Annotated in this window: 40 protein-coding genes and 1 pseudogene (1 of these 41 running past the window's edge); 29 read left to right on the top strand and 12 right to left on the bottom strand. The window is 61.6% G+C overall.

Annotated features, from left to right (window positions below):
* The 5 genes and pseudogenes from ACW9IB_RS14250 to ACW9IB_RS14230 form a co-directional block, all read right to left on the bottom strand.
* Positions 1 to 1,828, bottom strand: partial view of an efflux RND transporter permease subunit gene (locus tag ACW9IB_RS14250; protein WP_457366264.1) — the 5' portion only. The gene continues 1,352 nt to the left of window position 1, outside the view; only the first 1,828 of its 3,180 coding nucleotides appear in the window; the start codon lies at positions 1,826 to 1,828; its stop codon lies off the left edge, out of view.
* Between the two features lie 15 nt (positions 1,829 to 1,843).
* Complete coding sequence (gene mexE, locus ACW9IB_RS14245; RefSeq protein ID WP_457366263.1) at positions 1,844 to 3,088, bottom strand: multidrug efflux RND transporter periplasmic adaptor subunit MexE; 1,245 nt, start codon at positions 3,086 to 3,088, stop codon at positions 1,844 to 1,846.
* Positions 3,089 to 3,502: 414 nt separating this feature from the next.
* Positions 3,503 to 5,725 (bottom strand): annotated as a pseudogene (locus ACW9IB_RS14240) (GMC family oxidoreductase).
* Complete coding sequence (locus tag ACW9IB_RS14235) at positions 5,722 to 6,234, bottom strand: sorbitol dehydrogenase (RefSeq protein WP_457366261.1); 513 nt, start codon at positions 6,232 to 6,234, stop codon at positions 5,722 to 5,724. The pseudogene ACW9IB_RS14240 and the gene ACW9IB_RS14235 overlap by 4 nt, the downstream one beginning before the upstream one ends.
* Complete coding sequence (locus ACW9IB_RS14230; protein WP_457414149.1) at positions 6,231 to 7,598, bottom strand: cytochrome C; 1,368 nt, start codon at positions 7,596 to 7,598, stop codon at positions 6,231 to 6,233. Before ACW9IB_RS14230 ends, ACW9IB_RS14235 begins: the two co-directional genes overlap by 4 nt.
* Positions 7,599 to 7,834: 236 nt before the next feature.
* Here ACW9IB_RS14230 and ACW9IB_RS14225 point away from each other — a divergent pair, with 236 nt between their 5' ends.
* The 6 genes from ACW9IB_RS14225 (at position 7,835) to ACW9IB_RS14200 (ending at position 18,996) form a co-directional block, all read left to right on the top strand.
* Complete coding sequence (locus tag ACW9IB_RS14225) at positions 7,835 to 8,800, top strand: trypsin-like serine peptidase (protein WP_457414148.1); 966 nt, start codon at positions 7,835 to 7,837, stop codon at positions 8,798 to 8,800.
* Positions 8,770 to 10,887, top strand: a complete 2,118-nt coding sequence (locus ACW9IB_RS14220) for a S8 family serine peptidase (protein ID WP_457414146.1) — start codon at positions 8,770 to 8,772, stop codon at positions 10,885 to 10,887. Before ACW9IB_RS14225 ends, ACW9IB_RS14220 begins: the two co-directional genes overlap by 31 nt.
* Position 10,888: 1 nt before the next feature.
* Positions 10,889 to 12,730 carry a hypothetical protein gene (locus ACW9IB_RS14215; protein ID WP_457414145.1) on the top strand — a complete coding sequence of 614 codons (1,842 nt, stop codon included), beginning with the start codon at positions 10,889 to 10,891 and terminating at the stop codon, positions 12,728 to 12,730.
* A gap of 244 nt (positions 12,731 to 12,974) precedes the next feature.
* Positions 12,975 to 16,391: a type III effector HrpK domain-containing protein gene (locus tag ACW9IB_RS14210; RefSeq protein WP_457414144.1), complete on the top strand. Its 3,417-nt coding sequence runs from the start codon at positions 12,975 to 12,977 to the stop codon at positions 16,389 to 16,391.
* Between the two features lie 621 nt (positions 16,392 to 17,012).
* On the top strand, positions 17,013 to 18,338 hold the full coding sequence (locus ACW9IB_RS14205) for a methyl-accepting chemotaxis protein (protein ID WP_457414165.1): 1,326 nt from the start codon (positions 17,013 to 17,015) through the stop codon (positions 18,336 to 18,338).
* A 127-nt stretch (positions 18,339 to 18,465) separates the two neighbouring features.
* Positions 18,466 to 18,996: a nuclear transport factor 2 family protein gene (locus ACW9IB_RS14200; RefSeq protein WP_457414143.1), complete on the top strand. Its 531-nt coding sequence runs from the start codon at positions 18,466 to 18,468 to the stop codon at positions 18,994 to 18,996.
* Between the two features lie 48 nt (positions 18,997 to 19,044).
* Here the strand turns inward: ACW9IB_RS14200 and ACW9IB_RS14195 are convergent, their stop codons facing one another.
* Positions 19,045 to 19,959 carry a LysR substrate-binding domain-containing protein gene (locus tag ACW9IB_RS14195; protein ID WP_457414141.1) on the bottom strand — a complete coding sequence of 305 codons (915 nt, stop codon included), beginning with the start codon at positions 19,957 to 19,959 and terminating at the stop codon, positions 19,045 to 19,047.
* 247 nt (positions 19,960 to 20,206) lie between these two features.
* Between ACW9IB_RS14195 and ACW9IB_RS14190 the strand changes: the two genes are divergently transcribed.
* The 4 genes from ACW9IB_RS14190 (at position 20,207) to pgm (ending at position 26,511) form a co-directional block, all read left to right on the top strand.
* A complete protein-coding gene (locus ACW9IB_RS14190; protein WP_457366223.1) occupies positions 20,207 to 21,229 on the top strand; it encodes a zinc-dependent alcohol dehydrogenase family protein in 1,023 nt (340 codons plus the stop codon).
* Positions 21,230 to 21,941: 712 nt separating this feature from the next.
* Positions 21,942 to 23,357 (top strand): hypothetical protein, encoded by a 1,416-nt coding sequence (locus ACW9IB_RS14185; protein ID WP_457414139.1) that lies wholly within the window; start codon positions 21,942 to 21,944, stop codon positions 23,355 to 23,357.
* Positions 23,354 to 24,751 (top strand): aminotransferase-like domain-containing protein, encoded by a 1,398-nt coding sequence (locus ACW9IB_RS14180; protein WP_457414138.1) that lies wholly within the window; start codon positions 23,354 to 23,356, stop codon positions 24,749 to 24,751. Before ACW9IB_RS14185 ends, ACW9IB_RS14180 begins: the two co-directional genes overlap by 4 nt.
* 116 nt (positions 24,752 to 24,867) lie before the next feature.
* The gene (pgm, locus tag ACW9IB_RS14175) at positions 24,868 to 26,511 is read left to right on the top strand and encodes a phosphoglucomutase (alpha-D-glucose-1,6-bisphosphate-dependent) (RefSeq protein ID WP_457414137.1); all 1,644 of its coding nucleotides are present in this window, start codon (positions 24,868 to 24,870) and stop codon (positions 26,509 to 26,511) included.
* 186 nt (positions 26,512 to 26,697) lie between these two features.
* Here pgm and ACW9IB_RS14170 read toward each other — a convergent pair whose 3' ends face one another.
* Entirely contained in the window at positions 26,698 to 27,393 is a 696-nt protein-coding gene (locus tag ACW9IB_RS14170; protein WP_457414135.1) for a pirin family protein, read from the bottom strand.
* Positions 27,394 to 27,611: 218 nt separating this feature from the next.
* Here ACW9IB_RS14170 and ACW9IB_RS14165 point away from each other — a divergent pair, with 218 nt between their 5' ends.
* Positions 27,612 to 30,059: a UvrD-helicase domain-containing protein gene (locus ACW9IB_RS14165; protein ID WP_457414134.1), complete on the top strand. Its 2,448-nt coding sequence runs from the start codon at positions 27,612 to 27,614 to the stop codon at positions 30,057 to 30,059.
* A gap of 129 nt (positions 30,060 to 30,188) precedes the next feature.
* Here ACW9IB_RS14165 and ACW9IB_RS14160 read toward each other — a convergent pair whose 3' ends face one another.
* A complete protein-coding gene (locus ACW9IB_RS14160) occupies positions 30,189 to 30,461 on the bottom strand; it encodes a DUF1652 domain-containing protein (RefSeq protein ID WP_105696927.1) in 273 nt (90 codons plus the stop codon).
* 258 nt (positions 30,462 to 30,719) lie between these two features.
* Here ACW9IB_RS14160 and ACW9IB_RS14155 point away from each other — a divergent pair, with 258 nt between their 5' ends.
* From ACW9IB_RS14155 to ACW9IB_RS14140, 4 genes are read left to right on the top strand one after another with little or no spacing between them, the layout of a single operon-like run.
* On the top strand, positions 30,720 to 31,529 hold the full coding sequence (locus ACW9IB_RS14155; RefSeq protein ID WP_457368937.1) for a helix-turn-helix domain-containing protein: 810 nt from the start codon (positions 30,720 to 30,722) through the stop codon (positions 31,527 to 31,529).
* A 49-nt stretch (positions 31,530 to 31,578) separates the two neighbouring features.
* Entirely contained in the window at positions 31,579 to 32,985 is a 1,407-nt protein-coding gene (locus ACW9IB_RS14150) for an NAD(P)/FAD-dependent oxidoreductase (protein ID WP_457414132.1), read from the top strand.
* A 26-nt stretch (positions 32,986 to 33,011) separates the two neighbouring features.
* Complete coding sequence (locus ACW9IB_RS14145) at positions 33,012 to 33,353, top strand: cupin domain-containing protein (RefSeq protein WP_457368935.1); 342 nt, start codon at positions 33,012 to 33,014, stop codon at positions 33,351 to 33,353.
* Between the two features lie 60 nt (positions 33,354 to 33,413).
* Positions 33,414 to 34,493 (top strand): polyamine ABC transporter substrate-binding protein, encoded by a 1,080-nt coding sequence (locus tag ACW9IB_RS14140; RefSeq protein WP_457414130.1) that lies wholly within the window; start codon positions 33,414 to 33,416, stop codon positions 34,491 to 34,493.
* 45 nt (positions 34,494 to 34,538) lie between these two features.
* Here the strand turns inward: ACW9IB_RS14140 and ACW9IB_RS14135 are convergent, their stop codons facing one another.
* Positions 34,539 to 35,324 carry a response regulator transcription factor gene (locus ACW9IB_RS14135; RefSeq protein WP_457368933.1) on the bottom strand — a complete coding sequence of 262 codons (786 nt, stop codon included), beginning with the start codon at positions 35,322 to 35,324 and terminating at the stop codon, positions 34,539 to 34,541.
* Between the two features lie 199 nt (positions 35,325 to 35,523).
* Between ACW9IB_RS14135 and ACW9IB_RS14130 the strand changes: the two genes are divergently transcribed.
* The 8 genes from ACW9IB_RS14130 (at position 35,524) to ACW9IB_RS14095 (ending at position 46,139) form a co-directional block, all read left to right on the top strand.
* The gene (locus tag ACW9IB_RS14130; RefSeq protein ID WP_457414129.1) at positions 35,524 to 36,888 is read left to right on the top strand and encodes an APC family permease; all 1,365 of its coding nucleotides are present in this window, start codon (positions 35,524 to 35,526) and stop codon (positions 36,886 to 36,888) included.
* Between the two features lie 9 nt (positions 36,889 to 36,897).
* Positions 36,898 to 38,001: a DmpA family aminopeptidase gene (locus ACW9IB_RS14125; protein ID WP_457368931.1), complete on the top strand. Its 1,104-nt coding sequence runs from the start codon at positions 36,898 to 36,900 to the stop codon at positions 37,999 to 38,001.
* A gap of 367 nt (positions 38,002 to 38,368) precedes the next feature.
* A complete protein-coding gene (locus tag ACW9IB_RS14120; RefSeq protein ID WP_457368930.1) occupies positions 38,369 to 39,802 on the top strand; it encodes a serralysin family metalloprotease in 1,434 nt (477 codons plus the stop codon).
* A 49-nt stretch (positions 39,803 to 39,851) separates the two neighbouring features.
* The gene (locus ACW9IB_RS14115; RefSeq protein ID WP_457414128.1) at positions 39,852 to 40,220 is read left to right on the top strand and encodes a protease inhibitor Inh/omp19 family protein; all 369 of its coding nucleotides are present in this window, start codon (positions 39,852 to 39,854) and stop codon (positions 40,218 to 40,220) included.
* Between the two features lie 103 nt (positions 40,221 to 40,323).
* Entirely contained in the window at positions 40,324 to 42,075 is a 1,752-nt protein-coding gene (locus ACW9IB_RS14110) for a type I secretion system permease/ATPase (protein ID WP_457414127.1), read from the top strand.
* Positions 42,072 to 43,373, top strand: a complete 1,302-nt coding sequence (locus tag ACW9IB_RS14105; protein ID WP_457414125.1) for an HlyD family type I secretion periplasmic adaptor subunit — start codon at positions 42,072 to 42,074, stop codon at positions 43,371 to 43,373. Before ACW9IB_RS14110 ends, ACW9IB_RS14105 begins: the two co-directional genes overlap by 4 nt.
* A gap of 2 nt (positions 43,374 to 43,375) precedes the next feature.
* On the top strand, positions 43,376 to 44,716 hold the full coding sequence (locus ACW9IB_RS14100) for a TolC family outer membrane protein (RefSeq protein WP_457414123.1): 1,341 nt from the start codon (positions 43,376 to 43,378) through the stop codon (positions 44,714 to 44,716).
* A 13-nt stretch (positions 44,717 to 44,729) separates the two neighbouring features.
* On the top strand, positions 44,730 to 46,139 hold the full coding sequence (locus ACW9IB_RS14095) for a polyurethane esterase (protein WP_457414122.1): 1,410 nt from the start codon (positions 44,730 to 44,732) through the stop codon (positions 46,137 to 46,139).
* A 561-nt stretch (positions 46,140 to 46,700) separates the two neighbouring features.
* Here the strand turns inward: ACW9IB_RS14095 and ACW9IB_RS14090 are convergent.
* Positions 46,701 to 46,925, bottom strand: coding sequence for a YgdI/YgdR family lipoprotein (locus ACW9IB_RS14090; RefSeq protein ID WP_457369112.1), 225 nt, complete (start codon positions 46,923 to 46,925; stop codon positions 46,701 to 46,703).
* Positions 46,926 to 47,112: 187 nt separating this feature from the next.
* On the opposite strand from ACW9IB_RS14090, the gene ACW9IB_RS14085 reads away from it, so the two are divergent.
* The 3 genes from ACW9IB_RS14085 (at position 47,113) to ACW9IB_RS14075 (ending at position 52,032) form a co-directional block, all read left to right on the top strand.
* Entirely contained in the window at positions 47,113 to 48,759 is a 1,647-nt protein-coding gene (locus ACW9IB_RS14085; RefSeq protein WP_457414121.1) for a VRR-NUC domain-containing protein, read from the top strand.
* Positions 48,756 to 51,011 carry a helicase C-terminal domain-containing protein gene (locus tag ACW9IB_RS14080; protein WP_457414120.1) on the top strand — a complete coding sequence of 752 codons (2,256 nt, stop codon included), beginning with the start codon at positions 48,756 to 48,758 and terminating at the stop codon, positions 51,009 to 51,011. Before ACW9IB_RS14085 ends, ACW9IB_RS14080 begins: the two co-directional genes overlap by 4 nt.
* 79 nt (positions 51,012 to 51,090) lie before the next feature.
* A complete protein-coding gene (locus ACW9IB_RS14075; protein ID WP_457414119.1) occupies positions 51,091 to 52,032 on the top strand; it encodes an alpha/beta fold hydrolase in 942 nt (313 codons plus the stop codon).
* On the opposite strand, the gene ACW9IB_RS14070 is transcribed toward ACW9IB_RS14075, so the two are convergent.
* Both ACW9IB_RS14070 and ACW9IB_RS14065 read right to left on the bottom strand, forming a co-directional pair.
* Positions 51,995 to 53,461: an ATP-binding protein gene (locus tag ACW9IB_RS14070; protein WP_457414118.1), complete on the bottom strand. Its 1,467-nt coding sequence runs from the start codon at positions 53,459 to 53,461 to the stop codon at positions 51,995 to 51,997. The genes ACW9IB_RS14075 and ACW9IB_RS14070 overlap by 38 nt on opposite strands.
* On the bottom strand, positions 53,458 to 54,168 hold the full coding sequence (locus ACW9IB_RS14065; RefSeq protein WP_457414117.1) for a response regulator transcription factor: 711 nt from the start codon (positions 54,166 to 54,168) through the stop codon (positions 53,458 to 53,460). Before ACW9IB_RS14065 ends, ACW9IB_RS14070 begins: the two co-directional genes overlap by 4 nt.
* 277 nt (positions 54,169 to 54,445) lie before the next feature.
* Between ACW9IB_RS14065 and msrB the strand changes: the two genes are divergently transcribed.
* From msrB to msrA, 3 genes are all read left to right on the top strand, one after another.
* Positions 54,446 to 54,946: a peptide-methionine (R)-S-oxide reductase MsrB gene (gene msrB, locus ACW9IB_RS14060; RefSeq protein WP_457369106.1), complete on the top strand. Its 501-nt coding sequence runs from the start codon at positions 54,446 to 54,448 to the stop codon at positions 54,944 to 54,946.
* Between the two features lie 38 nt (positions 54,947 to 54,984).
* Entirely contained in the window at positions 54,985 to 56,745 is a 1,761-nt protein-coding gene (locus ACW9IB_RS14055) for a cytochrome c biogenesis protein DipZ (RefSeq protein ID WP_457414116.1), read from the top strand.
* Between the two features lie 132 nt (positions 56,746 to 56,877).
* Complete coding sequence (msrA, locus tag ACW9IB_RS14050; RefSeq protein WP_457414114.1) at positions 56,878 to 57,573, top strand: peptide-methionine (S)-S-oxide reductase MsrA; 696 nt, start codon at positions 56,878 to 56,880, stop codon at positions 57,571 to 57,573.
* Positions 57,574 to 57,671: the final 98 nt, after the last annotated feature.

Genomic DNA, 57,671 nt, shown 5'->3' with positions numbered 1-57,671 from the left:
GCTTGAGGGCGATTTCCGACATGCGCTGGATCACCTCGTCGGTACGGTCCAGGCTCGCAGCGTCCGGCAGTTGGGCAAAGGCCACCAGGTATTGCTTGTCCTGGGCGGGTACGAAACCGGTTGGTGTGTGGGCAAAGCCCAGCCAGGTCAGGACCATCAGGCCGGCGTACAGGAACAGCGCGATACCGCTGCCACGAATCACGCGGCGCACGGTGCCCACGTAGCCATGGCTGGCTTTGTCGAAGAAACGGTTGAACGGTTTGAACAGCCAGCCGCCCAGCAGTTTGTCGAGGAACTTCGAGAACCCGTCCTTCGGCGCATGGTGACCTTTAAGCAGCACGGCAGCCAGTGCCGGCGACAGGGTCAGGGAGTTGAAGGCCGAGATCACCGTGGAAATCGCAATGGTCAGGGCGAACTGTTTGTAGAACTGGCCGGTCAAGCCACTGATGAACGCCGCCGGTACGAACACCGCACACAGCACCAACGCGGTGGCGATGATCGGGCCGGTCACTTCGCTCATGGCTTTTTCGGTGGCCGGGAAGGGGTCCAGTCCCAGCTCGATGTTCCGTTCGACGTTCTCCACCACCACGATGGCGTCGTCCACCACGATACCGATGGCCAGTACCAGACCGAACAGCGACAGTGCGTTAAGCGAGAAGCCGAACAGGTGCATGACCGCAAAGGTACCGATCAGCGAGACCGGCACGGCCACCAGCGGAATGATCGAGGCGCGCCAGGTCTGCAGGAACAGGATCACCACCAGCACTACCAGGATCAGCGCTTCGAACAGGGTATGCACCACCGCCTCGATCGAGCCGCGCACGAAGATGGTCGGGTCGTAGACGATGCTGTAGTCCATGCCCTCGGGGAAGCTCTGCTTGAGTTCGGCCATCTTGGCGCGCACTTCATTGGAGATCTCGATGGCGTTCGAACCCGGACGCTGGAAGATCGGCAGGGCCACCGCCGGCTGGTTGTTCAACTGGGAACGCAAGGCGTACTGGTTGGAACCCAACTCCACCCGGGCGATATCGCGCAGGCGAGTGATTTCGCCGTTGGCACCGGAGCGGATGATGATGTTTTCGAACTCCTCCTCGGTCACCAGGCGGCCCTGGGTGTTGACCGACAATTGGAAGCTGGTGGCGTTGGGTGCAGGCGGGGCGCCCAGGGCACCGGCCGCCACCTGACGGTTCTGCTCACGGATCGCCGCGACCACGTCACTGGCGGTCAGGTTGCGCGAAGCGGTCTTGTTCGGATCCAGCCAGACGCGCAGGGAATAGTCGCCCATACCGAACAGTTGCACGTCACCCACGCCGCCCAGGCGAGCCAGCTCGTCCTTGATGTTGAGCAAGGCGTAGTTGGACAGGTAGAGCATGTCGTAGCGTTTGTCCGGCGAGGTCAAGTGCACCACCATCGTCAGGTCCGGAGAGGCCTTGTCGACGGTAATACCGATGCGCGTCACTTCTTCGGGCAGCTTCGGCTGGGTCCGGGTCACACGGTTCTGCACCTGTACCTGCGCGTTGTCCAGGTCGGTGCCCAGGGCGAAGGTGATGGTCAGGGTCAGCTTGCCGTCAGCGGTCGATTGCGAGGACATGTACAGCACGTTCTCGACGCCGGTGATGGCTTGTTCCAGAGGTGCGGCCACGGTTTCGCCGATGACCTTGGGGTTGGCGCCCGGGAAGTTGGCACGCACCACTACGGTGGGCGGCACGACTTCCGGGTATTCGCTGATCGGTAGCTGGAACAGCGAAATCGCACCGGCGATCAGGATCAACAGCGAGAGCACCGCTGCGAAGATCGGCCGTTTAATGAAGAACTGGGAAAAATTCATTTCTAGTCGTATCCCTTAACCGCGTGGAGTCGCGACGCTGGCCAGCTTGGGCGCGGATTTCTCCGGGGCCACTTGCTCCAGGTTGCTGGCTTCAAGCGCTTGTCGTTGTTGTGCCAGGGCCGCGAGGGTTTCCTTGCTGGCCATCGGGATGGTTTCCGGTGTGACCGGCGAACCCGGGCGAACGCGCTGCAGGCCCTTGACGACAATGGTGTCGTCCTTGTTCAGGCCGTTGCGCACGATGCGCAGGCCTTCCAGTTTTGGCCCCAGTTCAACCGAGCGATAGGCCGGCTTGTTGTCGGCGTCCATCACCAGCACGAATTTCTTGCCCAGGTCGGTGCCCACGGCTTCGTCGGTGATCAACACCGCCGAGTAGGTGCCGCTGCCCACCAGCTTGAGACGCGCGTACAGGCCAGGGGTGTATTCGCCCTTGCTGTTGTCGAACACGGCGCGGCCGCGGATGGTGCCGGTGGCGGGGTTGACCTGGTTGTCGACGAAGTTCATCTGGCCCAGGTGCGGGTTGCCGTCTTCGTTGGACAGGCCCAGGTACACCGGGGTGGTGGCACCGCGACGGCCCTGGCGTGCCAGCTCGGTGTACTTGAGGTACACGCGTTCGTCGGCATCGAAATAGGCATAGACCTTGTCAGTGGAAACCACGCTGGTCAGCTCGGTGACGTCGGCGGTCACCAGGTTGCCGGCGGTTATGTCGGCACGGCTGACACGGCCGCTGATCGGCGAGGTTACGCGGGTGAAGCTCAGGTTCAGCTTGGCCAGGTCCAGTTGCGCCTGGATCCCGGCGACGGTGGCACGGGCTTCCTGGGCGGCAGTGGTACGCGAGTCGGCCAGCTCGGCGGAAATCGCGTTGCTCTGACGCAGGCGTTCGCCACGCTGGGCTTCGTTTTCGCTGCGGGTCGCGGCGGCTTTCGTTTGTGCAAGCTGGGCTTCAAGGCGGCGTACTTCGGCCTGGAACGGACGCGGGTCGATCTGGAACAGCAGGTCGCCTTTCTTCACCAGCGCACCTTCAGTGAAGGCGACCTGGTCGATCTGCCCGGACACGCGCGGACGAATCTGCACGGTTTCCGGCGCTTCGAGGCGCCCGGTGAACTCGTCCCACTCGTTGACGGGTTGCTCCAGCACCTTGGCCACACTGACTTTCGCCGGGGGCATGGCGGCCGCTTGGTTCGGGGTCTTGCCGCATGCGCTCATCACCACCACGGCCAGAATCGCCAAGGGGAAGCGCAAATGTTTGAGTGACTGTTCCATGAGGTGCATCCGCCAATGTATTTGAGATGGGCGGATCATGCGCGGCGATGTGCTATGTCACGAATCGAATGAAGCGAAGGTAACTATCATTCGGAATGATATAAGCCAGAGGCAAGCCCTCTAGCATGGGCGCTTCCTTAGGTACCTATCAATGGCTGTGATGAAAAAGAGTGTTGTGAATACTGCAAGGAACGTTCGGGCCGTGTGGTGCTCGCTCCTTGCCCATATAGAAAGAAAGGCTGCGGAGGAATGGCGTTCAGTCAGGAAAAGGCGGCACCATTCCTGTGCTTAGCAGGCTTTTTTTGTGGTGAGCGGGCTTGTCCGCGCTGGGCTGCGCAGCGGCCCCAACAGGGCCGCCGCGTTTTTCCAGAGAGAACGCAGTGTCGGGTTTTGGGCGTGCCCGCAGCCCGATGGCTACCGCGTACCGAACGCCACCAACACGCTCAGCGCGCCCTGGTTGTCTCCCAGGCCGATGCCGTAGCGTCCCTCCAGGTCATCGTTGATGCACAGTTGCAGCTCACCGGTCTGGCCGGGCGGGACCTCGCCCAGGTCGCCCACCAGAAACGGCGTGCCGGTACTGCCCACGCGGCCGATCAGCGCGCCCTCATTGGCCCCCGGCAAGGTGTAGCCCGCCTTGGCGATCAACCCCGGGCTGCCATTGCCATCGACCATCCCACCCACCGGGCTGGCCAGCCATTTGCCGCTGACATACCGTACCAGCCGAGGGCTCGGCCCGCTGATCTGCACGCCGGTGCCTTGCCATGGCTGGTTGGCCTAGACCTGCACGGTGGTGGCTTTGAGCTCGTTGCACAGCGTATCGCCAGCCTGGATCGACAGCGCAGCGATGGTCAGGCTCGGGTTGGACGTGCCGGTGCTGGGGAACACGCCGTCGCCTACCAGGAACAGGTTCTTGTGGTCCCAGCTGCGCTGTTCTTTGTCCACCACCGAGGTCTTGGGATTGTCGCCCATGCGGTAGGTGCCCATCAGATGCCCGGCGCCCTGGAATGAGTAGGACTCGCCCTGGTAGTCGAACACGCCGGGCGGGATGTTCTGGGTCAGTTCGGTGGCGCCGAGCAGTTCGGTAATGATATGGGTGGCGAGCAGACGCGCTTGCTTGAAGCCCTCCTTGGTGTAGTCCGACAATTTATAGTGGATTTCCGGGCGCGGGATGCCCAGGCGGTCTTTGTATTGGCTGGACGGCACGATGTAGCAGTTGGCGTTGTCGGGGTCCTTTTCCACCTGTTCCACCAGAAACCCGATGCGGAACTGGCGCGTCAGCAGGTTGTTGAGCTGCTGCACCAGCGCGGTGCCGAACAACGCCTGGGACGGCTCCTTGGGCGGCTCTTTGCCGGGCGACAGCGGGTTGGTGCGGCTGACGTTGGTGCCATCGATCAGGTCGGCGACGGTGGTGTAGGGGTCGCCGATCGGCCAGTTCCAGCCTTCATTGCCGATCTCGATGCGCCACGCCGCGCGTTGGCTGCGAAAGGCGCCATCGCGCAGGCTTTCGATACCCGAGGTGGACACCGGCCCACGGTACGGGAACACCGTCTTGCCTTCGGGCATCAGGCCCCAGGCCAGGTAGATCGGGTGGTCGGCCAGGCTGCGACCGACCTGGCCGCTGCTGTTGGCCACACCGTTGGGCCAGGCGCTGCTGACGGAGTTGAGCAACAACTTGGGGGTTTCGATGGCATGGGCGGCGATCACATACCGTTGGCCCGTGGCCACGCCTGTGGCGGTGGCGGGCCCGTCGCCCAACTGGTACTGGATGAACTCGATGCCGCTGACGGTTTTGTCCGCCGCCACCGTCACCTTGCTTGCCACGGTTTTGTAGAGCACCCGCACATTGCCGGTGTTCAACGCGTTGTTCATCGTTATCGTCGCGTCGTACTTGGCCTGGATCGGGCAGATCGGCGTGCAGTTGGTATTGCCCGCGCACACGCGTCGACCGGCGTAAGGCTGGGAGTTGCGGCCGGCGGGTGTCGGGCTGACCACCAGCGGCAGCCCCTCGAACGACTGGCCCTGCACCGCGTTGACGAAGCTGCCGTCCACCAGCGACAGCGGAATGCTGGTCATCGGGAATTGATAGTTGGTCGGGAAGGTGATGCCCAGGTACCCCTGATCGGCGACATTGGCGGCCACGCCGATTTCCGCCTCCGCCCGGCAGTAGGCACTTTGCAGGTCGTTGTAGCTGATCGGCCAGTCCACGCCCACGCCATACAGCGACTTCATCTTGAAGTCGTTGGGCAGCATGCGCAGGCAGGTGGCCACCCAGTGCCAGGTGGTGCCGCCGCCCACTCGCTCATAGGTGCTGGTGAACGCCATTGGGCCTTTTTGCACCAGGTAGCTGACGTCCGGGTCGTTCCAGCCATTGATCAGGTCAGCGATGGTCGGACGGGGCGCGTTCTGTTCGGCGGGGTTGCGCGCCGGGCTCAGGGTGCTCACCGGCGGGTAGGGCGATTCGGGTGATTTCAGCGTGGCGGTGTAGAAGCGCTCCAGGTACTGGTTACGGTTGGGCGGGATTTCCGGGCCGGACTCCAGCACCAGCACCTTGACCCCCGCCAGGCCCAGTTGATAGGCAATCAGGCTGCCCGCCAGGCCGGCGCCGACGATCACTACGTCTGCTTGTTCGGTACTCATGACGATGCTCCTGTCTGGGGGCTGGCCGGCACGCCGGTGAAGTCTTGAAGACTCGGTGGCACTTCGTTCCAGTAGCCGAAGAAGAACTCGCTGTAGCCCATCGGGTGGGCCTGGGCGATTTTCCAGGCCCAGCTCTCGGTGTAGGCCTCACTGCTGACCACCGTCTGCTGGTTCACGGCAAACCCATCCTGGGTATACGGCTGGTACCACACGCCAAGCAGCCACAGCTTCATGATCGCGCGTGCCGCCAGGGCCGTTTGCGTGGTGGCCGGCTGACCGTTCTGCATCAGGATCGCGGTGCCGATCTGTTGCGGGGTCGCCTTGTCCGCCACGAGCGTGGCGTATTGGGCGAGCAGGGCACTCAGCACGTTTTGCCCCAGCCTTGGGCCGATGAATGCAAGGAAGGTGGTGGGCAGGCCGATGGGGTCAACGGATGGTGCCAACAACTCTTGATCGATGCCGGTGAGCACCACACTCAGGCCGGTGAAGTTGTCCAGGTCGGTACTCATGGCTGACTCCCTGTCGCGCCGGTGGATTGGGCGCGCTCCAACAAGTAGGTGAAGTCCGCGAAGCTGGTGCGCGGCGATTGGGTCACGTGGGTGGCGGCGTTGCCGTGGCAGGCGATGCAACTGGACGACGCCTGGGGCACGGTGCCCTGGATGTAGGTTTCCAGCGTGGCATTGGCGAGGAACGACGGCGCAGGCTTGCCCAAGGGGACAGTGGCCGAGATCTGGCACGGTGGCTGGCCGGTGAGGGTCGGCCACTGGGTGCTGATCAACTGGTAATTGGCCCACACGCTGTTGGGGTTCACCGTACGCAACAGGTTCTGGTAGGTGGTGTTGAGGGTTTTGGTGGCGTCGGTCAGCGGTATTTCTCGCACGATCTGCGACGGCGTGGCCTTCACTGCCGGGTTCCACGGCCGGGGCGGCGGCTGGTTGACTTCGGCCTTGCTGCTGGCGTTATAGAACAGGTACGGCCCGGTGCGCTCGGCGGGCGGCGTGGTTTTTTCCGGCACGTTGTCGACATGCTCGAAGGTGGACCACACCCACTGTGGCGCACTGGTGGTCTTGTGCACGATGTGCAAGCCCACCAGCCCTACGGGTTCGGCGGTACAGGACTCGGCCACCACCGGCCCCTTGCTCGGGTCGCTGTTACCGGGGGTGTACACCAGCGCATCGACGGTGTGGAAATTTTCAGGCTTGTCGTTGCCGTCCAGCACTTTCCACGACGCCTTGACCATCAGCGAGCCGACCTCGCTGGTGCTCGGGTTGCCGCAACTGAACGCCACGGCGTTGGTCGGGCTGGCGGCAAAAAACGCCTGCTGACCCTGGATGCTATACAGCCCGTTGTTGACGATGCCGTCGAACATCGACTGGTTCACCACGATTTCATTGCGTGTGTACACGCCGCTCTGGTCCACCAGCGGGCCGCTTTCGAAAGGCTGGATAAACTCATCGAGCACATCCGGCACCTTGCCCATCTGTTGCAGCAACCGCCCTGAGCCCTTGCCTTCACAGGCTTTCGGCACGGCGGCGGGGGCGTGGTAAGGCTGCGGTTTCTGCCCTTGGGGCAGGAATATCTGGTAACTCTCCCGGTAGCTTTCCCACACCGTGGCCGCATCCTGCTGGCCGATCTGTACTTTGGTATTGGGGTTGCCATCGGGCAAGGCAGGCCAGCTCAGCGCGATGAACGTCTGCCAGGACATTTCATCGAAGTTTTCCTGCAGGCTGGTGAGGGAAAACGGCGGAGTCGCCGTGACATCGAAGGGTATCTGCGTGGACAGCGTGGGGGCCGCGACAACCACCGGGCTCAACAAGGCGCCGAACAGCGCGCAGCCGAACCATGGCCGGGGCCGATGGGGTTCCATTCTCATCGTTATCTCCTTGGCATCAGGCGCCAGGAGATTGCCGGTCCGTCGTGGACTCTTCACCGCGCCTCCTGGCACGTTGGTGAGCGTAGATAACGTGGTATGGGCGGGTGAATGGACGGCTAGACCGTTTTGCAATAAAGGCAATCGCCGCATCGAAAACCAGGGATTTCGGGGCGGTTTGACAGGGCAACGGGTGCAACTATATTGGTGATGTCAAGACGCAATCACAGGCCGCTCGCATGGATGGGTATGGTTCACTTCGACGCAGATTGCGTTGGCCCAGGCGATGGGGGCGGTTCGCCTGTCTGGTCCTCTCGGGTGCTTGCGCGTCACTGTTGGCGTTCGCCACCGACGCCGGCGAGGAAGACACCCCGATCAGCTTCAGGCTGGCACCCCGAGCGCTGAGCGACAATGACATTCAAGTATTTAACGGTAGCCCTCCAAAGAGTGGTGACTGGCGGTCCATTGCAATCAGTGAGGGGGGGACCTGTACGGCGACCTTCGTTGGAAAGGGAGTACTGTTGACCGCCGCTCACTGTGTGGTGCTGGACAATAACCGGTTTGCCTCACCCATCCGCATTGGCCCGTTCACGTATCGATGCTCGGTGGATCCGGCCTATCTGGATACGAAGCAGATGCCCAGCGTTCGCCACCCCGCAGATTATGCGCTATGCCTTGCCGAGCCCTATGCCGGGAAGGTTCCCGACACGTTCCTGCACGTGGTCTGGGACACGCTGGATCTGCGGGCAGTGGCTGAAAACGATGTGTTGCTGGTGGCGGGCTACGGTTGTGTCTCATGGGTGTTCAACCCGTCTACCGGCACTATCAGCGAAACAGAACCGGATAAAACCCTGGCCGTGGGCGATTTCAAGGTCAAAGGTTTGCAGGCAGACACCTTCTCCAGTGAGTCGGACGGCAAGACCCGCAGCGCATTGTGTGCGGGTGACTCCGGAGGGCCTGCGTTCAGTGGCGTCAATGCGATGAAGCCTGGCGGTGCCCGCACCATTCGGGGCGTCGCCTCCAGAACCTATGTAGACGAAAACACCGTGGTGTCGTACTTCGCGGCGTTGTCCACCGCACGGTTTGCCACGTTCCTGGCCTGTTGGAGAAAGGCCAATCCCGGCGCCCATGTGATGGTTAAACCGCCCGCCGCAGCCACACAGGGAGAGTCGGCATGCGCCAGCGCCATATCGTCACGCTATTAAGCCTCCTGGCCAGCCCTGCGTTCCACGCATCGGCCATTGAACCGGATAACGCCTCGACGTTTCGTGCAACCCGCGCCCAACTGCCCGATGCGCTGGTGAACTACGTCGCGACCCATGCCGAGCCCCGGCTGCTGGATCGCGCGACTTATCCCGCAGCCCATCAAGTGAGTGCACAAGGCGTCATCGAACTGCTCTGCGGGAAAAACCTGCCTGAATATGAAGCGGTATGGCGCCAGCGCAATGGCCTGCCCAATACATTCGACATGCGCAAACCCATGGGCGACAAGGCATACACACTTAACTGGCCCGCGTGCTTTTACATCAGAGACACGAACAGCGAATTTGTGGTGCAGCCCAATCGAACGCTCAGTGGCAAATTCGTCGAGCGTATTGGCCGGGCAGGGTCGGCCCGTGAAATGCAGGCGTATTTCCAGCGTGCCAACATTGACGATGTGCAGCCCGGAGAGACGGTGCCTCTTCCTTTCGCCACCGAGTCTGTCACCTTCACGCCCAGCGTTGACCGGGCCGATTTCGAACGTAACCTCACCGCACTGTCGGTCAAGCTCGAAGGGGATTCGCGCACCGCTGCACAGAAGGTGACCGTCAAGCCCAAGCTGGCCGATGAGATCGTGACCGCCGTCAGCGATGCCGGTGTGGCATTGCCTGACTGCGTTGGCAGCCAGGCCACACCCTTCGATGCGGCCAGGGTCAGGCAACGGTTGTCGGTGCTGCACCACGCTTATAAAAAGTCGCTGAGCAACGTGACGGTCATGGTGCTGGACAATGGCTTCAGCGCGGCGCACCTGACGGGTGCCGAGTTGACCTTTGCCAGTAAATTCCCCAAACCGTTGTTTCAGCTGAGCGATAACAATGGAGAGGAGGAGCTGGAAACCCCGGTCGCGATCTCTGATGAGGTCCGCCTGCAACCGCTGATCCGCCTGGCTGAGGTGAATGCGCCGCGCGCGATTGCGGGGCATGGTACGCACGTGACCGGCACGGTCATCGGCGGACAATGGATGGACCCCGTGTCTACGCTGTTTGTCTCCGGTGACCAGGAGAGTTGGCTGCGCTTGCGGGTAATTCCGCTGTCAGCCGGTACCCAGCGGGTCTCTCGAATCGCACTTGACGAGGCCATGTTCCGGGTCGACCTGAGCCAGCCGAAAATCGTCAACATGAGTGTCCGTTACGGCTCGGGGCAGGACGAGAAGCTGAGAAAGGTCATCGTCGACAACCGCAAGACCCTGTTTGTGGTGGCTGCCGGAAACGACTCAAGGGATGTCAGTAGCCGATACGGCAATGACCCTTCACTCATTCCGGCCAGCCTGGGCGGGGACAGAAACGACAATGTGATCTCTGTCGGCGCAGAAAATGGCTACGGCTACCTGACCCCCTTCAGCAACTACAGCGCCTCGCGCGTGGATATAGCGGCATTGGGTTGCAACGTTGCTTCTACGCTCGATGGCGAGCAAGTCGACTTGCTCAGTGGTACCTCCCAGGCCGCCGCACTGGTGAGTTTTGCCGCGACGCTGCTGGCGCGTCATGGGTTGGACGCCAAGGGCATCAAGCGCCGCCTGTTGATCAGCGGTGATCTCCTGGAAGGCGTGCTTCGACTGGATAACGGTAAGCCGCGCGCAGTGGCGGCGAATGATCAGTCGCCCGCGCAGGTCTATTCACGTTCGCGGGTCAATATCGAAAAGGCGATGCTGTTCAACCGGGACTATCTGCGCCTGCGGGTCAAGGGCGCCGCGAACAGTGACGCCCCACCCAGAGACGTCGAGCTCACAGGCGATCTGCATGTGCAGGGCGCAATCGACTGCGGCGTGGCCACTGACGGACAGCACATCTTTGCACTCAAACGCAGTGCTTCCGGCGGTTTGTGGTGCTTCCGCCATGACCAGCTCGCGCCTTCAATGGCGTCGCCAGGGGATGACTTTCAAGTGTTTGTCGAGGTCCGCGACGAGTTGAATGTCCCCGCTGGCGGCTTTTCGCGTTATACCCCAGGGCAAACCGTTGAGGTGGCGCTGGGCGATCTCCAGGAATTCATTCGTTCGGAAAATTACTTGCGAGCCACCCAGGAGGAACAGTGACATGCGCCATTTCGGAACGGCTTTTGCGGTTGCAGCCTGCGTCACCACGGCGAGTTGCACGACTAACCTGCAATCACACACGCCCTCCGACACGGGTATCACACAGGGTGTGACTTATCATCTGCCGGAGCTTCACTACGACGTCGAGGTGAAGCGTACCTTGACCCAGTGCCCCATCCTTGCGGATCAGCATCACCCTGATGCGATCGGACAGATCGAGTTCCAGACCCGTGCCACCGTCACGCCACGTACTGTTGCCGGGCAGGAGGTGGTGATTGATGTCGAGGCATTGTCGGCGTTTACCAAAATCACCAGTTTTGAGCTGGAACGTTACCCCAACGGGATCATCAAGTCGGTCAACGCCAAAGTGGATGACCGCACGGCCGATGTGGCCAAAGAGGCGTTCAAGGCGGTGGTGAGCATTGGCAAGATAGCCATCGGCTTGCCGACACCTTCCGCGACTTCGGCGGGCCTGACCAAACGCAGTTATTTCCTGGCTTGCAGTGTCGGCGCCAGCGCGCAGGTAGCGGCCATGCCGGGGTTGCGCCAAGCCGTCAAGGACCGCGATGCGGCGTTTAAACAGGCGGATGAAGCGCTGAAGGCGTTCAATCAAAAGCACCCGGTGGCAACCCGCAAAGGCCCCCTGGTGAACCAGGCTGCCCAGTTGGAGCGTGCACAGATGCTGGCGAAGGAATCGCAGACGGCGGCAGGCGAGGCACTGACCAAGGCGCTGGATGACATCACGGTGGTCTCCCGGTTTACTTACGTGCCAGGACAAACCTCCACGGACCGACCCGTCCTGGCTGCCCGGCACGCCCAGGGGTTCAAAGTATGCAGAGGGGAGAAACCTGCTACGCCAGCCTCCTCGGAAATCAACGGTGTCTATAACAGTCTGGTAGATGCGGTGAGTGGTACCACATCACCTCAATCCATTGTGCAACTGCGCTCGTTGTCCAGTGACCGTACCGGAAAGTCGCGCTGGCTCGTGCATACTCTCGGGCCTGATCTCACATTCGACTGCAATCAGGCCGTCAAGGCGCAAGCTCACTGGAGCGATGGCACCGGCCAGCCTGGTGCGGCCGAGCGCGCCGAAATTGCCGCAGCCGTGCAGGCAGTCTGGGAAAATCCCATAGCGCTGGATGAAATCAGCTCGACCATCAAACGTCTGCAAGCCACCGATGTACTGATCACCGCCCACACGCTTTCATCGGCACGTGCCCCCCTGGCGCTGGGCGCCACGCCCACCTGCACCGCCGACGGCAACCAGCGCTGCGGCATCCTCTACCGAACCCCGCTGCCGGCACGTTTGCGTATCTGTCGCTACCTGTCAGACACCCAAGGCATCCCGAACCCCGGGCAATGCCACGCCTTGAGCAGCACTGACCCGGCCGTGCTGGTCACGGACGAACGTCCCATCCCACAATTGGGGCACCTGGCCTCGCTGGGCTTGCGCAACGGCCCGTTCACCAACAATGAACTGTCGGCCTCGTTCAACGAGGACGGCAGCCTGATCACGATGAGCTACAAGAAACCTCGTGCTGAAGCCGTTGCCATCGGTGAAACGGTCAATTCGGGCCTCGACGCCGTGACCGCCATCAAGCTCTATTCGAACGGCAGAGAACTGCGCGAACTGGCGGACGACAAGGCTGTTGCCGACGCGCAGGTTGCGTTGCTCAACGCGCGCAAAGCGCTGGTTCAGCCACGGGAAATCACCACGCTGGAGAACCAGGCCAGCCTGCTCAAGGCACAGGGTGCGTTGATCGATGCGCAGATTCAACTGCACAAGAAGCAGGCCGAACTGGATGCGTTGAATGCGTCGACAGAGGGCAGTGCCGTGCCGTGACCGCTGCTGAACCGAGTGCGCGAATTCCTGGTGGCCAGGCGGATTCTTGAGCGGGACTGATCCGGTTTCACAATTATTCACAACGCCGATCTACCCCTGCCGTTCCTACCCATCCTCTGTTTCGAGACCACGCCACGGCCAAGTGCCTGTGGCGACGGTCATCGTTTGGTAACCCTTTTGGCCTTTGCTCTCTTTGGATCCCAACTTTGTCGCTCCAGACGGTTACGCATCAAGGAGAACGCCCATGTCAGCACCGGTCAGCAACGCCCCCGAGATCAAGACGCTCACCAAACACGATTCCAGCGCCGAATGGGGCGACGCGGTCGACCGGGCCAAGGCCAAGGACGCCGGCATCGAGTGGAATCGCCCGAAGGATGATCACCGTACTGCCCAGGAAATCATCGACGACACCCCGTTGCTCAAGAACCTCGGTAACCAGAGCGGGGTGAAGGACAAGCTGCGCGAGCGCACCGGTGATTTCGAGCATGACGCGGATGCGGCCTACCGTGCCAAGCAGGTGTTGGAGCATGTCGAGCGTTTCGACGAGAACGGCTCGCGCCTGGTGGGCGGCGACATCGACAACGGCAAGGTCGACGGCTTCACCAAGGGCGGCGATGCCAAGCATGGAACCGAGGCCGGGCGCCTGCAAGACTTCGGCAAATACGGCTGGGACAATCTCAAAGGCGAGCTCAAGCACATCGAGACAGTCAACGACGATCCCGAGGCGCGCTCCAAGGCCGAGGCCGCAGGCATTCGCTGGGAACGCCCGGAGGGCGATGAGCGCTCGGCCCAGGACATCATCGATGGCAGTCCGTTGCTCAAGAACCTCGGCAACCAGAGCGGCGTGAAAGACATGCTCAAGGAGCAGGTCGGCGACTTCGAACACGACGCCAACGCGGCGTACCGTGCCACCCAGGTGCTCGATCATGTGGTGCGTTTCGACGGCAATGGCGAGCGCCTGGCCGGCAACGACGTGGACAACAGCAGCATCGACGGCTTCACCCGCGATGGCGAAGCGCGGCATGACACCGAAGCGGGGCGCCTGCAGGATTTCGGCAAGTTCGGCTTCGACAGCCTCAAGGGCAAACTGCAGCACGCCGATGACGTGGGCAAGGACGACAAGCGCCGCGAGGCCGCCGAAAAGGCCGGTATCGTCTGGGAACTGCCAAAGGACGACAAGCGTTCGGCCAAGGAGATCATCGACGACAACCCGTTGCTCAAGAACCTCGGCAACCAGAGTGGCGTGAAAGATGCGCTGAAGGAGCAGGTCGGCGATTTCGACAAGGACCCCAACGCCGCCTTCCGCGCCATTCAAGTACTCGACCGGGTAGTGGGCTATGACGAAAGCGGCAAAGCGCTGACCGGCAAAGACGTGGCCAACACCAGCGTCGACGGTTTCACCCGCAGCGACGAGGCGCGCCATGGTACCGAAGCCGGGCGCTTGCAGGACTTCGGCAAATACGGTTTCGAATCACTGGCCAAGCCCCAGGGCGTTGACGAGGTCGGCAGCTACAAGGACTTCCTCAAGGCCAATCCGGACGCCGACGCAGGTTCCAAGCAAGTCGCCCGTTACGCCGGGATCTTCGACGCCAAGTACGATTCGATCCGGGGCAAGACCGGCGCCGATGGCGCGGTGACCCAGCAGAATATCAAGGACTATCTCGCCCAGAACCCGCAATTGAGCAAGGAAGAAAAAGAGGCGCTGAACTTCTTCTCCCAACCGGGCGCGTTCCGCAAGCTCGATACGGCCAGCAACAACATCGGCGACAAGCCTGACGGCAAGGTCAGCCGCGACGACGCCCAGACCTGGCTGAAAAACGCCGCGCCCAAGGATGCCCAAGGGCTGGCCAGCCTGATCACCGATGTGTCCGCCGGCAACGTCACGCGCAATGTGGACACCAGCAAGCTGGACAAGGACATCTTCGAACACCCGGAAAACTACAGCGCCGAACAAAAAGCCGCGGTGCTGCTCGACTTGCAGGACGCGCAGAAGCTGGTGGTCGATGGTGCCAACGCCGGGGTGTGGAACAGCGACTACGGCAAGGTTTCCATCGCCAACCGCTCGGGGGCGGTGTGGGAGCCGGAGAAAGTCTTGCAGGACATCAACGATCACATGAGCATCCTGCAAAACGACAAGGCCACGGCTGACTACCTGAAAAAATCCGGCGATGAGGCCGTGAAAACCCTGTTCGAAGAAAACCCCGGCCTGAAAGAAGCGACCACCAAGACCTACGAAGAACAGGTCAAGTCCGGCAAGGCGCTGGACGCCGCATGGGACGCGAACACCAAGGACGGCAAGACTGACCAGCCCACCGCGTTGGCCAGCTTCTACGCCACCGCCACCAGCTTGCAATCGATCCTGGGCGTCGACGATGCCAAGGCAATCCAGGGCGCGGTTGCCAAGTCCTCGCACAATGAAGACTTCAAGACCTTCTACAAAGACCAGTTGGCCAGTGGCGAGCGCATGCGCGAATTGCTCAAGGACAATACACCGGAGCAGGCAGCCTCGGAGTTCAGCCTGGAAGTGGCGCTGTATAACTCCGCGCTGGATCCGGAGTTCACCGCTAAATATGACAAGCAGCTCAACGACAACTTCTCCACCATCACCCAGGAAAATCTGTTCAAGGGCGCCACGTTCGATGACCTCAAGACCGCCTTCGGCAAGGACGGCGGTGCGGATCTGGACGAAGACAAGGTGCGCAAGCTGATCGACCAGGTGCGCAACGAGAGCCCCGAGCTGCTGTTGAACGCCGACGGCACAGTGGCCACCACCGACCAGGTGCTGGCGGGTTTCCGGGGGGACTGGGATATGTTCCGCCAGGGCACCAAGGCCCTGGACAAAATCGATGAGTTGTCGAAGCTGGGCGCCGCTGGCGACCCCGACTTCAAGCCGATACTCAACCCGGATGGCAGCCCCAAGCAATCCTATAAAAGCGGCGTTCTGCATGGCGTGAGCGGGCTGTTCCTGGCCGGTGTCACCATCGCCCGTGGTGCGCAGAGCGGCGGCAAACTGACCGACCGCAACATCGTCGACATCACCACCGGCTCCGTGCAGACCACCACCGTGCTGATCGAAGGCGGCTCCAAGGCCTATCAGCAACACCTCGGTGAAGCGATCAAGAAAGGCGAGACGTCGGGCAGCGGCACGTCCACCAAACTGCTCGACAAGATCAAGGACAACCTCAAGGGCGAAAACGGCGTGAAGGTGGCGAAGAACTTCGAGGAAGCCGCCAAGGGCTTCGGCGGCCTGGCCAACATTGTCGCGGGAGCCTACGGCATCTTTGACGGCGTCAACGCCCTGCGCCGGGGTGACAAGCTGGCTGGCGGGTTCGGCATCACCGCAGGCTCCCTTGGCGTCCTGGCCGGCAGCGCCTCGGCGGTGGAGGGCGGCCTCGGCCTGCTCGGCGCCAACCTGCCACGGTTCCTCCCGGGCCTGGCGGCCACGGCTGGCGTGTTGGGCTTTCTGGGTGCCGGCGTGGCGGTACTGGCCACCCTTATTCCGGGGCTGGTCAAGGAAGGGCAGGAGCAGGTCAAGTCCGACAAGTTCGGCGACCTGCTCGGCGATGCGCTCGAGCGCTACAAGATCGATGGCGTGCCGGACGGGACCATTGACGACATTCCGACCAAGGACTGGCCGGGTGGTGAGCAGTGGACCTCCTGATATCCAGGCCACAGCCCTTGTAGTGAGCGGGCTTGTCCCGCGCCGGATAGTAGAGCCACCGCGTAGTCCGGTTTCGGGACCGCTTCGCGCTCCAGCGCAGGCGGTGCGACGATTCGACAAGCCTGCTCACCACAAAAAGCGGCCGTCACTTCAAATCCACTGTAGTGAGCGGGCTTGTCCCGCGCCGGGCTGCGCAGCAGCCCCAACAGAGGCATCGCGTAGTCCGGTTTTGGGACCGCTTCGCGCTCCAGCGCAGGCAAGCCTGCTCACTACAAAAAGCCGCTGTCACTTCAGAATCACTGTAACTTTGTAAAGTTACGAATATAAAAATTTACAAAAATAAACAGTTATGGGTTTTTAGTTTGCACGTTATTGTCGTCGGCTTTTAAGCGATCGCGATATTTAAGTTGGATGGGGTAAAAAATAAAAGAAGGTTGCCATTGGTCGGCTAACAAGTAGCCTTTTTGAGCTGTAGTTGACAGACTTATATATCTGCCCAAAAACCTCTCTGTCAGCCCAAGGACGCTGGCAATGAGCGCGCTGGCCGCAAGACAAGAGACTTGCGGTAGCCTGCGTCTCGACACGGAAGACCTATCTACTTGCGTCCAAGAGCACAACGACATGTTTTTCAATGCCCGCAAAAAAACCATTGCCGTGTTGCAAGCAACCAACTACCAGAACACCGCGCTGATAACGGCCATCGATAGCGCCATGTTGACCATGACCTTCGATTGGCAAGGCGTTGTTTTGCATGCAAACAGCAACTTTCTCAAAGCCTTGGGCTACAGGCTGGACCAAGTGGTCGGCCAGCCTCATCGCCTGTTGTGCCCCCCAGACTCTGCTCGCACGGCTGACTACAACGACCTATGGCAGCGACTGCGCAGCGGGCAGTTTGGGTCGGGTACGTTCGAGCAAGTCTGTGCGGACGGTACGTCAATATGGTTGGAGGCCAGTTATCAACCTGTTTGTGATCAGTCCGGAAAGTTGATCAAAGTGGTCATGTACGCGTTGGACGTCACCGTTAAAGTGCAAGCCGAAAACGAGGTCCGTGCAAAATGGCAGGCCATTGATCGGGCCATGGCGATTATCGAATTTGATCCCGACGGGACGATTCTGGCGGCGAACCCCAACTTCTTGCAGCGAGTGGGTTACAGCCTGGCGAGCATTCAGGGCAAACACCATCGTGTGTTCTGCAAACCCGAGTTGGTCAATAGCAGCGCTTACAGCGACTTCTGGCTTCGGTTGAACAAGGGGGAATGTTTCAGCGGCCAGTTCGAGCGCGTCGATAGTCAGGGCCGGACCCTATGGCTGGAAGCCAATTACAACCCTGTGTACGACGCCAAGGGCAAGCTGTGCAAAGTCATCAAGTTTGCCTCGGATATCACGGCCATGGTGGAAAAACATGCTGCCGATGCCCAGAGCGCCAGTCAGGCCTACCACATTTCCTTGCAAACCCGGGATGCCGCCGAAAAAGGCTCGCAGGTGATTCAAGAAACGGCCAGCGGCATGCGTGAAATCGCTGCCGATATCGATCAGTCTTCAGCGTTGATCACGCGGCTCGGCGAGCGCTCGGAGCAGATCACGACCATCGTCAACACGATTCGGGGGATCGCCGACCAGACCAATCTTTTAGCGCTGAACGCCGCGATTGAAGCCGCTCGTGCGGGTGATCAAGGGCGCGGGTTCGCGGTGGTGGCCGATGAAGTCCGGCAACTGGCGGCGCGGACCAGCGGCTCAACCCGGGAGATTTCCTCGATGATCGAGATGATCCAGAGTGAAACCCGCCAGGCCATCGACAGCATGGAAAGCACTCGAAACCGTGCCGCGCACGGCGTGGGGCTGGCCAATCAAGCGGGTACGGTGATCCTGCAGATTCGTGAGGGGGCGAACGATGCGGTGCAGGCCGTGAGCATCTTTACCCGCGAGCAAGGCACTGCATCGGTCTGATCCGCCAAGTCGCGCGTAGTGTCGGCTGGACGATAGTGCAAGAAGTCGGGATAAACCGGCTATCTGCCGCCTGGTTTTCTTGCCGACACTCCGGTACCTCAGGACTCATTATCAGGGGCACCGAAACATGCAGACTTCGAACCATTTGCGTCATTCTCGCGATTTGATCAGCGCCACGCTCTTGGCGTGCATGGCGCTGCTGTCGCAACCGACAAAGGCGGTTGAGCCTGACAGCGTTGAATCCCGCAACAAGCAAACCGTCACGCAAGCGTTCGATCGCTGGGCGAGCGGTGGCAATGGCTTTTTCAACGAAATGCTGGCGACAGATGTCGTCTGGACGATAAAGGGCTCGGGGCCTTCGGCAGGCGTGTTTAAAGGCCGCAAGGCTTTCCTGGCTGAAGCCGTGTGTCCTTTCGCTTCTCGACTGTCGGCTCCGGTGCGCCCTGTGAACCAACGCATCTGGGCCGAAGGTGACCACGTCATCATCAACTGGGAAGGCGAAGGACGTGCCCGCGACGGAGCTGTCTATCGCAACAGCTACGTGTGGATATTCCGGATGCACGACGGGCGCGCGGTGCAGGTAAGTGCCTATCTGGACCTCTCGCAATATGACGATGTTTTGCGCCGTATCGAAGTGCCGGACACGTGCCTGAGCTGACGGAGCGGCTGAAAGGGCGTTGCGCCGTTTCGGCAAACCTCGCGAAATCTACAGGCTGTCCGGATCGCCAAAGAACATCTGAATCCGCGACCGCAACCACCGCTCCCCGGGATCATTGTCCTGCGACCCCCGCCATGCCATGTGCAGTTCGAACGAGCGCACTGGCAGTGGCGGCTCTTCGGCGCGCAATCCGCCGGCTGAGGTCAGGGCTTCGGCCGCATAGTCGGGTACGGTGGCCAGGATGTCGGTGCCGGCCAGCAATGTGCCCAGCCCGTTGAACTGTGGCACGGCCAGGACCACGTGGCGTTTGCGGTCGAGCTTTTCCAATTCTTCATCGATAAAGCCGCTGAGGTCCCCGGCGAAGGACACCAGTGCGTGAGGGCGGGAGCAGAAGTCGTCCAGGGTCAGGGAGCCTGGCACGCTGTCGGCGCGCAGCAGTTTCGGCAGGCTGCGGCGCAACACCTTGCGCTTGGCGTTGGCCGGCAGGTCGGCGGTGTAGCTGACGCCGATGGAAATCTCTCCGGACGCCAGCAGGCCCGGCATCAGAATGTAATTGACCCGCCGCACCACGAGCACGATGCCGGGTGCTTCGGCGCGCAGGCGTTTGAGCAGTTGGGGCAGCAGGGCGAATTCGACGTCGTCGGACAGGCCGATGCGGAATACCGCGGTGCTGGTGGCCGGGTCGAATTCGGCGGCGCGGCTCACGGCGGTGGAAATCGAGTCCAGCGCCGGGGAGAGCAGGGCGAAGATCTCCACCGCCCGGGCAGAGGGCTCCATGCTGCGCCCGGTGCGCACAAACAGGGGGTCATCGAACAGACCGCGCAGGCGCGACAAGGCCGCACTGATGGCCGGCTGGCCAAGGAACAGCTTCTCGGCAGCGCGGGTCACGCTGCGCTCATGCATCAAGGTTTCGAATACGATCAAGAGGTTAAGGTCGACACGACGCAGGTCGTTACGGTTCATCTTGTGTCCTGGAAGAGTCAGCGAACTTGACGAGAGCGGCCACATAGCAACAATGGCCAGCATGAATCTTACGGGGAAAGGCTGGTACTCTGCACCGGCTAATTGAGATTTCCTACGATGTTTGAGGTGTATTCCTCAGTTGCGGAATCAATGACAGGCATGTCGACTATTAACGGTGACCGGTGGTCTTACCTGGAAAGCCCAGATAGAGTTCATGGCATTAGAGGTTACTTTGACGAGGTTTGCGATGTCCCGCACGATCCGTTTTCACAAGTTTGGTCCGGCCGAGGTGCTCAAGTGCGAAGAGCATGCAGCCGCGCAGCCCGCACCGGGCGAAGTGCAGGTGCGTGTCGACGCGATTGGCATCAGCTGGTACGACATTCTGTGGCGCCAGAACCTGGCGTCTTCCCATGCCCGCCTGCCATCGGGCCTTGGCCACGAGATGGCCGGGGTGGTCGTAGCCCTGGGCGACGGCGTGGATGACTTGGCAGTGGGCGATAAAGTGGCCAGTTTTCCGGCCGAGAGCCCCAATGATTACCCGGTGTATGGCGAACAGATCGTCCTGCCCCGTTCGGCCCTGACCCGTTACCCGGATGTCTTGAGCCCGATCGAAGCCAGCGTTCACTACACGCCGCTGCTGATCGCCTACTTTGCGTATGTGGACCTGGCGCGGGTCAAGCCCGGGCAATTTGCCTTGGTGACCGATGCCAGCCATTGTGCCGGCCCGTCCTTTGTCCAGTTGGGCAAGGCCCTGGGGGTACGTGTCATCGCGGCCACCAAAGACAGTGACGAGCGCGAGTACTTGCTGTCTCTCGGGGCAGAGAAGGTCATCGTCACCGAGGAGCAGGACTTGCTGATGCAGATCAACAAGTTCACCGACAACCGTGGCGTCGATGTGGTATTCGACGGCCTGGGTGGTCCGCAGATGTCGTTGCTGGGTGATGTATTGGCCCCGCGTGGCAGCCTGGTGCTCTACGGCTTGCAAGGTGGTAACCAGACACCGTTCCCGGCCTGTGCGGCGTTCCAGAAGAATATTCAGTTTTTCGTGCATTGCATCGGTAACTTCACCGGTAAGCCGGAACTGGGCATTATCCAGGACCAGGTGGCGCTGCAACGGGCGCTGCGTGACATCAACCAACTGACCGCCGACCGGGTACTGGTGCCACTGAAAACCACCGTGTTTCCCTTCAACCAATTCGTTGAAGCCCACCGCTACATGGACGAATGCCCATGCCGTGAGCGGGTTGCGTTGCAGGTCGAAGCTGTTTGAATTGTAGGAATATTCGCAAATGAGTATTCCTGCCCCCAGGCGCATGGGGTAAATGCGCCATTTGACAGGGCTTAAGCTGCATGACCGCTTGGATGCTTTTGCATCGCCCTGCACCGTAAACGATGTCTTTCTCCCTGACGCCGCCCTGAATTCCAGCGCGGCGTTTCTGTGTGTACGAGATTCGGCCGGCACCGTAGGTTCATCTGAACTGGTTTCTGGCTCGGTTCTGTATCTGTTAATCATTATTCCAGCACCGATAATTGTGCCTTCACTGTCATCTCAAGGATTGAGCAATGATTGAACTTCTGGCATTCGTGCGTCGAGATTTCGCAACTAACAGGGGCGTGATTGAAAGGAATCAAACTATGGGTATTTACACCAAAGAATTTTTCCGTTATTGGCCGAGTTCAGTTTTATTCGGAATGAGTGTGTCGGAAGAATCTTTAAAGTATCGGCTAAAAACGCGCGGGAAGACGTCGGAACCTTCCTAGGGTAAGGCGCAGTGGCAGGGAAATGCCTGTAATAGAGCGGCTTATCCGCTTGTTAAATCCAGGCCCTCCACCGAGTAGCCGATCTCGTTTTATTACGGGGTGCTAGTGTTTGTTCATTGGCGCGCTGTGTGAAACACAAGCCTCTTAATACATGAAGTCAGGTCGAGCGACTGCTGTTTGCAGTTGTGGGGTACTGATATTTCAACTCAGGTGGTAAAACTATGAGCGCTATTCACGAACAGGCAATGAACTATGTTTACCAACAAGTTCTGCAGCGTCTGGCAGGGCACTTCACTCGCGCAGAGCGTACGGCGCTTCAATTATTGATCCAGCGCATTATCGTGGCGGCCGGAGGCATGGAGCAGGTGGGGGACTACAAAGTCATGGTGGCGCATGGCGGCGGCGAAGTCAGCAGCTACACCCTGGCTCTGCTGCGCGCCGCCCAATTGACCATTGCCGCCCGTGCGCCTCGCACGTTTCAACTGCGTGTCGCCACGCTGCGCCACGCCGGTGTGACCCAGGGCATGCTGGACACCCTGCACCGTGGCTACAGCCGGCTGTTCTTCCATGATGACCCCCGGGTCGAATTGTTGATGGTGGAGAACCACGAGGTACTGCCGTTCAATCATCAGCGACCACCGTCCAGCGCCGGGCGTGAAACCAGTCAGCGCAATATGCTGATGGTGGGCCACATGACCTCCGGTGATATTCGCGCCACGCTGTGTAACGACACCTACATGGCCCTGGGCGATTTCTATCAGCGTGTGACCACGTGGAACGGCGGGGTACATGCGCTGGTCAGTGGCGACGCCTCACGCAAGCAGAGCCAGTTCCTGGCCTGGATGAAAAAGACGGCACAGGCGGCAGGTGTCGCGGTTGCGCCCACGCGCCCGCTGTCGCTCAACGGCCTGTTTGCACGCATGGACGACTGGAGCGCCGGTTATTACAGCGACTTGTACGGCGAGCATGCTGCGGTCCAGGAACATCCGGGCAAGGTCGGCCATCGTCACTTGGCCTACATCGGCATCGCTGATTTGCTGGAGGGTATCGAGCCCGGCACGACCCCGTTGCTCACCGAGTTCATGGCCCATACATCCGACCCTTTCGGCTTTCATTTCAGCCATCCGGACTGCGCCAACCCCTTGTTGATGGCGCATCTGCGTGGCTTGCAGGCGCAGTGCCTGCGTGAGCTGGAGTATGCCGAGGGCGTCGAAGGATTTGTCCAGCGGGCCGCGACGTTCATGCGTGGCCACCATATTTCAGAAGCCTTGATCACTCAGGCGGGGACGCGCGAAGGACGCTTGTTGTCGAGTGCCTACGCCCACCAGTTCTTCGGGTTGGAGGAAGCGCAGCTGGTGTGCCTGTTGTTTTCACCCTTCATTCACCACGGCGAACGTCTGGAAGGCTATTTGCGTCAGTGCCATCCCGGCATGCTGGTTGCACTGCCCGAGCTCCACAAAGCCTTGCAGGGCAAACCTTGCGCCGACATGTTGCAACAATGGATGACGGACATCAGCGGCCTGCCGATGCCCTTGCTGCAACACCTCTATCGCAAACGTCCGGCGGGCATGGAGCGCGATAATCCTCACTGTCTTCCCCCTGTGGTCCATGAAGCCTTGCAACTGTCGGGACGATGAGCCTGCGCGGCGAGCGGCAGACACACTTCGCGTATCAGGCGGTCTATCGCTACATGATCAGCCTGATCAATGAAGTGGCCGGCGATGTCCCGGCCAAACTGCCGTCCTTGCGGCAGTTATCACAGCGTCTGAGTGTGTCGATCTCGACCATCCAATACGCCTACTCGCTGCTGGAGAAGGAAGGGCGGGTCTATTCCGTTGCCAAGTCGGGCTATTACGCCTGGCCGATAGGGGCAGGTGCGGCGACCTGTGCAGGTGGCGACTTGCTTGATCGGCTCTACGCCGCCGCCCGCAGGCCCGGGATGATGGTGCTCAGCGGCGATGAGCCCACGCGGCTGGCCTCCCTGGACGGTACCTTGTTGCGATTGGAGCGGGAGCTGGTGCGCCAGTACCCGCGCCACCTGCAGCCCTGGAGTCAGCCATGCGGGGTGTGGGAGCTGCGGGCCGCGTTGGCGGCACGCTATACCTCATCGCCAACACGCTGCTGGCATGCCGACGATGTGTACATCGGCGCCGATCTGCGCGGGGTGCTGGAAATCCTGGTCGACGTACTCGACCTGCGAGGCGCGGCGGTGATTGTCGAGTCCCCGTGCGACTGGCTGATCCTGCGCCTGTTGCAGGAGGCGGGCGTGCGGATCATCGAGCTGCCCTGGCTGGGCGACGGCCACCTGGACCTGACGTGTTTCGAGCAACTGTTGCGCGATGAGCCGGTGCACCTGGCAGTGCTGTCCTCAACGGTGAGCTTGCCGTCGGGAGTGGTCATGAGCATGCCTGATCGTCTGCAACTGGCCCAGTTGCTTGACCGCTACGGCTGCTGGCTACTGGAAAACGATACCTTCGCCGAGCTGAATTTCATGCTGCCCCAGGTCCCGCTCAGGGATCTGGTCAGCCCGGAGCGCCTTATCCTGTTCTCATCGTTCGAGAAGATCCTCGGGCCGGAAGTGCCCTATGGGTATCTGCTGTCGCGGCGCATGAGCGATGAGTTGCAGCGCCGCTTCCTGTTGCGTTCATTCCGATTGTCATCGATCCGTCAGCGTGCGGTCGCGAGGCTGTACCAGAGTGGGCGTATCGACCAGCATCTGCGCGCGTTGCGCCAACTGTTGCGCGAGCAGGCCGGTGAAATGAGCCTGCGCCTGGAGCGGCACCTCGACGGGCAAGTGCAGTACTGCATGCCCACCGCCGGCGCGACGTTCTGGCTGGAGGCAACACCTGCGGTAGACATGCGTCAGGTCTTCCAGCGTCTGCTGGTCCAGCAAGTGGTGATCGCCCCCGGCGAACTGTTCAGCGTTTCGGGGTTGTACCGGCAGTACCTGCGCGTAAGCCACACGTTCCAGGGGCAGCCGGACCTGGAGGTGGCCCTGCTGGCGTTAAGCGAAGCGTTGCGACAGGGATAGGCTGACGGAGGGCGTATGAAATATCTGTTGAATCTGTAGGATCGATACCGTCGCACAGCAGTCCAACTCTCAGTAAACTGCCATTTTTTCCAAATCCTTCTTTCCGAGGTTCATGCATGACAATCAGTCCTTTTGCGGGCAAGCCGGCGCCAGCCCAGTTGCTGGTGGATATCCCGCGACTGGTCACGGCCTACTACACAGGCCAGCCTGATGCAGCAATCTCCACCCAGCGTGTGGCATTCGGTACGTCGGGGCACCGTGGCAGTTCGTTCGACCTGGGCTTCAACGAATGGCATGTGCTTGCCATCAGTCAGGCGATCTGCCTGTACCGTGAGGCCCAGGGCATCGACGGCCCGCTGTTTGTCGGCCTGGACACCCACGCACTGTCCACGCCCGCCGGCGCCAGTGCGCTGGAAGTGCTGGCGGCCAATGGCGTGCACGTCATGCTCGCCGAAGGCGATGAGTACACGCCGACCCCGGCGGTGTCCCACGCAATCATCTGCTACAACCGTGGCCGCACCCGTGGCCTGGCCGACGGCATCGTGATCACGCCGTCCCACAACCCGCCACAAAGCGGCGGTTACAAGTACAACCCGCCCAACGGCGGTCCTGCCGATACCCACGTCACCAAGTGGATCGAGGCCAAGGCCAACGAACTGCTGGCCAACAAGCTGGCCGGAGTCAAACGCATGCCCCATGCGCAAGCCCTCCAGGCGCCTACCACCCATCGCCATGACTACCTCAACAGCTACGTGGCCGATCTGATCAATGTGATCGATATGGACGCCATCCGCAGCGCCGGGCTGCGCCTGGGCGTGGATCCGCTAGGAGGAGCAGGGGTGCGCTACTGGTCGGCGATTGCCGAGCACTACCGCCTGAACCTGGACGTGGTGAACACCGAAGTCGACGCCACCTTCCGCTTCATGAGCGTCGACTGGGATGGCCAGATCCGCATGGACCCGTCCTCCAGCTACGCCATGCAAGGTTTGATCGGCCTCAAGGAGCGTTTCGATGTGGCCTTCGCCTGCGATCCGGACCACGATCGTCATGGCATCGTGACGCCGTCCGGCGGCCTGCTGGCGCCGAACAACTACCTGGCGGTGTCCATCGATTACCTGTTCCAGAACCGCCCGGACTGGCGCGCCGATGCCGCCGTCGGCAAGACCGTGGTCAGCAGTGGCCTGATCGACCGCGTCGCGGCGCGTATCGGTCGCCGCCTGTACGAAGTGCCGGTGGGTTTCAAATGGTTTGCCGATGGCCTGTTCGAAGGTTCGCTGGGCTTCGGCGGTGAAGAAAGCGCCGGTGCGTCATTCCTGCGCAAGGATGGCACCGTGTGGAGCACTGACAAGGACGGCCTGATCCCGGCGCTGCTGGCCGCGGAAATGACCTCGCGCAAAGGCCAGGATCCGAGCCAGATCTACCGCGGCCTGACCGACGCCCTGGGCGAGCCGTTCGCGATTCGCGTCGACGCCAAGGCTACGCCGGCGCAGAAAGCCTTGCTGGGCAAACTTTCGCCCGAACAGGTCACATCCACCGAGCTGGCCGGCGAGCGCATCCAGCAGATCCTCAGCCATGCGCCTGGCAACGATCAGGCCATCGGCGGTTTGAAAGTAATGACCGAAAACGGCTGGTTCGCCGCGCGGCCATCGGGCACCGAGGACATCTACAAGATCTACGCCGAAAGCTTCATCGGCGAAGATCACCTCAAGCAACTGGTGGAAGAGGCGCAGGTGTTGGTGGATGGTGCCATCTCCCAATAACTGACACACCGCCGAAAATGTGGGAGTAGCGGTCATGGCAGGCCTCTGTTGGCCATGCCGCCGTCTTCGCAGCGATGCGGCGACCCGACAAGCCAGCTCCCACATTGAATCTCAATCGCTGGCAAGACAGTGCCTGGCCCGATGGCCCTGCTGACGGCGCTTTTCCAGCCAATGCCGGATTTGAAATCAGGCGAGGTCGACCAGCACGATCTCGCTGTCTTCAATGGCGGTCACCCGCAGCACTTGTTCGTCCTCTACCGCCACGCCATCCCGTGCTTCTGCTCGCAAACCGTTGACGTCAATCGCACCGGTCGCCGGCACCAGATAGGCTCTGCGCCCGCTGTCCAGCCGGTATTCCGCACTTTGGCCGGCCTTCAGGTTGGCTGCCACCAGGCGCGCATCGGCTCGAATGCGCAGGCTTTCACTGTCACCGGCCTTGCCGCTGGCCAGGGTCACAAATCCTTCGCGGCTATCTTTGGGGAACGGTTTGGCGCCCCAGGACGGTGGCAGGCCGGCTTCGTTCGGGATGATCCAGATCTGAAAGATTTTGGTGGGTGCGGCCTCCAGGTTGTACTCGCTGTGGGCGATCCCGGTGCCAGCACTCATGACCTGTACATCGCCGGCTTCGGTGCGGCCCTGGTTGCCCAGGTTGTCCGCATGGCTGATGGCGCCTTCTCGCACATAGGTGATGATTTCCATGTCGCGGTGCGGATGCTGTGGAAACCCGCTGCCCGGCGCGATGATGTCATCGTTCCAGACCCGCAGATTGCCCCAGTGCATGCGCTTGGGGTCGTGGTACTCGGCAAACGAAAAGTGATGGTGGGCATCCAGCCAGCCGTGATGGGCGGCGCCCAGGGAGTGAAAAGGTCGAAGTTCGAGCATGATGGTCTCCAGTTGATGGCATCATCATCCTTGAGCGCTTGATCGATAAAAAGCGTAAAAAATGCCTGATTCATATCCGATTATTCGATTGATTGCTGGCGTTTTGACTTTGACTTGTTCACCTAACTGCCTGACCTGCAAGCATTTGGCTGGAACTCAAGGCCGATTCCGGCGACCATTGCGCACTTGTCAACACCAAGCCCGTCGCAGGAGTCCGCGTGCCGCAACAATCGCCTGATCTGCCCCCTGAACTGCGCCCACTCGCTGAAATGCCGCTGCTCAAACGCCTTGCCGCTCGTTTTTTCGGGCATGGCCTGACTCGCCTGCGCGCGCAGCACCGGTTTTCCTGGCTGCATGGCCAGGCAGATGGCTTTCGCAGTGGGCATGAGGCCGGCGTGGAGTATGGCTACCGCGAAGGCAAGGCCGATGGCCTGGAAGAAGGGCGTCAGGTGCTGTTGATCCGGGACTTTCGCCCCGATGAGCACCGTGCGCCGGGCGTTGACGATAGTCTGTTCGATGACTGGCGGTTGCCTTTGACCGTAGAACTGAAAAAACGCATCAAGGCCGATGTTGCCCGACTGCTGCCTGCGCACGCGCAGCCAAGCACGGCGCAATGGAAGATGATTTTCAGCGACACGCCTTCGACCTCAGTGATTGCCGGGGCCGGGGCGGGTAAGTCCACGTCGTTGGTGCTGCGCATCTTGTTGCTCACCTATTACCTGGGCTTCGAGCTGAGCTCGATGACCGTGGTAACGTTTACTCGGGAGTCCCGCAAGGACTTCATCCACAAGCTCATGGAAGTGTTCAGTTTGTGGGGGCAACCTATTGATTTAAAAGTAGCTCAAGCGGTAGTGAGGACCTTCCACTCGCGCATCCTGCCCATGGTGCGCAGCCTGCCGGGGTTTGAGCGCCTGCAAGCGTTCGAGAACCTGAATGCGGGGGGCGAAGACGCCGACAGCAACCCGTTCGAGCTGCGTATCAATGACGCTCAGCGGCAACTGATGAATGCCTGCTACCACCGGCTGCATGGCCAGCACGCGCGCTTTCGCGAGTTGATCGCGCCGCTGGCGCGCCATGGGTTGCAGCTCAAGGAGTTGGAACGGGATCATCCGGACGTGCAAAAGCGCGTGGCGGTGACCGAACTGGCGGCAAAGCGTGATGAAGAATTGTGCGATGTGATCGAAGACCTGTGGTTTCGGGCCGGGGCGTGGCCCATCAAAGGAATCGAGCCCAACCGGCAAACGCTGGAGATCAACGGCGCGCAGTTTCATTGTCATGGCTACATCCCCGAGCTGGATGCCTGGGTGGTGCTGGGCTTCGATGGGCGGGAAAACCCACAGGTCTGCCGACCCAACGCGAAGCTCTCGGTACGCGCAGAATGGGCAGTAAAGCGCACCTTGTTTCAAGCTTTCTGTCGTAAGCCTCTGATATGGCTGGATAGTTACGAGTCATCAAGGCGTGTGCTAAGCAGTCTTGCGGGGGACGCGAGTGCCGGCCCGGGCTTTGATTACAAGGTCAAGGGTGAACTGGCGTCGGCGCCGCTGCTGGACAGTTTTGTAGCGGCTGCGGGGTTTATCGAAAACCTGGGTCTGGACGTGCCCACTGCTGTAGGCCAAATGAGCTTCCCCAAGGATGACCCGGACCGGTTCTTCTTCGAGGCCTTGAGTATTTTCTGGAAGGCTCTGGAAGACCACCTGCTGGACCAGTCGCCGCCGATCATGACCTACAACCGCATGTTTTCGCTGTTTGGTGAAAACACGCCGGAAAACCTCAAGCTGCTCAGTGATCCGTTGTTGCGGCCGATGTCGCACTTGATGATCGACGAATTTCAGGACGTGTCGCCGCAGATCGTCTCGTGGATTCGCGCCAGCCTAAGGGAAATCCGCAGCCGTGGCCCGGCCATGCATGTGGGGCGTGGCGCTCAACGGTCCTCGCTGCTGTGCGTGGGCGATGACTGGCAGTCGATCTATGGCTGGCGGGGCAGTTCACCCAAGTATTTCATGACGTTCAACCAGGAGTTTCCATCGCCCGCTACCACCCGCGTGATGCTGGGCGAGAACTACCGCAGCCATCAGCACATCATTGATGCCGCTGAACATATCGTGCGGGCCGCACCGGCGATCCCGGGCAAAAAGGCCAAGGCCAGCGGCGTGCCCAGGGCATTGGTCCCGGTCAAGGTGCTGGAGCGGGACGACGCGGCCTTGGGGAGGCAGTTGGCGGAACACTATAAAAATGGTGACAGCATCTTGATGCTTTATCGAAAAAGTAGTGATAAGTCATTGATTAATGAGCATATTGAATCTGTAGTTAATGCGGATTCTAGCTTGCCGCCGCAACAGCGCAGGCTCAAACAGCTCACCTATCACAGCGCCAAGGGGCTGCAGGCAGACGCGGTATTTCTATTGGGGGATTGCCAGCACGTCACCAGCTCGCCTTACAAGAATCAGGTGTACCGCATGGCAGGCCTGGGTAGCGCGGGTGACAGCGAACCCTACGACAATGCCCAGAAAGACGAGGTGCTGCGCTTGGCGTATGTGGGTATCACCCGGGCCGTGAGTCATTGCTATTGGTATGTGGAGAAGCCCGAAGGCCCGGCGGCGAATATGCCGAAAGCCTCTGAGCGGGTGGATGGCAAAAAAGCGTTTTTCGATGACTTGCGCGGTTAATAGCGCAATGTGTGGGAGCGGGCTTGCCCGCGATTACGGCCGGTCAGCCAACCTTTCCAACGACTGGCAGACTGCATTCGCGGGCAAGCCCGCTCCCACAGGGAAGATTCATTGTTAGGTAGATTGTGATCAAGCCCGTAATGACACCGGCGGTACGAACGCCTCCAGCTCATCCTCCACCGCCTCGATAATGCGCTCCACATCGGCGGCGTTCATCACAGTGGCGCAGGGGATACCGGCGATAGCGATCAGGGTCTCGCCACTGGCACGGTCGAACAGGCGGGCCACCATGCTGCCGGGGGCGTCCATGCTGCCCTCGAAGCCCATTGGGTGAAAATGCCAGCGCATCAACTGGCAGGCGTTGGGGAACGTCACTTTATTCATGTTGCCCACCTTGTTCATTGAGCGCTTCCTTTAGCTCGCGGCAGGGGGCCATGACCCTCTCTGGTCCTGGCATCGAATAGCCTCAAAATAGCATTCGTTCGCAACCGCAAGGTGACTTTTTTCGCCCCGTTCGGCGGTTGTTTTCCATTCGTTTGATGTAGGTCATGTCTAAGCCTGACGCTGGGCGATAGGCCATTAGTCAGAAGTGCCAATCGACCATTGAAGCCATTCTCGGAATTGGGCAATCTCCACCGTTTACCCGTCATCGAGTTTTCCATGCCCGACATCGCCCCGGACGATGCTTGCCCACACACCCAGGCCACGGCCGACTTGGTGTTGCGCCACCACCTGTGCTGGCGGCATCGCGACCTTGATGGCGTGATGTCCTACTACCATCCGGATATCCAGTACCACGACTTTTTTCAGAACCGGGTGATCGCTTACGCCGAATTGCGCGACTACCTGCAAGCCAGCATGCCCCGCGGCCCCGATGAGGCCATCGAGCACACCGACCGCATCCGCGCCGACGGCGACACGGCGTTCATCCAGTACCGCATCACGCTGCGCGGAGGTCAGGGTCTGGTTTCGTTCCGCACCAGCGAGGCCATCACCGTGCGCGATGGCCTGATTTGGCGGGTCAATGAATATGCTTCGCTGGTGCATGAGCAGCCGGCTCAGGCCCTGCGCCCCACGGTCAGCCGCCTGGGCCTGTCGCCCCAGCAGTTGGGCCACATGGCCAATGACTTGCAGCAGTACTTCGAGCGCAAGCAACCGTATCTGGACCCCGAGCTGGACCTGCAACGGGTCTCCAGAGAGTGTGGCTACAGTCGCAACCAGATTTCCTACCTGTTGAATCAGGTGCTGGGGCAAAGCTTCTATCGCTACGTGAACCAGGCCCGGCTCCAGCATTTGCTGGCGTCGCTGAACGAGGCTGCGCCGCCCATAAGGATTGATGACCTGGCATTTGCGGCCGGTTTCAACTCGCTTTCGGCGTTTTACAGCGCTTTTCGTCAGCATACGGGCCAGTCGCCCAAGGCTTACGTCAAACAAATTTCTCTGCGTGCACGCGCGCAAGACAACCTCTGACACCGCGCTCTAGGATCGACCCCATCGAAACGAAGGCGGGGAACCTGGCATGCCGGCATGGCGCAACATCAGCTTGTGGATGGACCAACTGGACGATCCGTTGGTGGCGCGACCGTCCCTGGAGCATGATCTGGATGTCAATGTGGCGATCATCGGTGCCGGTTACACGGGCCTGTGGACCGCCTATTACCTCAAACGACAGGCGCCCGAGCTGAAGATCGCGATCATCGAGGCCCAGACCGCCGGTTTCGGGGCTTCGGGCCGCAACGGCGGCTGGCTGATGGGCAACCTGCTGGGCGAAGACCGTCTGCTGTCGGGGCTCGACCCTGAACAGCGGCGGGCCTCTTATGACTTGCTGCACGGCATTCCCGATGAAGTGGCCGAGGTGCTGGCCCGTGAAGGCATCGAGTGCGACTACCGCAAGGGCGGCGCGTTGTATTGCGCCGCGCGTTACCCCGAGCAGGAAGGCAGCCTGCGCCGCTATCTGGACAAACTCTACGCCCAAGGCCTCACTGAAGCCGACTACCGCTGGATGAACCCGCAGCAGTTGGCCGAACAGATCCGCATCGCCAAGCCCTACGGCGGTATTTATGCGCCCCACGTCGCGACCATCAACCCGGCCAAGCTGGTGCGCGGGCTGGCGCGCGTAGTGGAAAACATGGGTGTGAGCATTTTCGAGAACAGCCCGGTGACCGACTGGCAGTCCGGCCGCCTGCGCACAGCCAAAGCCGGCGTGCGCGCGGCCTGGGTGGTGCCGGCGGTGGAGGGCTACGCCAACACCTTGCCCGCGCTGGGCCGTTACCAATTGCCGGTGCAAAGCCTGATCGTCGCCACGGAGCCTTTGCCTGCCAGTACTTGGGATGAAATTGGCTTGAGCCATGGCCAGGCGTTTGGCGAGAGCAGTCGCCAGGTTACCTATGGCCAGCGTTCGGCCGACAACCGCCTGGTGTTTGGTGCCCGTGGCGGCTATCAGTTCGCCGGTCGGTTGCGCCATGACTTCGACTTGACCGACAGCGAAGTCGAGTTGCGCCGCTATTTGTTCGGCGAACTTTTCCCACAGTTGAAAAAGGTGCGGATTACCCATTCCTGGGGCGGCAACCTGGGCATGTCCCGTCATTTCCGACCGCACATGCTCTGCGATCACAAGACCGGTATCGCTTTGTCTGGCGGGTATGGCGGGGAGGGCGTCGGCGCCACTCACCTGGGGGGGCGCACGTTGGCGGACCTGATCCTGGGCCTCGACACCCCACGCGTTCATCAGCCCTGGGTCATTCGTGAGCGCGGCCTGGACGCCCTCAAGCCCTGGGAGCCCGAACCCTGCCGCTGGCTGGGCTACAACGCCATCATTCGCAGTTTTGTCCATGAAGACCAGGTGTTGGCCAACCCCAACACCGCGCCTTGGCGCCGCAAGCTAGCGACCGGGGTGGCGGGCTTCATGGAAGGTTTCATGCATTGAACCGTTTCACTGACACAGGTAGCCCCATGAGCATCACTCAATTCAAAGACACACTGAATGCCCACCTGCCGGACTCGTCACCGGTGGCCGTGCCTCTTGGCGAGCCCATTGCCGTCGCCTCGACCTTGAGCGTGGAACGTACCGATGGCGTCGAAACCGGCATCTGGGAATGCACCCCGGGCCGCTGGCGCCGCCAGATCAAGTCCCAGGAGTTTTGCCACTTCATCCAGGGGCGCTGCACCTTCACTCCGGACAACGGTGACATCGTCCACATAGAAGCCGGTGATGCACTGATGTTGCCGGCCAACAGCACCGGTATCTGGGATATCCATGAAACCGTGCGCAAGACCTACGTATTGATCCTGTAACGCTTTGATCCTTGATCGCCTGCCATAAAAACAGCCCTAAAACCGCCAGGAAATCGAACCATGAAAGCCATTGCCCTGTTGCCCTTGATGTTGGTGGCCTCTATCAGCCAGGCCGCCGAGACGGTGAAAATCTATAACTGGTCGGACTACATTGCGCCGGACACCACCAAAAACTTCCAGGCCGAGACCGGTATCGGTTTCACCTACGACGTCTACGACAGCAACGAAACCCTCGACGGCAAGTTGATGACCGGTAAATCCGGTTACGACGTGGTGTTTCCGTCCAACCACTTCATGGCCCGGCAAATCCAGGGCGGTGCGTTGAAGAAGCTCGACAAGAGCCAGTTGCCCAACTGGAAAAACCTCAATCCGGTGCTGCTCAAGGCGCTGGAGACCAACGACCCGGGCAATGCCCATGGCTTCCCGTACCTGTGGGGCAGCACGGGCATCGGTTACAACATTGACAAGGTCAAGGCGGTGCTGGGCGACAATGCGCCGGTGGACTCCTGGGACCTGATCTTCAAGCCGGAGAACATGGCCAAGTTGCAGAAATGCGGAGTGGCGATCCTCGACAACGGCCCCGAACTGTTGCCGGCGGCGCTGAACTACCTGGGCCTGCCGCACCACAGCAAAAAGCCCGAAGACTACAAAAAGGCCGAGGACCTGCTGATGAAAGTGCGGCCTTATGTGGCGTACTTCCATTCCTCGAAATACACCGCCGACCTGGCCAATGGCGATATCTGCGTGGCCGTCGGTTTCTCCGGCGATATCCTGCAAGCTGAAAGCCGCGCCAAGGAAGCCAGGAACGGTGTGAATATCGGCTACAACATTCCCAAGGAAGGCGCGGCTATCTGGTTCGACATGGTGGCCATGCCCGTCGATGCACCGGACGAAAAGGCCGGCTATGCGTTCATGAACTACCTGCTGCGCCCGGAAGTGATGGCCGGCATCACCAACTACGTGCACTACGCCAACGGTAACGCCGCCGCCGATAGCCTGGTGGACCCGGCGATCAAGGCCGACACCAAGGTGTACCCAAGCCCGGAAATGATGGGCAAGCTGTTTGCGCTCGAAGCGATGCCATTAAATATTGACCGGGTGCGTACACGGGTGTGGAACACCATTCGCACCGGACGGTGATGTTGATCATTCCCACGCTCCGCGTGGGAATGCTCGATGAGCGGCTCAGGGGTTTTCCAGGTCATGCCCCAACGACTGGATAAACAGCGAAAACAGCTCCGGCTGTGACGAAATATCCAGCTTGGCGTACAGGTGCCGGCGGTGCACCTTGACGGTGTCCGGCGAGATGCCCAGGCGCTCGGCCATGGCCTTGGAGGAAAACCCGCGCAGCACCAGGCGGGCGATTTCCAGTTCGCGCTCCGACAGCACGCCACAGCCGAACTGGCTCAAGGCATCGCGAATCTGGCTGTCCATCGCCGGCGTGCGCTGGGTGCTTTGCTGCCAGTGCTGCTGCATCAACGGCAGCACCCAGGCCGCCAGAGTGGTCAACAGGCCGGTTTCCTCCACGCTGAACCGCCGCTGCGTGCCCAACGACAGCGACAGGGTACCCGCACCCGGCACCTGCAGAATGAACTGCACCTCGTCCTCCAGCACGTTGTCGTGGAAGTAGTTGAGGAAGTATTCGCTTTGGCGAAAATGGTCCGGCGCCACTTCTTCCAGGCGATACACGCCACTGGCAAACCCCTCCCGACAGGCCTGGAAAAACGGGTCGAGCAGGTACACACCATTGAGGTACGCCAGCATCGACGCCGGCTTGCTGCTGGGCTGGGCGTCGTATTCCTCCAGGGCCAGGGGCGGGCCCTCCTGCGGATAGAAGATCGCCAGTGCGTTATCGAACGCCAGGCACTGGTGCAGCAACAGCACCAGTTGCTTCCAGAAACGGTCGCCGCCGATCTGTTCGATGGTGCGGCCCAGGCCGGCGTGCATGCCGACTTCCCTGAACAGGCTCATATCACGGGCTCCCGCCATCAATGAATCGCCCAAGGTTTCGGCTTTTGTCTGGGGCCGTCAAGGGGAGTACGCCAATAGGGGAATTGGCTGACATAAACACCCCGTTTACCGTTGCGATCATTGAGCGGGAAAGCTATCCCGCAATCGCCTGATTTTTCGTTTCTGCCTCACACCAAGAACAACGACAGAGGATAACGATATGAGTGCTTCTCCCGCGCCTGACGGCGTGCTTAAACCCACCTTGAGTGTGTTCGATGTAGTGGCCATCACCGTATCGGCCGTCACACCCGCCAGCTCCGTTTTCGTGATTGCGCCGTTCGCCATCCAGCAGGCCGGCAGCGGGGTGTTCCTGGCCTTTGTCATGGCTGGCCTGCTCGCGCTGATGTTCGCCTTTTGCTACGCCGAGTTGGGTCGTGCCCACAACAGTGCCGGTGGCGAGTACGTGTATGCCAAGCGTGTCTTCGGCGGCATGGCCGGCTACGCGACCTTCCTCACCGTGCTGGTGATGCTGTTGTTTATCCCGCCGGTTCTCGCCACGGGCGCGGCGACCTACCTGAATAACGCCCTGGGCACGAAGTTCGACGCCCAGACCGTAGCCCTGGTGATCGTGGTATGCAGCTACGCGCTGGGCATTCTCAATATCAAGCTCAATGCCTGGATCACCGGCACGTGCCTGCTGCTGGAAGTGGCGGCGCTGCTGGTGATCGTCTGTGTGGGCTTTGGCAACCCGGTGCAACCGGCGAGCATCTTGCTGCAACCGCAGATCGTCGAGAACGGCGTACTGCACCTGGCGCCCTGGGCGCTGGTGATCGGCGCGGTGGGTATCGGTTTGTTTTCCTACAATGGCTACGGACCGGCGGTGTTGTTGGCCGAAGACATGAAGTGCGGCGGCAAGGGCGTGCACAAGGCGGTGCTGTGGTCCCTGGGGCTGGTGGTGATCATCGAGCTGGTGCCGATCACTGCGCTGCTGATCGGCGCACCGTCCTTGAGCGAGATGATCAGCAGTCCGGATCCCATCGGCTACTTGCTGAGCAGTCATGGCAATGAAACCCTGTCCCGGTTGGTCAGCGCGGGGATCTTTCTGTCGGTGTTCAATGCCATTGTCGCCATCGTGATCCAGATCGGCCGCGTGGTGTTCAGCAGTGGCCGCGATGCGTTATGGACACCCGGCATCAACAGGCTGTTCACGCGTATTCACCCGCGCTGGGATTCGCCCTGGCTGGCCACGCTGTTCCTGGCCATCCCTTCGGCGCTGCTGAGTTTCAGCTCCAACCTGGCCGACCTCACGTCATTCAGCGTGTTGCTGATCATGCTGGTGTACCTGGTGGTGGCCTTGAGCGCCTTGATGAGCCGGGTGCGGCTGCGCGACCGCGAGCATCCGTATCGCATGCCGCTGTGGCCATTGCCGGCGTTGCTGGCAGTACTCGGCGCCGGGTATCTGTTGGTCACCCTGGCATTGGCGGCGTCGGCGCGGGACATCATGATCATTGTCGGCCTGCTGGCGCTGTCGGTGGTGCTGTACAGCATCAGTGGCCGTTTGAGTCCGGCCTTTCAAAAACTGTAAGGAGAGGATATGCGCGCACGTCAATTGGGCATCACGCTGGGGCTCGGCACGCCGGGCGAGTTGAATGCCATCACCGATGTGCCGGGCGTTCGGGTGGGTCACAGCACCCTCAACACCCGCATCGACGGCAAACAGGTGCGCACCGGCGTGACGCTGGTGCAGCCCAGGAGCGGGGAGGCGCGCCAGCAGCCGTGCTTCGCCGGCTATCACGTGCTCAATGGCAATGGCGATGCCACCGGCCTTGAATGGATTCGCGAAGCCGGGCTGCTCACCACACCGCTGGCGATGACCAACACCCACAGCATCGGCACGGTGCGCGACGCGCTGATCGCCCTGGAGCGCGAGCGCCTGGCCGATCCGGCGGTGTACTGGTGCATGCCGGTGGTGATGGAAACCTACGACGGCCTGCTCAACGACATCTGGGGCCAGCACGTCGGCCCGGCGCAAGTGCGCGAGGCGCTGGACAACGCCCGCAGCGGCCCGGTCGCCGAAGGCGCGGTGGGCGGGGGGACCGGGATGATCTGCCATGAGTTCAAGGGCGGCATCGGTACGGCGTCGCGGCGCCTGTCGGCCGAGCAGGGCGGCTGGACCGTGGGCGCGCTGGTCCAGGCCAACCACGGCAAGCGCCAGGAGTTGCGGGTGGACGGCTACCCGGTGGGGCGCCAATTGCTGGAGATTCCCTCGCCGTTTGCCAGCCGGGGCACACCGGGCATGGGATCGATCGTGGTGATCCTGGCCACGGACGCGCCGTTGTTGCCGCACCAGTGCCAGCGTCTGGCCCAGCGCGCGTCCATTGGCATCGCCCGTACCGGCGGTGGTACCGAAGACTCCAGTGGCGATCTGTTCCTGGCCTTCGCCACCGGCAACCACGATTTGCCGCCTGCGGATTACGGGCGCGCCGACCTGCCGCTCAGCACGGCACTGCACATGGTCAACAATGACCATATTTCGCCGCTGTTCAGTGCAGCGGCAGAGGCGGTGGAGGAGGCGATCATCAATGCGCTGTTGGCGGGGGAGAGCATGACCACCGATGACGGCGTGCAGGTGCCGGCGCTGAGCGACGACACCTTGCTGACAGCGTTGCACAAGAGTGGCTGGAGCCTGTCCCGGTAATGGGGGACAACAACAAACATCATAATAAGTAGTGGCTGTTTAATGTTGCCAATGACACCGTGACAATATAGTGGATCCATTAATAAAGTAGGCCGCTCTAGTTGGGCGGCTTTATGGTTATTTAATATTTAAATACGAGTGCTGTGTTTTTTGTCAGACAAAACCAAAGCGCGCCTTTAAATACGGCAGGGTGCTTGCGCAAGTTGTCCGGTTATCGGTTTTTTGCCGCTGAAATACCGGTGGACGAATGATTTCAAGTTGTGTCAGTTTTCTTTCGCCTTCAAAAGAGGCGAGTGATAGGACGATCTCGCCCGCGAGGTTCCTATCGAACAAAGACTGATGCACTTGCAAACAAGGAAGTACGTACATGGCAAAAGTAAAAGACAAGGCTATTGTTTCGGCGGCGCAAGCCAGCACGGCCTTTACGCAAATCGATACCTTCAGCCATCTGTATGACCGTGGCGGCAACCTCACGGTCAATGGCAAACCTTCGTATTCCGTCGACCAGGCAGCCAACCAGCTGCTGCGCGATCACGCCGCGTACCGTGACTTTGACGGCAACGGCAAGATCGACCTGACCTATACGTTCCTGACCTCGGCGTCGTTCAGCACCATGAACAAGCATGGCATCGCAGGTTTCAGCCAGTTCAACGCACAGCAGAAAGCACAGGCCGCGCTGGCCATGCAATCCTGGGCGGACGTGGCCAACGTCACCTTTACCGAGAAAGCCAGCGGCGGTGACGGCCACATGACCTTCGGCAACTACAGCAGCGGCCAGGACGGCGCGGCCGCCTTCGCCTACCTGCCCGGTACCGGTGCGGGCTACGACGGCACCTCGTGGTACCTGATCAACAGCAGCTACACGCCGAACAAGACGCCGGACCTGAACAACTATGGCCGGCAGACCCTCACCCACGAAATCGGCCACACCCTGGGCCTGGCTCACCCTGGCGACTACAACGCCGGGAACGGCAACCCGACCTACAACGACGCGACCTATGGACAGGACACGCGCGGCTACAGCGTCATGAGTTACTGGAGCGAGAGCAATACCAACCAGAACTTCAGCAAAGGCGGCGTCGAAGCCTACGCCTCGGCCCCGCTGATCGACGACATCGCCGCGATCCAGAAGCTCTACGGCGCCAACTACAGCACCCGCGCCGGCGACACCACCTACGGGTTCAACTCCAACACCGGGCGTGATTTCTACACCGCGACCTCCAATGCCGACAAGCTGGTGTTCTCGGTGTGGGACGGGGGTGGCAACGACACCCTGGACTTCTCGGGTTTCACCCAGAACCAGAAGATCAACCTCAACGAAGCTTCGTTCTCCGACGTCGGCGGTCTGGTGGGCAACGTGTCCATCGCCAAGGGCGTGACCATCGAGAACGCCTTCGGCGGTGCCGGCAACGACCTGATCATCGGCAACAACGCAGCCAACGTGATCAAGGGCGGCGCCGGCAATGACATCATCTACGGCGGCGGCGGTGCGGACCAGCTGTGGGGCGGCGCGGGCAACGATACCTTTGTGTACGGCGCCAGTTCCGACTCCCGGCCCGGGGCTGCGGACAAGATCTTTGACTTCACCTCCGGTTCGGACAAGATCGACCTCAGCGGCATCACCAAGGGTGCGGGCCTGACCTTCGTCAATGCCTTCACCGGGCATGCCGGCGATGCGGTCCTGACCTACGCCGCGGGTACCAACCTGGGCACCCTGGCGGTGGACTTCTCCGGGCACGGCGTGGCGGACTTCCTCGTCACCACCGTCGGCCAGGCAGCCGTCAGCGACATCGTGGCCTAACCCACGGGCGCGGCGCTTCGGCGCCGCGCTTGCGCGATGGAGCGTGAAGATGCAGCGTGTTTTCAACGGAATCGCCTGCGCCGTGCAGGTGATAGTCATGTCGGCAGGAGCCCACGCAATGGCAAGCAGTCTTGTTTTACCCACGAGTGCCCAATTGGCCGGGCACTGGCAGTTGCATCAACAGGACCAGGTTTGTGCCCTGGACCTGCTGGAGCAGGCCAACGCCCTGGGTGGCGATGTGGCTTGTGCCACACAGTGGCTGGGGGATAAACCCCTGAGTTGGTCGCCCACGCCGGATGGCATATGGCTGATGAATGCCGAGGGCAGCGGCATAACCCATTTGAATCGACAGAAAGAAGGCGAATACAAAGGGCGCACGCCGTCCGGTACCGAAGTGTTATTGCAACGAGCTCCTTAGTTGCCGGTTATAAATTTATAACTTGATGGATTAGTTGCCCGCTCCATGCGCTGGGGTTGGGGCGGCTGTTGCCCATGATTTGTTTCAAGGATGATCAAGAGATATGGCCAAACTCCCCGCCGTTGCGCCGTTGTTCAAGGCGCTGGGTGAATACAAGAGCATTTTGATCAGCATTGGCTGTTTCACCGCCTTGATTAACCTGTTGATGCTGGTGCCGTCGATTTACATGCTGCAAGTGTATGACCGCGTACTGTCCTCCCAGAATGAAACCACCCTGGTGATGCTGACGCTGATGGTCGTGGGCTTCTTTGCCTTTATTGGCACGCTGGAAGTCGTCCGCAGTTTTATCGTGATCCGCATCGGCAGCCAGTTGGAACGGCGTTTCAACCTGCGCGTGTACAAGGCCGCTTTTGAACGCAACCTGCAACGTGGCCAAGGGCATGCCGGGCAATCCCTGGGCGATCTGACCCAGATTCGTCAATTCATCACGGGGCCTGCGCTGTTCGCCTTTTTCGACGCGCCGTGGTTTCCCATCTACCTGTGTGTGATTTTCCTGTTCAACCTGTGGCTGGGTGTACTGGCGACCGCCGGCGCAGCATTGCTGGTCGCGCTGGCCTGTCTCAACGAATACCTGACCAAAAAGCCCCTGGGCGAGGCGAGTGGCTATTCCCAGCAGTCCACCCAGTTGGCCACCAGCCATTTGCACAACGCCGAGACCATCCAGGCCATGGGTATGCTCGGCGCACTGCGCCAGCGTTGGTTTGCCGTGCATTCGCAATTTCTCGGCCTGCAGAACCAGGCCAGCGATACCGGCGCGATGGTCACCTCCCTGAGCAAATCCTTGCGCCTGTGCCTGCAATCCCTGGTGCTGGGCCTGGGCGCCTTGCTGGTGATCAAGGGCGATATGACCGCCGGGATGATGATCGCCGGGTCCATCCTGATGGGCCGCGTGCTCAGCCCCATCGACCAGTTGATCGCGGTGTGGAAGCAATGGAGCTCGGCCAAGCTGGCCTACCAGCGGCTGGATGAGCTGCTGGGCGAGTTTCCCCCGCACGTCGAGTCGATGAAGCTGCCGGCCCCCATAGGCCACATTGGTTTCGAACAGGTCAGTGCCGGCCCGCCGGGGCGGCGCATGGCGACCTTGCAGCAGGTCAGCTTCAACCTGGGCGCCGGCGAAGTGCTCGGCGTACTCGGCGCATCGGGGTCCGGCAAGTCCACCCTGGCCCGGGTGCTGGTGGGTGTCTGGCCGACGCTGGCCGGTACCGTGCGCCTCGACGGCGCCGACATTCATCGCTGGGACCGCGACGACCTTGGCCCGCACATCGGCTATCTGCCCCAGGACATCGAATTGTTCAGCGGCAGCATCGCCGACAACATCGCACGCTTTCGCCAGGCCGACCCCGAACAGGTGGTGCGCGCCGCCCAACAGGCCGGTGTGCATGAGCTGATCCTGCGCTTGCCCCAAGGCTACGACACGGTCCTGGGCGACAACGGCGCGGGCCTGTCCGGTGGCCAGAAGCAACGGGTGGCGCTGGCCCGTGCGCTGTATGGCGGGCCGCGGTTGATCGTGCTGGATGAGCCCAACTCCAACCTCGACACCGTCGGCGAAGCCGCGCTGGCCAGCGCGATCATGCAGATGAAGGCCCAGGGCAGCAGCGTGGTGCTGGTCACTCATCGTTCTTCGGCGTTGGCCCAGGCCGATAAATTACTGGTGCTCAACGACGGGCGTCTGCAGGCGTTCGGGCCCAGCCAGGACGTGTTGCGGGCGTTGTCCGGTCAGCAGGAAGCCCCCCGGGAAAAAACGGGCGTAAGCCTGAGTCGTCAGTATCAAGCCGCAAGGAATCCAGGCGCATGAGCAGCCTCACTGTAGAACGACACGACGCCCGGTTTTTCGTGCGCATGGGCTGGCTGCTGACCCTGGTCGGCGCCGGCGGGTTTTTCCTGTGGGCCAGCCTGGCGCCACTCGACCAAGGCATCCCCGTGCAGGGCACCGTGGTGGTGTCGGGCAAACGCAAAGCCGTGCAGACCCTCAGCCCCGGCGTGGTCAGCCGGATTCTGGTGAAGGAGGGCGAGACCGTCCGCCAGGGGCAACCGCTGTTTCGCCTCGACCAGACCCAGCACCAGGCCGACGTGCAGTCCCTGCAAGCCCAGTACCGCATGGCCTGGGCCAGTGTGGCGCGTTGGCAGAGCGAGCGCGACAACCAATCCGCCGTCACCTTCCCCGAGTCACTGAGCCGCGATCCTGACCCGGCCCTGGTGCTGGTGCTGGAAGGCCAGCGCCAACTGTTCAGCAGCCGTCGCGAAGCCTTCGCCCGTGAACAGGCGGGCATTCGCGCGAATATCGACGGCGCGACCGCCCAATTGGCGGGCATGCGCCGCGCCCGCAGCGACCTGACTGCCCAGGCGCAATCCCTGCGCGACCAACTGAGTAATCTGCAACCCTTGGCCGACAACGGTTACATCCCGCGCAACCGGCTGATGGAGTACCAGCGCCAGCTGTCCCAGGTGCAACAGGACCTGGCACAGAACAACGGCGAAAGTGGACGGGTAGAGCAGGGTATCGTCGAGTCGCGGCTCAAGTTGCAGCAGCACAGCGAGGAATATCAGAAGGAAGTGCGCAGCCAATTGGCCGATGCGCAACTGCGCAGCCTGACCCTGGAGCAGCAGTTGACCTCGGCCGGCTTCGACCTGCAGCACAGCGAGATCAATGCGCCGTCGGATGGCATCGCGGTCAACCTCAGCGTGCACACCGAAGGCGCGGTGGTGCGCGCCGGCGAAACCCTGCTGGAAATCGTGCCTCAGGACACGCGCCTGGAAGTGGAAGGGCGGCTGCCGGTGAACCTGGTGGACAAGGTCGGCACCCATCTGCCCGTCGACATCCTGTTCACCGCCTTCAACCAGAGCCGTACCCCCCGGGTGCCGGGGGAGGTCAGCCTGGTCTCCGCCGACCAGATGCTCGATGAAAAAACCGGCGCGCCGTATTACGTGCTGCGCACCACGGTCAGCGAAGCCGCACTGGAGAAACTTCACGGTCTGGTGATCAAGCCGGGCATGCCCGCCGAGATGTTCGTGCGCACTGGCGAGCGTTCCTTGCTCAATTACCTGTTCAAGCCGCTGCTGGACCGCGCCGGCTCCGCGTTGACCGAGGAATGAACATGAAGCCCGTGTTTATCGCCTTGCTGTTGACCTGCACCGGCGCCCAGGCCGCCATGGGCCCGTTCGATGTGTACGAGCAGGCCTTGCGTAATGACCCGGTATTCCTCGGCGCCATCAAGGAACGCGACGCCGGCCTTGAGAACCGCGCGATTGGCCGCGCCGGGCTGTTACCCAAGCTGTCCTACAACTACAACAAGGGCCGAAACAATTCCCAGGCCACCTTGCCCGACGGGCGCGGCGGCAATTATCACGATGACCGCAACTACAACAGCTACGGTTCCACCTTCAGCCTGCAACAGCCGCTGTTCGACTATGAAGCCTACGCCAACTACCGCAAGGGCGTGGCCCAGGCGCTGTTTGCCGACGAGAGCTTTCGCGACAAAAGCCAGGCCCTGCTGGTGCGCGTGCTGACCTATTACACCCAGGCGCTGTTCGCCCAGGACCAGATCGACATCGCCCGCGCCAAGAAGAAAGCCTTCGAGCAGCAGTTCCAGCAGAACCGGCATTTGTTCCAGCAGGGCGAAGGCACCCGCACGGACATTCTCGAAGCCGAATCCCGTTACGAACTGGCCACCGCCGAAGAAATCCAGGCCCTGGATGAACAGGACGCCTCGCTGCGGGAACTCGGCGCGCTGATCGGCGTGCGGAGCGTCAACATCGACGATCTGGCGCCGCTGAAGCCGGGCTTTGCCGCCTTCACCCTGAGCCCCGCGAACTACGACACCTGGCATGAACTGGCGATCAGCAACAACCCCACGCTGGCGTCCCAGCGCCAGGCCCTGGAAGTGGCGCGCTTTGAAGTGGAGCGCAACCGCGCCGGGCATTTGCCCAAGGTCACCGCGTATGCCAGTTCGCGCCAGCAGGAGTCCGACAGCGGCAACACCTACAACCAGCGCTACGACACCAACACTATCGGCGTCGAAGTCAGCCTGCCGTTGTACGCCGGCGGTGGTATTTCGGCGTCGACCCGCCAGGCCAGTCGCGCCATGGAACAGGCCGAGTACGAACTGGAGGGCAAGACCCGCGAAACCCTGATCGAACTGCGGCGCCAGTTCAGCGCGTGCCTGTCGGGGGTGAGCAAGTTGCGCGCGTATCAGAAGGCGCTGGTGTCCGCCGAAGCGCTGGTGGTCTCGACCCGGCAAAGCATTCTGGGCGGTGAGCGCGTCAACCTCGACGCGCTGAACGCCGAACAGCAGCTCTACAGCACCCGGCGCGATCTGGCGCAGGCGCGGTACGACTATTTGATGGCCTGGACCAAATTGCATTACTACGCCGGCAACCTGCGCGATACCGACCTGGCCACCGTGGATGAAGCATTCAGAGGTTCGATCCAACAATAAGAGAGGTACTACCATGGGTGTGTTCGACTATAAAAACCTCGGCACCGAGGGTTCCAAGGCCTTGTTCGCCGATGCCATGGCGATCACGTTGTATACCTACCACAACCTGGATAACGGCTTTGCCGTGGGTTACCAGCACAATGGCCTGGGGCTGGGGCTGCCTGCCACCCTGGTCGGCGCGTTGCTGGGCAGTACCGATTCCCAGGGCGTGATTCCCGGCATTCCCTGGAACCCGGACTCGGAAAAAGCCGCCCTGGAGGCGGTACAGAAAGCCGGTTGGACCCCCATCAGCGCCAGCGCCCTCGGTTACACCGGCAAGGTGGATGCGCGGGGTACGTTCTTCGGCGAAAAGGCCGGCTACACCACCGCGCAGGTCGAGGTGCTGGGCAAGTACGATGCCGCCGGCAAGCTGCTGGAAATCGGCATCGGTTTTCGCGGCACTTCGGGGCCCCGTGAAACCCTGATCAGCGATTCCATCGGCGACCTGATCAACGATCTGCTGGCGGCCCTGGGGCCCAAGGACTACGCCAAAAACTATGCGGGCGAAGCGTTCGGCAAGTTACTCAAGAACGTCGCCGACTACGCCAGCGCCCACGGCCTGAGCGGCAAGGATGTGGTGGTCAGCGGCCACAGCCTGGGCGGGCTGGCCGTCAACAGCCTGGCCGACTTGAGCGACAGTAAATGGGCCGGGTTCTACAAGGATGCCAACTACGTGGCCTACGCCTCGCCGACCCAGAGCGCCGGCGACAAAGTGCTCAATATCGGCTACGAGAACGACCCGGTGTTCCGCGCGCTGGATGGCACCAGCGTCAACCTGTCCTCACTGGGCGTGCACGACAAACCCCACGAGTCGACCACCGACAACATCGTCAGCTTCAACGACCACTACGCTTCGACGTTGTGGAATGTGCTGCCGTTTTCCATCGTCAACCTGCCGACCTGGGTGTCGCATCTGCCCACCGCCTATGGCGACGGTATGACGCGCGTTCTCGAGTCGGGCTTCTATGACCAGATGACCCGCGACTCGACGATCATCGTCGCCAACCTGTCCGACCCGGCGCGGGCCACCACCTGGGTGCAGGACCTCAACCGCAATGCCGAGCCGCACAAGGGCAATACGTTCATCATCGGCAGCGATGGCAACGACCTGATCCAGGGCGGCAAGGGCGCTGACTTCATCGAAGCGGGCAAGGGCAACGACACGATCCGCGACAACAGCGGCCACAATACCTTTCTGTTCAGCGGGCACTTTGGCAACGACCGTATCATCGGCTACCAGCCGACGGACAAACTCGTGTTCAGGGAGGTGGACGGAACCGCACAGTACCGCGAGCATGGGGGAGATACGGTAATCAGTTTCGGCGGGGACTCAGTGACGCTGGTGGGGGTGAGCGGGGTGTCGGGAGACGTGCTTATCAGCTGATGGAGGGGTAGCCATGCCACCGTCTTCGCAGCGATGCGGCAGGGGATCTCTGTTGTTGGAGAGAAAGTACCCGGCGCGATGACCCTGCTGGCGGCGTTTTTTCGGCTACAGCCAATCCCCTGTGGGAGCTGTCGAGCCCCGGCGAGGCTGCGAAGGCGGTGGGTCGGGCAGCATCTGAGCCAGCAGTGCCGCCGTCTTCGCAGGCAAGCCAGCTCCCACAGGGGATCTCTGTTGTTGGTCAGAAAGCGCCCGGCGCGATGGCCCTGCTGGTGGAGTTTTTCCAGCCGCGGCCAATCCCCTGTGGGAGCTGTCGAGCCCCGGCGAGGCTGCGAAAGCGGTGGGTCGGGCGACATCCGTGTCAACAGTGCCGACGCTTTCGCAGGCAAGCCAGCTCCCACAGGGGATCTCTGTTGTTGGTCAGAAAGCACCCGGCGCGATGGCCCTGCTGGTGGAGTTTTTCCAGCCACTGCAAGCCCCCTGTGGGAGCTGTCGAGCCCCAGCGAGGCTGCGAAGGCGGCGGGTCAGGCGATTCAGCTCCCGCAGGGGATCGGCGCTGTCGGCTCAGTCTTCCTTGCGCACGGTGGCCACGTCGTCAGCCTTGACGCGTACCCGCTTGCCGGCGATGTCGGTGAACTCGTAGAAACCATCGACGGTCTTGGTCTTCGGGGAATCCTTGGTCAAATACTGCGTGCCATTTTGCAGTGTCACGACGGTTTGCGTCGCACACCCGGTCAATACCAGAAAAGTGAGTGCAACCAGCGGCAGACCCAAATTCTTCATGCTCATAACCCTTACCTTTAACCTTGAAAAGTCCCGCGCCAGAGGCTGTGGGCGACAAATGTTACGCCATTGATTCCCCCATCTGATCACTTTTATACAAAAAGTTGCAGGCGCCATTTATCTATTACCGATTGCAACGCTGCATTGATACCGGCAATCTGTATGCATAACCAGTGTTCGATCCCCGCGTGCCATGGCCAATCCCCTCGAAGAACCGCTCTATTACCTGCATAACTTCCGCCAGGTCCTGCTGTGGCTCGGGCAGCGCTATGCCGATCTGCTCGATCCGGACGAACAGCATTTCATTCAGCAATTCGACAGCTTGCCGCAGCCGTCCCAGGCGCTGCTGGTGCGCATGGTGATGCGCAAGGGCGTGCATTTTCGTGCGGGCAAGCTCAATTATCCGGAGATCGGCTGTACCCACGCAGCAGCCAGGCCATTACTGGCCCTGGGGTGGGTCGACGACCAATGCCTGCTGGCCTTCGAGACACTGTTCGGCCTGCTGCAAAAAGGCGAAATCCTCAGCGCCTTCGGCACCTGGATCGACGCGCCCAAGGGCCGCAAGACCGATTGGCTCGAGCCCCTGGCCGGGCAGTTCACCGAGCAACGCAGTTTTGCCCAGTGGTGTCCCGACCTCACCGACACGCTGTACAGCCTCGGCGTGATGGAACTGTGCGACCGCCTGCGCCTGATGTTCTTCGGCAACCTGCATCAGGACTGGTCGGAGTTCGTGCTGGCGGACCTTGGGATCTACACCTACGAGAAAGTCGAGTTCTGTGTCGAATCCCGTGGCCTGCGCAGCCGGGACGATGTGCACGGCTACCTGTTCCTGCATGGGTGCCAGCAAGCCTTCGAGGCCGGTGAACCGCTGGAGCCGGTGCTGGCGCAAGTCGCCACGCTGTGCACCGATAACCCTTGGCTGGAGAAGCGCCGCGGCAAATTGCTGTTTCAGTTGGGGCAGTACTGCGAACGCAGCGCAGAACTGGGCCTGGCGGAGCAGATCTACCGCCAGTGCGCCTACCCGGGCGCTCGCGCGCGGCTGATCCGTGTACTTGAGCGCCAGGAGGACTACGCCCAGGCCATGGTCCTGGCGAACCTCGCGCAACAGGCCCCGGAAAGTGCTGCCGAGCAACAACACCTGCTGCGTGTCGTGCCGCGCCTGCGTCGCAAGCTCGGCGAGCCGGCACTGCCCAGGGTCAAGCCCCGGGAAGTGACGCGCCTGGACCTGGACCTCGCGTTGCCGCAACCGTTGATGTCGGTGGAGTACTGCGTGCAGGCGCACCTCAGCGAACCGGATGCGCCGGTGCATTACGTCGAGAACGGACTGATCAACTCGTTGTTTGGCCTGCTGTGCTGGGAGGCGATCTTCGCGCCGTTGCCGGGCGCGTTTTTCCATCCGTTCCAGCGCGGGCCGGCGGACCTGCACAGCGAAGACTTCCATCTACGTCGGGCGGCGTTGTTCAGTGCCTGTTTCGAGCAACTGCAGGATGACCGTTACAAAACCACGATCCGCCAACGTTACGTCGATAAATGGGGTATCCAGTCGCCCTTCGTGTTCTGGAACCTGCTCAGCGAAGAACTGTTGGAGCAGGCCCTGGCCTGTCTGCCTGCGGAACACTTGCGCCACTGGTTCGCACGCTTGTTGCTGGATATCCGCGCCAACCGTGCCGGAATGCCGGACCTGATCCAGTTCTGGCCGGCGCAAAAGACCTACCGCATGATCGAGGTCAAGGGCCCCGGCGACCGCCTGCAGGACAATCAACTGCGCTGGCTGGAGTTCTGCGGTGAATACCAGATGCCGGTAACGGTCTGTTATGTGCGCTGGGCAGAGTCCGCTTGAGCTACAGCGTTGCGGTGCGCGCGCTGTGTGAGTTCACGGCCAAGGTCGGCGACCTGGATCTGCGTTTCACGCCATCGCCCAGTGCCCAGGAAGGCATTGTCGGCCACCGCACCGTGGCATCGCGACGCAGCCTGCACTACCAGAACGAGGTGGCGCTGGAGGGCGAGTATCAACAACTCAAGGTGCGGGGCAGGGCGGACGGCTACGACCCGGACAGCAACCGCCTCGAAGAGGTGAAAACCTATCGCGGCGATCTCGATGCCCAGCCGGCGAACCATCGGCAATTGCATTGGGCCCAGGTCAAAGTCTATGGCTGGCTGATGTGCCAGAAGCTCGGTCTCCCCGAGATCGAGCTGGCGCTGGTGTACTTCGATATCGTCGGTGAAGGCGAAACCCTGCTGAACCAGCATTTTCAGGCGGTTGAACTGGAGCGGTTCTTCCACCAGCAATGTGCGCTGTTCCTCGGCTGGGCCGAGCAGGAGATGCGGCACCGCGAAGCGCGCAATGCTGCCGCGCAAACCCTGGTCTTTCCCCATGCCGACTTCCGTACGGGCCAGCGCGCGCTGGCCGAAACGGTGTACAAGGCCGTCAGCACCGGCCGTTGCCTGATGGCCCAGGCACCGACCGGTATCGGCAAGACCATCGGCACGATTTTTCCGTTGCTCAAGGCCCTGGCGCCGCAGCGACTGGACACGCTGTTCTTCCTCACCGCCAAGACTCCCGGGCGCAAACTCGCCCTGGACGCTGCCCACGTCCTGCATACCAGCAGTCCTGATTTGCCACTGCGCGTGCTGGAACTGGTGGCGCGGGACAAAGCCTGCGAACACCCGGACAAAGCCTGTCATGGCGAGTCCTGCCCCCTGGCCAAGGGCTTTTATGACCGCCTGCCCGCCGCGCGCATCGCCGCGTCGAAGCTGCGCTTGCTGGACCAGCGCAACCTGCGCGACGTGGCCCTGGCCCATGACGTCTGCCCCTACTACCTGAGCCAGGAAATGGCGCGCTGGGCCGATCTGGTGGTCGCCGACTACAACTATTACTTCGACGTTGGCGCGATGCTGTTCGGCCTGGCCCAGCTCAACCAGTGGCGCGCCGCCGTGCTGGTGGACGAAGCCCATAACCTGGTGGAGCGCGCCCGCGCGATGTATAGCGCCAGCCTTGACCAGTACCGGCTCAAGACCCTGCGCGACACCGCTCCCGAACCGCTGAAGAAACCCTTGCAACGCCTCAACCGTGAATGGAACGCGCTGCACAAGGATCAACTTGCGCCGTACCAGGCCTACGGCACCCGGCCGGGAAAACTGCTGAACGCCTTGAACCTGTGCGCCAGCAGCCTGGGCGAATACTTCAATGACCATCCCGAAGCGCTCAGTGGCGACCTGCAAACCTTCTATTTCGAGGTGTTGCACTTTGCCAAAGTCGCCGAGCTGTTCAACGAACACTTCATTTTCGATATCAGCAAGCGCCAGCTCAGTGGCAAGCGGGCCAGCTCAACGCTGTGTCTGCGCAACGTGGTGCCCGCCGAGTTCATTCGCCCACGGCTGACCGCCGCGCGCAGCAGTGTGTTGTTTTCCGCCACCTTGAGCCCGCGTCACTATTACGCCGACTTGCTGGGCTTGCCGACGGACACGGCGTGGATCGATGTGGAGTCGCCGTTCAAGGCCGAGCAACTGCAGGTACGCATCATCGATGAAATCTCTACGCGGTATGTGCATCGACAGACCTCGCTGATGCCCATCGTCGAGCTGATCGCCCGGCAGTATCACCGCCAACCCGGCAACTACCTGGCGTTTTTCTCAAGCTTCGATTACCTGCAACAGGTGGCGCAGTTGCTGGCCGAGCGACACCCGCAGATCACCCTGTGGCACCAGTCACGGGGCATGGCCGAGGCCGAGCGCCAGGCGTTTCTCGATCAGTTCACCGAACACAGCCAGGGCATCGGTTTTGCCGTGCTGGGCGGGGCGTTTGGTGAGGGCATTGACCTGCCCGGGGCACGCTTGATCGGCGCCTTCATCGCTACACTCGGGTTGCCCCAGCTGAATCCGGTCAATGAACAAATGAAGCTGCGCATGGGCGCGATCTTCGGCGCGGGCTACGATTACACCTACCTGTACCCCGGCATTCAAAAGGTGGTGCAGGCGGCGGGCAGGGTGATCCGCAGCCAGCAGGACCAGGGCGTGGTGATGTTGATCGACGACCGGTTCGGCGAGCCGCAGGTGCGGCAGTTGCTGCCACGCTGGTGGGCTGTCGGTTGAGCCATTCCCGGCATCAATGATGCTGGCCTGAACCGCCGCCATCGCGCACGCTGGGCAAAACCCGCAGCGAGACCACGCCATGAGTCACCTGACCCAGCAGACGCTCTCCGTCAACGGCATCGAGCTAAGCCTGCACATTGCCGGCCCTGAACAGGGCCCGCCGATCTGGCTGTTGCACGGTTTTCCCGAATGCTGGCACTCCTGGCGCGAGCAGATTCCGGCACTGGCGGCAGCAGGTTTTCGGGTATTCGCCCCGCAGATGCGCGGTTATGGCCCATCGAGTTCACCGGCTGAAATTGCCGATTACGACCTGCTGACCCTGTGCGGCGATATTCAGCAGGCCATGGACTATTTCGGGCACCGTCAGGTGGTGATGGTCGGCCACGACTGGGGCGCGGTGGTGGCCTGGCACCTGGCGCTGCTGGAACCTGCGCGTGTCACCCGTTTGATCACCTTGTCGGTGCCCTTCGCCGGTCGCGCCCGGCGTCCGGTGATCGAGATCATGCGCGAGCTGTATGCCGACCGTTTCAATTACATCCTGTACTTCCAGGCGCCCGGCGTCGCGGAGCAGGAGCTGGACGCGGATATCGAGCGTACCTTGCGGCTGTTCATGCAGGACCAGGATGTCTTTTTGCAGCGCAAACCTGCGGATGCGCGGTTGCTCGACGGCGTTTCAACACCGGACGACCTGCCGCCCTGGTGTTCCCGGGAGGACCTGGCGGTGTACGTGCAGACTTTTGCCGAGCACGGCTTTCGTGGCCCGTTGAACTGGTACCGCAATTTCGAACGCAACTGGCAGCGCACCGAATTCCTCGCCGGGCGCCAAGTGCTGCAACCCACGCTGTTCCTGATCGGCGACCGCGACCCGGTGGGGGTCTTCGAAGCCCATACCCTCAAACGCATGCCGGAGTCGGTACCGCATCTGGAGCAGCACGTGCTGGCCAACTGCGGTCACTGGATCCAGAACGAGCAGGGGCAGCAGATCAATGCGCTGATGCTCGGGTTTCTAGGGAGAACGTGAACGTCGCACCGTGCCCCGGGCGATCAACCAGACGGATGCTGCGCCCATGCAGTTGCAGGATCCGGTGCACGATGCGCAGGCCCAACCCGCCATCGCGGCGCGCACCGCCGATGGTGAACGCCCGCAAAAACAGGCCTTCGCGCAGCTCGGCATCGATCCCGGGGCCGCTGTCGCTGACTGTCACGCTCACGCCATCGCGCTCGGGCGTGAGGATCACTTCGACTTCACCGCGCATGGGCGTATGCCGCAACGCATTGTCCAGCAGGTTGGTCAGCACCCGTTCGATCAAACCCAGGTCGGCCAGCACCGTTGGTACCCTGGGCGGCAGGGTGGCGGTCAGGGTGATGTGGCGGGCTTCGGCCGTCAGTTCGAATTTCTGGAAGATGTCCTGCACCAGGTCCGGCAGCGAGAAGCCTTCGATCACCGGCTGTACGAAACCATGTTCCAGGCGCACCAGCTCCAGCAGTGACTGGGCCAGGCCGCCGACCTTGCGGCTCTGGTCCAGGGCGATGCCCAGGTAGCGGCGGCGCTCTTCGGCGGTGAGGCTGGCGTCCTTGAGGGACAGGGTTTCCAGGTAGCCGTGCAGCGATGCCAGGGGGGTGCGCAGGTCGTGGGAGATATTGGCCACCATGTCCCGACGTTCCTGATCCTGGTGGGTAATGGCGCGCCATTGTTCGCCCAGGCGGTTCTCCATCTGGACGAAAGCATGGTCAAGCACGGCGATTTCATCGCCGCTGTCCAATTGCGGCGTGACGGTTTCCTGGGGTTGGGGCGCGCCGTTGATATCGAACCGGCCGACCTTGTCGGTCAATTGGCGCAGGGGGCGGGTGATCCAGGCAAAGGCAATGAAACCTGCGAGCAGACACAGCAGGGCCACCAGCCCGATGGACCACAGGGCGATCTTCAGCGCCATGCCGGTGGCGTCCTTGGCGTCATAGGCATCATGGGCCTCGCCCAGCAGTACTACGTACAGAAATCCGGTTTGCTGACCGTTGGCCTTCAGGGGCGCCGCGCTGAACACTTTGCGCCCGTCGAGACTGCGCGGGTCGTCGCCGAGGATCGGCAGCATGGCGCCGCTGAGAAAACGCCGGATCGGCGCAAGATCGACCTGTTCACGCAGCAAATGCCCGCTGGGCGCGGCGTTGCCCACCACACGCCCGTCGATGTCGAGCAGGTACACCTCGACGCTCGGATTCACCAGCATCAACTGGCCGAAGAGGTTGCGCACGGCGTCGGGCTTCAGGCCGTCGGCGTCCATCAGTTGGGTATCGCGGGCGATATGTGCCGCCAGATCGCGGGACAAGCCTTGCACCACCTCCAGTTCATGCATGCGGTTGGAGCGTACCTGCAGCCACGCCGAGGTGCCGCTGCAAATCAGCAGCAACAGGGCAAACACCAGGGACAGGCGCTGGGTGAGGGTCAGCTTCATGGCGTGCTCTCGGCAAATTTATAGCCCCGGCCCCACACCGTGAGAATGCGCACCGGGTTGGCCGGATCGGTCTCGACCTTGGCGCGCAGCCGGTTGATATGGGTGTTCACCGTGTGTTCATAGCCTTCGTGGCTGTAGCCCCATACGGCGTTGAGCAGGTCCATGCGCGAAAACACTTTGCCGGGCTGGCGCGCGAAGAAGTACAGCAGGTCGAATTCGCGCGGGGTCAGGTCCAGCCGCTGGCCGCGCAAGGTGGCGTCGCGGGTCAGCGGGTTGATGAACAGCTGGTCGAGATCGAGGCTGCCGGCGTCCATTTTCAGGTTGCGCGCCATGGCATCGACCCGGCGCAGCAGCGCCTTGACCCGTGCCACCAGCTCGGGCATGGAAAACGGTTTGGCCAGGTAGTCGTCGGCCCCCAGTTCCAGGCCGAGAATGCGGTGTAACTCGCTGGAACGGGCGCTGGTGATGATGATCGGCGTGTAGCGGGCCATGGCGCGCGCGCGGCGGCAGATTTCCAGGCCATCCACGCCGGGCAGCATCAGGTCGAGGATCAGCGCGTCCCAGCCGCCTTGCTCCAGCAGGCGCAGGCCTTCGGCGCCATCGGCACTGTGCACCACCTCGAACTGTTCGTCGCGCAGGTGCAGGCAGATCAAGTCGGCGATGTGGGCGTCGTCCTCGACCACCAGGACACGTTTGGGCTGATCCATGTAGAGAAACCTTTGCTTTGGGTCCACGCATTGTGCGGGTTTTGCAACAGTGTAGTTATCACGAATTGTTTAACTCTGCGTGAGGATTTCGCGATCCCTCAACGCGCAGGATTACCCCATCGAAACAGGCTGTTGTAGTGAGCGGGCTTGTCCCGCGCTGGAGTGCGCAGCGCTCCCGCTTTTTTGGGGCCGCTACGCAGCCCGGCGCAGGGCAAGCCTGCTCACCACACAAGCCCGCTTGCCGCGAAATGCATTGTGATGGATCAAGGAGAACCCTATGTACTCACGTCGACAACTCCTCCTGGCCGGGGGTGGCCTGGGCGTCGCCGTTCTGGCCGGCGGCCTGCTGAAGCAGATCAACATGGTCACCGAAGCCGACGCCGCCGAAACCTTCGAGGTCAACCACACCGACGCGCAATGGCGCAGCCTGCTGACCGCCGAGCAGTACGAAATCCTGCGCGAGGAGGGCACCGAGCATCCTTACTCCAGCCCCCTCAATGACGAGCACCGCGCCGGTACGTTCGCCTGCGCCGGGTGTGCCTTGCCGCTGTTCTCGTCGGCGACCAAGTTCAACAGCCACACCGGCTGGCCCAGCTTCTGGCAACCGCTGGACAACGCCGTGGCCAGCCATGTGGACACCTCTTTCGGCGTGGTGCGCAAGGAAATTCACTGCCGGCGTTGCGGGGGGCATCAAGGGCACGTGTTCGATGACGGCCCGGCACCCACCGGCCTGCGCTACTGCATGAACGGCGCTGCCATGACCTTTACGGCGGCTTGAGCCGATGTCTTTTCACTCGTATCAAAAGGGTCGATCCCATGTGGCTTCTGGTTCTCGCGTATCTGGGCGGCGTGCTGACGATTGTCAGTCCGTGCATCCTGCCTGTTCTGCCTTTTGTCTTCGCTCGCACCGGGCAGCCGTTTTTGCGCAGTGGCTTGCCGCTGTTGGCGGGGATGGCGGTGACGTTCGCCCTGGTCGCCTCGCTGGCGGCGGTGGGCGGCGGCTGGGTGGTGCAAGTCAATCAATACGGGCGCTGGCTCGCGTTGCTGTGCGTGGCCCTGTTCGGACTCACGCTCCTGTTGCCCCAGCTGTCGGAACGCCTGACACGTCCATTGGTCGCCGCCGGCAGTCGTCTGTCGGAGGCCGCCGGGGCGGATGCCAGACCGCGTCCGGGCGCGTCGTTCCTGATCGGCGTGGCCACCGGCCTGCTGTGGGCGCCGTGCGCCGGGCCTATCCTGGGGCTGGTGCTCACGGGTGCGGCGCTGCAAGGCGCAAGTATCGGCACTACCTTGCTGTTGCTGGCGTACGCCGCCGGTGCGGCCACTTCGCTCGCCCTGGCCCTGCTGGTCGGCGGTAAAGTCTTCGGTTTCATGAAGAAGTCCCTCGGTGCCGGCGAATGGCTGCGCCGTGGTCTGGGCGCATTGATGCTGGCCGGTGTGGCGGCCATCGCCCTCGGCCTGGACACCGGCGTGTTGTCACGCTTGTCCACGGCTTCCACCGGCAGTCTGGAGCAGCGTCTGGTGGACAGCCTGAGCGCCAAGCCTGAGCCCAAAGGCGGAGCGATGATGGCCGGGGGCGCGATGATGATGGCGGCCAACCACAGCGACACCTTGCCCATCGAAGGCGCGCTTCCGGCGCTGGATGGCGCTGTGCAATGGCTCAACAGCGCGCCACTGAGTGCCGAAGCCCTCAAGGGCAAAGTGGTGCTGGTGGATTTCTGGACCTACTCGTGCATCAACTGCCTGCGCACCTTGCCGTATGTGAAAGCCTGGGCCGAGAAGTACCGCGACCAGGGCCTGGTGGTGATCGGCGTGCATGCGCCCGAATTCGCCTTCGAGCGTGACGTGAGCAACGTCACCAAAGCCATGAAGGACCTGGGCATCAATTACCCGGTGGCCATCGACAACAACTACAAGATCTGGCGCGCCTTCAACAACCAGTACTGGCCGGCGCATTACTTCGCTGATGCCAAGGGCCAGATTCGCTATCACCACTTTGGTGAAGGTGACTACGCCGAGTCGGAGCGGGTAATCCAGCAGTTGCTGCGCGAAGCCGGCGCGAAGAACGTTGCCGGAGGGTTGATCGAGGCGGACGCCAAAGGCGTGCAGCAAGCGCCGGACATGAACGAAGTGCAGTCACCGGAAACCTACCTGGGCTTTCAGCGTGCGGAAAATTTCGTCACCCGCGGCAATGTGGCAACCAACACCGTGGCGAACTACCCGGCAGCCGGCAAGCTGGCCCTGAACAACTGGACCCTGGAAGGCCAGTGGAACGTGGGGGGCCAGCAAGCCACCCTTGACCAGGCGGGCGGGCGCATCGTCTATCGCTTCCATGCCCGTGACCTGCACCTGGTGCTGGGCCCTGGTGCGGACGGCAAGCCGGTGCGTTTCAAAGTGACCGTCGATGGCCAGGCCCCGGGCGATGCCCATGGTACGGACGTGGCGCCGGACGGCAGCGGCACCGTGACCGAGCAGCGTCTCTACCAGTTGGTGCGTCAGCCGGGCGCCGTACAGGACCGCACCTTCACCATCGAATTCCTCGACCCGCAGGTGGAGGCGTATGCCTTCACGTTCGGCTGAATTGAAAACCCAATCACTGTGGGAGCTGGCTTGCCTGCGATAGCGGTGTATCAACGGCCGATGCTTCAACTGACACGGCCTTATCGCAGGCAAGCCAGCTCCCACGCTAGACCGCGTAATGGAGTGAAATTGATGAAAGTTTTCAGACTGCTGCCCGCGCTCGCCTTCGCCGCTTTCGTCGGTCAGAGCTCGGCGTTTTCCTTCGGTGCCTCCGATGACGCCGTGATGATTGCACCACCGGCGCTGGACCTGCCGGCCGAGTCCGGCAACCTGCAAACCGCCGTGTTTGCCGGCGGCTGCTTCTGGGGGGTGCAAGGGGTGTTCCAGCATGTGCAAGGCGTGAAAAACGCCGTGTCCGGCTATGACGGCGGCGCGGCGAGTACCGCGCAGTACGAGACCGTCAGTGGCGGTGACACCGGCCATGCCGAGTCGGTGTCGGTGACCTACGACCCGAGCCAGGTCAGTTACGGCAAGCTGCTGCAGATCTACTTTTCGGTAGCCCACAACCCGACCGAGCTGAACCGTCAGGGCCCGGACAGCGGCACCCAGTACCGCTCGGAAATCTTCGCGCAGAATGCCGAGCAGCAAAAAGTCGCCCAGGCCTATATCGCCCAACTGGATGCGGCGAAGGCCTTCGACAAGCCGATCGTGACCAAAGTGGAGATGGGCAAGGCGTTTTACCCGGCGGAGTCCTACCATCAGGACTTTCTCACCGAGAATCCGTCCTACCCGTACATCGTGATCAACGATTTGCCCAAGGTGGCGTCGTTGAAAAAGCTGTTTCCTGATCAGTACCGCGCCGAGCCGGTGCTGGTGAAAAACCAATAATCACCACACAACCGCTGTACGTGCCGGTCTATGTGGGACCGGGCTTGTGTGGGAGCGGGATTGTTTTCTGAGGCGGGGTTTCTGGGGAACCCTCTTTT

It is taken from the genome of Pseudomonas sp. SDO524_S393 (genome assembly GCF_054071875.1).
Note: the sequence above shows the minus strand (reverse complement) of the source record. Positions and strands in the feature narration are given on the sequence as shown.

Coding starts and splice junctions, on each gene's coding strand:
- mexE (WP_457366263.1), bottom strand. CDS start 3,088: ATGGAACAGTCACTCAAACATTTGCGCTTCCCCTTGGCGATTCTGGCC.
- ACW9IB_RS14235 (WP_457366261.1), bottom strand. CDS start 6,234: ATGAGTACCGACCTGGACAACTTCACCGGCCTGAGTGTGGTGCTCACC.
- ACW9IB_RS14230 (WP_457414149.1), bottom strand. CDS start 7,598: ATGAGAATGGAACCCCATCGGCCCCGGCCATGGTTCGGCTGCGCGCTG.
- ACW9IB_RS14225 (WP_457414148.1), top strand. CDS start 7,835: ATGGATGGGTATGGTTCACTTCGACGCAGATTGCGTTGGCCCAGGCGA.
- ACW9IB_RS14220 (WP_457414146.1), top strand. CDS start 8,770: ATGCGCCAGCGCCATATCGTCACGCTATTAAGCCTCCTGGCCAGCCCT.
- ACW9IB_RS14215 (WP_457414145.1), top strand. CDS start 10,889: ATGCGCCATTTCGGAACGGCTTTTGCGGTTGCAGCCTGCGTCACCACG.
- ACW9IB_RS14210 (WP_457414144.1), top strand. CDS start 12,975: ATGTCAGCACCGGTCAGCAACGCCCCCGAGATCAAGACGCTCACCAAA.
- ACW9IB_RS14205 (WP_457414165.1), top strand. CDS start 17,013: ATGTTTTTCAATGCCCGCAAAAAAACCATTGCCGTGTTGCAAGCAACC.
- ACW9IB_RS14200 (WP_457414143.1), top strand. CDS start 18,466: ATGCAGACTTCGAACCATTTGCGTCATTCTCGCGATTTGATCAGCGCC.
- ACW9IB_RS14195 (WP_457414141.1), bottom strand. CDS start 19,959: ATGAACCGTAACGACCTGCGTCGTGTCGACCTTAACCTCTTGATCGTA.
- ACW9IB_RS14190 (WP_457366223.1), top strand. CDS start 20,207: ATGTCCCGCACGATCCGTTTTCACAAGTTTGGTCCGGCCGAGGTGCTC.
- ACW9IB_RS14185 (WP_457414139.1), top strand. CDS start 21,942: ATGAGCGCTATTCACGAACAGGCAATGAACTATGTTTACCAACAAGTT.
- ACW9IB_RS14180 (WP_457414138.1), top strand. CDS start 23,354: ATGAGCCTGCGCGGCGAGCGGCAGACACACTTCGCGTATCAGGCGGTC.
- pgm (WP_457414137.1), top strand. CDS start 24,868: ATGACAATCAGTCCTTTTGCGGGCAAGCCGGCGCCAGCCCAGTTGCTG.
- ACW9IB_RS14170 (WP_457414135.1), bottom strand. CDS start 27,393: ATGCTCGAACTTCGACCTTTTCACTCCCTGGGCGCCGCCCATCACGGC.
- ACW9IB_RS14160 (WP_105696927.1), bottom strand. CDS start 30,461: ATGAACAAGGTGGGCAACATGAATAAAGTGACGTTCCCCAACGCCTGC.
- ACW9IB_RS14155 (WP_457368937.1), top strand. CDS start 30,720: ATGCCCGACATCGCCCCGGACGATGCTTGCCCACACACCCAGGCCACG.
- ACW9IB_RS14150 (WP_457414132.1), top strand. CDS start 31,579: ATGCCGGCATGGCGCAACATCAGCTTGTGGATGGACCAACTGGACGAT.
- ACW9IB_RS14145 (WP_457368935.1), top strand. CDS start 33,012: ATGAGCATCACTCAATTCAAAGACACACTGAATGCCCACCTGCCGGAC.
- ACW9IB_RS14140 (WP_457414130.1), top strand. CDS start 33,414: ATGAAAGCCATTGCCCTGTTGCCCTTGATGTTGGTGGCCTCTATCAGC.
- ACW9IB_RS14135 (WP_457368933.1), bottom strand. CDS start 35,324: ATGAGCCTGTTCAGGGAAGTCGGCATGCACGCCGGCCTGGGCCGCACC.
- ACW9IB_RS14130 (WP_457414129.1), top strand. CDS start 35,524: ATGAGTGCTTCTCCCGCGCCTGACGGCGTGCTTAAACCCACCTTGAGT.
- ACW9IB_RS14125 (WP_457368931.1), top strand. CDS start 36,898: ATGCGCGCACGTCAATTGGGCATCACGCTGGGGCTCGGCACGCCGGGC.
- ACW9IB_RS14120 (WP_457368930.1), top strand. CDS start 38,369: ATGGCAAAAGTAAAAGACAAGGCTATTGTTTCGGCGGCGCAAGCCAGC.
- ACW9IB_RS14115 (WP_457414128.1), top strand. CDS start 39,852: ATGCAGCGTGTTTTCAACGGAATCGCCTGCGCCGTGCAGGTGATAGTC.
- ACW9IB_RS14110 (WP_457414127.1), top strand. CDS start 40,324: ATGGCCAAACTCCCCGCCGTTGCGCCGTTGTTCAAGGCGCTGGGTGAA.
- ACW9IB_RS14105 (WP_457414125.1), top strand. CDS start 42,072: ATGAGCAGCCTCACTGTAGAACGACACGACGCCCGGTTTTTCGTGCGC.
- ACW9IB_RS14100 (WP_457414123.1), top strand. CDS start 43,376: ATGAAGCCCGTGTTTATCGCCTTGCTGTTGACCTGCACCGGCGCCCAG.
- ACW9IB_RS14095 (WP_457414122.1), top strand. CDS start 44,730: ATGGGTGTGTTCGACTATAAAAACCTCGGCACCGAGGGTTCCAAGGCC.
- ACW9IB_RS14090 (WP_457369112.1), bottom strand. CDS start 46,925: ATGAGCATGAAGAATTTGGGTCTGCCGCTGGTTGCACTCACTTTTCTG.
- ACW9IB_RS14085 (WP_457414121.1), top strand. CDS start 47,113: ATGGCCAATCCCCTCGAAGAACCGCTCTATTACCTGCATAACTTCCGC.
- ACW9IB_RS14075 (WP_457414119.1), top strand. CDS start 51,091: ATGAGTCACCTGACCCAGCAGACGCTCTCCGTCAACGGCATCGAGCTA.
- ACW9IB_RS14070 (WP_457414118.1), bottom strand. CDS start 53,461: ATGAAGCTGACCCTCACCCAGCGCCTGTCCCTGGTGTTTGCCCTGTTG.
- ACW9IB_RS14065 (WP_457414117.1), bottom strand. CDS start 54,168: ATGGATCAGCCCAAACGTGTCCTGGTGGTCGAGGACGACGCCCACATC.
- msrB (WP_457369106.1), top strand. CDS start 54,446: ATGTACTCACGTCGACAACTCCTCCTGGCCGGGGGTGGCCTGGGCGTC.
- ACW9IB_RS14055 (WP_457414116.1), top strand. CDS start 54,985: ATGTGGCTTCTGGTTCTCGCGTATCTGGGCGGCGTGCTGACGATTGTC.
- msrA (WP_457414114.1), top strand. CDS start 56,878: ATGAAAGTTTTCAGACTGCTGCCCGCGCTCGCCTTCGCCGCTTTCGTC.